Annotated in this window: 46 protein-coding genes and 1 tRNA gene (2 of these 47 only partly in view); 28 read left to right on the top strand and 19 right to left on the bottom strand. The window is 70.9% G+C overall.

Features of this window, described 5'->3' with window-relative positions; translation table 11 throughout:
- From AC5DRG_RS11380 to AC5DRG_RS11370, 3 genes are all read right to left on the bottom strand, one after another.
- Window positions 1-1,079, bottom strand: partial view of an acyl-CoA dehydrogenase family protein gene (locus tag AC5DRG_RS11380; RefSeq protein WP_491809892.1) — the 5' portion only. The gene continues 172 nt to the left of window position 1, outside the view; the window shows 1,079 of its 1,251 coding nt (coding positions 1-1,079); its start codon is at window positions 1,077-1,079; its stop codon lies off the left edge, out of view.
- A gap of 6 nt (window positions 1,080-1,085) precedes the next feature.
- Complete coding sequence (locus AC5DRG_RS11375; RefSeq protein WP_491809891.1) at window positions 1,086-2,108, bottom strand: phosphotransferase family protein; 1,023 nt, start codon at window positions 2,106-2,108, stop codon at window positions 1,086-1,088.
- A 177-nt stretch (window positions 2,109-2,285) separates the two neighbouring features.
- Window positions 2,286-2,582 (bottom strand): hypothetical protein, encoded by a 297-nt coding sequence (locus AC5DRG_RS11370; RefSeq protein ID WP_491809890.1) that lies wholly within the window; start codon window positions 2,580-2,582, stop codon window positions 2,286-2,288.
- A gap of 116 nt (window positions 2,583-2,698) precedes the next feature.
- Here AC5DRG_RS11370 and AC5DRG_RS11365 point away from each other — a divergent pair, with 116 nt between their 5' ends.
- Entirely contained in the window at window positions 2,699-3,649 is a 951-nt protein-coding gene (locus tag AC5DRG_RS11365) for an NADP-dependent oxidoreductase (RefSeq protein WP_491809889.1), read from the top strand.
- 22 nt (window positions 3,650-3,671) lie between these two features.
- On the opposite strand, the gene AC5DRG_RS11360 is transcribed toward AC5DRG_RS11365, so the two are convergent.
- The 4 genes from AC5DRG_RS11360 to AC5DRG_RS11345 are packed head-to-tail and all read right to left on the bottom strand — an operon-like array spanning window position 3,672 to window position 5,881.
- A complete protein-coding gene (locus AC5DRG_RS11360) occupies window positions 3,672-4,001 on the bottom strand; it encodes a DUF202 domain-containing protein (RefSeq protein WP_491809888.1) in 330 nt (109 codons plus the stop codon).
- Window positions 3,998-4,390 (bottom strand): YidH family protein, encoded by a 393-nt coding sequence (locus AC5DRG_RS11355; RefSeq protein WP_491809887.1) that lies wholly within the window; start codon window positions 4,388-4,390, stop codon window positions 3,998-4,000. Before AC5DRG_RS11355 ends, AC5DRG_RS11360 begins: the two co-directional genes overlap by 4 nt.
- Before the next feature lie 48 nt (window positions 4,391-4,438).
- Window positions 4,439-4,954, bottom strand: a complete 516-nt coding sequence (locus tag AC5DRG_RS11350; protein ID WP_491809886.1) for an NUDIX hydrolase — start codon at window positions 4,952-4,954, stop codon at window positions 4,439-4,441.
- Between the two features lie 33 nt (window positions 4,955-4,987).
- Window positions 4,988-5,881, bottom strand: coding sequence for a DMT family transporter (locus AC5DRG_RS11345; protein WP_491809885.1), 894 nt, complete (start codon window positions 5,879-5,881; stop codon window positions 4,988-4,990).
- Between the two features lie 464 nt (window positions 5,882-6,345).
- Here AC5DRG_RS11345 and AC5DRG_RS11340 point away from each other — a divergent pair, with 464 nt between their 5' ends.
- The 3 genes from AC5DRG_RS11340 (at window position 6,346) to AC5DRG_RS11330 (ending at window position 8,859) form a co-directional block, all read left to right on the top strand.
- Complete coding sequence (locus tag AC5DRG_RS11340; protein ID WP_491813014.1) at window positions 6,346-7,254, top strand: tetratricopeptide repeat protein; 909 nt, start codon at window positions 6,346-6,348, stop codon at window positions 7,252-7,254.
- 257 nt (window positions 7,255-7,511) lie between these two features.
- A complete protein-coding gene (locus AC5DRG_RS11335; protein ID WP_491809884.1) occupies window positions 7,512-8,249 on the top strand; it encodes a molybdopterin-dependent oxidoreductase in 738 nt (245 codons plus the stop codon).
- On the top strand, window positions 8,233-8,859 hold the full coding sequence (locus AC5DRG_RS11330) for a cytochrome b/b6 domain-containing protein (RefSeq protein WP_491809883.1): 627 nt from the start codon (window positions 8,233-8,235) through the stop codon (window positions 8,857-8,859). Before AC5DRG_RS11335 ends, AC5DRG_RS11330 begins: the two co-directional genes overlap by 17 nt.
- On the opposite strand, the gene AC5DRG_RS11325 is transcribed toward AC5DRG_RS11330, so the two are convergent.
- The 6 genes from AC5DRG_RS11325 to AC5DRG_RS11300 all read right to left on the bottom strand — a co-directional run bounded on the left by AC5DRG_RS11325 (window position 8,813) and on the right by AC5DRG_RS11300 (window position 15,279).
- A complete protein-coding gene (locus tag AC5DRG_RS11325) occupies window positions 8,813-9,751 on the bottom strand; it encodes a hypothetical protein (protein ID WP_491809882.1) in 939 nt (312 codons plus the stop codon). The two genes, AC5DRG_RS11330 and AC5DRG_RS11325, sit on opposite strands and share 47 nt — an antisense overlap.
- A 134-nt stretch (window positions 9,752-9,885) precedes the next feature.
- Window positions 9,886-10,677 (bottom strand): hypothetical protein, encoded by a 792-nt coding sequence (locus AC5DRG_RS11320; RefSeq protein ID WP_491809881.1) that lies wholly within the window; start codon window positions 10,675-10,677, stop codon window positions 9,886-9,888.
- A gap of 826 nt (window positions 10,678-11,503) precedes the next feature.
- Window positions 11,504-12,529, bottom strand: a complete 1,026-nt coding sequence (locus AC5DRG_RS11315) for an L-idonate 5-dehydrogenase (protein ID WP_491813013.1) — start codon at window positions 12,527-12,529, stop codon at window positions 11,504-11,506.
- 20 nt (window positions 12,530-12,549) lie between these two features.
- Window positions 12,550-13,311, bottom strand: a complete 762-nt coding sequence (locus tag AC5DRG_RS11310) for an SDR family oxidoreductase (RefSeq protein ID WP_491809880.1) — start codon at window positions 13,309-13,311, stop codon at window positions 12,550-12,552.
- A gap of 25 nt (window positions 13,312-13,336) precedes the next feature.
- Window positions 13,337-14,734, bottom strand: a complete 1,398-nt coding sequence (locus AC5DRG_RS11305) for a GntP family permease (RefSeq protein ID WP_491809879.1) — start codon at window positions 14,732-14,734, stop codon at window positions 13,337-13,339.
- Window positions 14,735-14,772: 38 nt separating this feature from the next.
- On the bottom strand, window positions 14,773-15,279 hold the full coding sequence (locus AC5DRG_RS11300; RefSeq protein WP_491809878.1) for a gluconokinase: 507 nt from the start codon (window positions 15,277-15,279) through the stop codon (window positions 14,773-14,775).
- Window positions 15,280-15,442: 163 nt separating this feature from the next.
- Here AC5DRG_RS11300 and AC5DRG_RS11295 point away from each other — a divergent pair, with 163 nt between their 5' ends.
- A complete protein-coding gene (locus AC5DRG_RS11295; protein WP_491809877.1) occupies window positions 15,443-16,144 on the top strand; it encodes a FadR/GntR family transcriptional regulator in 702 nt (233 codons plus the stop codon).
- 6 nt (window positions 16,145-16,150) lie between these two features.
- On the opposite strand, the gene helR is transcribed toward AC5DRG_RS11295, so the two are convergent.
- Both helR and AC5DRG_RS11285 read right to left on the bottom strand, forming a co-directional pair.
- Window positions 16,151-18,325, bottom strand: coding sequence for an RNA polymerase recycling motor ATPase HelR (gene helR / locus AC5DRG_RS11290; RefSeq protein WP_491809876.1), 2,175 nt, complete (start codon window positions 18,323-18,325; stop codon window positions 16,151-16,153).
- Window positions 18,326-18,462: 137 nt separating this feature from the next.
- Window positions 18,463-18,885 (bottom strand): YchJ family protein, encoded by a 423-nt coding sequence (locus tag AC5DRG_RS11285; RefSeq protein ID WP_491809875.1) that lies wholly within the window; start codon window positions 18,883-18,885, stop codon window positions 18,463-18,465.
- A 370-nt stretch (window positions 18,886-19,255) separates the two neighbouring features.
- Between AC5DRG_RS11285 and AC5DRG_RS11280 the strand changes: the two genes are divergently transcribed.
- The 20 genes from AC5DRG_RS11280 (at window position 19,256) to AC5DRG_RS11185 (ending at window position 49,000) form a co-directional block, all read left to right on the top strand.
- Window positions 19,256-21,121 (top strand): phage tail sheath subtilisin-like domain-containing protein, encoded by a 1,866-nt coding sequence (locus AC5DRG_RS11280; protein ID WP_491809874.1) that lies wholly within the window; start codon window positions 19,256-19,258, stop codon window positions 21,119-21,121.
- A 20-nt stretch (window positions 21,122-21,141) separates the two neighbouring features.
- Window positions 21,142-21,666: a phage tail protein gene (locus AC5DRG_RS11275; RefSeq protein ID WP_362685951.1), complete on the top strand. Its 525-nt coding sequence runs from the start codon at window positions 21,142-21,144 to the stop codon at window positions 21,664-21,666.
- A gap of 19 nt (window positions 21,667-21,685) precedes the next feature.
- On the top strand, window positions 21,686-22,411 hold the full coding sequence (locus tag AC5DRG_RS11270) for a T4 family baseplate hub assembly chaperone (protein ID WP_491809873.1): 726 nt from the start codon (window positions 21,686-21,688) through the stop codon (window positions 22,409-22,411).
- Window positions 22,404-23,159, top strand: coding sequence for a hypothetical protein (locus AC5DRG_RS11265; RefSeq protein WP_491809872.1), 756 nt, complete (start codon window positions 22,404-22,406; stop codon window positions 23,157-23,159). Before AC5DRG_RS11270 ends, AC5DRG_RS11265 begins: the two co-directional genes overlap by 8 nt.
- A gap of 91 nt (window positions 23,160-23,250) precedes the next feature.
- On the top strand, window positions 23,251-24,066 hold the full coding sequence (locus tag AC5DRG_RS11260; protein ID WP_491809871.1) for a Pvc16 family protein: 816 nt from the start codon (window positions 23,251-23,253) through the stop codon (window positions 24,064-24,066).
- Between the two features lie 6 nt (window positions 24,067-24,072).
- Complete coding sequence (locus AC5DRG_RS11255) at window positions 24,073-26,037, top strand: ATP-binding protein (protein ID WP_491809870.1); 1,965 nt, start codon at window positions 24,073-24,075, stop codon at window positions 26,035-26,037.
- The gene (locus AC5DRG_RS11250) at window positions 26,028-26,333 is read left to right on the top strand and encodes a hypothetical protein (RefSeq protein WP_491809869.1); all 306 of its coding nucleotides are present in this window, start codon (window positions 26,028-26,030) and stop codon (window positions 26,331-26,333) included. Before AC5DRG_RS11255 ends, AC5DRG_RS11250 begins: the two co-directional genes overlap by 10 nt.
- Window positions 26,330-33,001 (top strand): eCIS core domain-containing protein, encoded by a 6,672-nt coding sequence (locus AC5DRG_RS11245; RefSeq protein WP_491809868.1) that lies wholly within the window; start codon window positions 26,330-26,332, stop codon window positions 32,999-33,001. The genes AC5DRG_RS11250 and AC5DRG_RS11245 overlap by 4 nt, the downstream gene beginning before the upstream one ends.
- Window positions 33,002-33,038: 37 nt before the next feature.
- Window positions 33,039-33,746, top strand: coding sequence for a hypothetical protein (locus tag AC5DRG_RS11240; protein ID WP_491809867.1), 708 nt, complete (start codon window positions 33,039-33,041; stop codon window positions 33,744-33,746).
- On the top strand, window positions 33,743-34,438 hold the full coding sequence (locus AC5DRG_RS11235; protein ID WP_491809866.1) for a hypothetical protein: 696 nt from the start codon (window positions 33,743-33,745) through the stop codon (window positions 34,436-34,438). Before AC5DRG_RS11240 ends, AC5DRG_RS11235 begins: the two co-directional genes overlap by 4 nt.
- Before the next feature lie 11 nt (window positions 34,439-34,449).
- A complete protein-coding gene (locus AC5DRG_RS11230; protein WP_491809865.1) occupies window positions 34,450-34,824 on the top strand; it encodes a LysM peptidoglycan-binding domain-containing protein in 375 nt (124 codons plus the stop codon).
- Window positions 34,817-35,956, top strand: a complete 1,140-nt coding sequence (locus AC5DRG_RS11225; protein WP_491809864.1) for a hypothetical protein — start codon at window positions 34,817-34,819, stop codon at window positions 35,954-35,956. The genes AC5DRG_RS11230 and AC5DRG_RS11225 overlap by 8 nt, the downstream gene beginning before the upstream one ends.
- A 50-nt stretch (window positions 35,957-36,006) precedes the next feature.
- Window positions 36,007-36,543, top strand: a complete 537-nt coding sequence (locus AC5DRG_RS11220) for a phage baseplate assembly protein V (protein WP_491809863.1) — start codon at window positions 36,007-36,009, stop codon at window positions 36,541-36,543.
- Between the two features lie 43 nt (window positions 36,544-36,586).
- Window positions 36,587-36,922: a hypothetical protein gene (locus AC5DRG_RS11215; protein ID WP_491809862.1), complete on the top strand. Its 336-nt coding sequence runs from the start codon at window positions 36,587-36,589 to the stop codon at window positions 36,920-36,922.
- Entirely contained in the window at window positions 36,919-37,314 is a 396-nt protein-coding gene (locus tag AC5DRG_RS11210) for a GPW/gp25 family protein (protein ID WP_491809861.1), read from the top strand. The genes AC5DRG_RS11215 and AC5DRG_RS11210 overlap by 4 nt, the downstream gene beginning before the upstream one ends.
- A complete protein-coding gene (locus AC5DRG_RS11205; protein WP_491809860.1) occupies window positions 37,311-40,469 on the top strand; it encodes a putative baseplate assembly protein in 3,159 nt (1,052 codons plus the stop codon). The genes AC5DRG_RS11210 and AC5DRG_RS11205 overlap by 4 nt, the downstream gene beginning before the upstream one ends.
- Window positions 40,466-44,323 carry a putative baseplate assembly protein gene (locus AC5DRG_RS11200; RefSeq protein ID WP_491809859.1) on the top strand — a complete coding sequence of 1,286 codons (3,858 nt, stop codon included), beginning with the start codon at window positions 40,466-40,468 and terminating at the stop codon, window positions 44,321-44,323. Before AC5DRG_RS11205 ends, AC5DRG_RS11200 begins: the two co-directional genes overlap by 4 nt.
- The gene (locus AC5DRG_RS11195; protein ID WP_491809858.1) at window positions 44,323-46,497 is read left to right on the top strand and encodes a hypothetical protein; all 2,175 of its coding nucleotides are present in this window, start codon (window positions 44,323-44,325) and stop codon (window positions 46,495-46,497) included. Before AC5DRG_RS11200 ends, AC5DRG_RS11195 begins: the two co-directional genes overlap by 1 nt.
- A 56-nt stretch (window positions 46,498-46,553) precedes the next feature.
- Complete coding sequence (locus AC5DRG_RS11190) at window positions 46,554-48,119, top strand: DUF6519 domain-containing protein (protein ID WP_491809857.1); 1,566 nt, start codon at window positions 46,554-46,556, stop codon at window positions 48,117-48,119.
- Window positions 48,119-49,000, top strand: a complete 882-nt coding sequence (locus AC5DRG_RS11185; protein WP_491809856.1) for a peptidoglycan-binding protein — start codon at window positions 48,119-48,121, stop codon at window positions 48,998-49,000. Before AC5DRG_RS11190 ends, AC5DRG_RS11185 begins: the two co-directional genes overlap by 1 nt.
- 6 nt (window positions 49,001-49,006) lie before the next feature.
- Here the strand turns inward: AC5DRG_RS11185 and AC5DRG_RS11180 are convergent, their stop codons facing one another.
- The 3 genes from AC5DRG_RS11180 to AC5DRG_RS11170 form a co-directional block, all read right to left on the bottom strand.
- A complete protein-coding gene (locus tag AC5DRG_RS11180) occupies window positions 49,007-50,386 on the bottom strand; it encodes a M1 family metallopeptidase (protein WP_491809855.1) in 1,380 nt (459 codons plus the stop codon).
- A gap of 89 nt (window positions 50,387-50,475) precedes the next feature.
- Window positions 50,476-54,345: a Pls/PosA family non-ribosomal peptide synthetase gene (locus tag AC5DRG_RS11175; protein ID WP_491809854.1), complete on the bottom strand. Its 3,870-nt coding sequence runs from the start codon at window positions 54,343-54,345 to the stop codon at window positions 50,476-50,478.
- A 277-nt stretch (window positions 54,346-54,622) separates the two neighbouring features.
- Window positions 54,623-54,707 (bottom strand) — tRNA-Leu (locus AC5DRG_RS11170).
- A 198-nt stretch (window positions 54,708-54,905) separates the two neighbouring features.
- Here AC5DRG_RS11170 and AC5DRG_RS11165 point away from each other — a divergent pair.
- The 3 genes from AC5DRG_RS11165 (at window position 54,906) to AC5DRG_RS11155 (ending at window position 57,516) form a co-directional block, all read left to right on the top strand.
- Complete coding sequence (locus tag AC5DRG_RS11165; RefSeq protein ID WP_491809853.1) at window positions 54,906-56,231, top strand: M20/M25/M40 family metallo-hydrolase; 1,326 nt, start codon at window positions 54,906-54,908, stop codon at window positions 56,229-56,231.
- Between the two features lie 145 nt (window positions 56,232-56,376).
- A complete protein-coding gene (chpH, locus tag AC5DRG_RS11160; protein ID WP_491809852.1) occupies window positions 56,377-56,610 on the top strand; it encodes a chaplin ChpH in 234 nt (77 codons plus the stop codon).
- Between the two features lie 114 nt (window positions 56,611-56,724).
- The gene (locus tag AC5DRG_RS11155; RefSeq protein WP_491809851.1) at window positions 56,725-57,516 is read left to right on the top strand and encodes a chaplin; all 792 of its coding nucleotides are present in this window, start codon (window positions 56,725-56,727) and stop codon (window positions 57,514-57,516) included.
- A gap of 111 nt (window positions 57,517-57,627) precedes the next feature.
- Here AC5DRG_RS11155 and AC5DRG_RS11150 read toward each other — a convergent pair whose 3' ends face one another.
- Window positions 57,628-57,671, bottom strand: partial view of a DUF5703 family protein gene (locus AC5DRG_RS11150; protein WP_005485166.1) — the 3' end only. The gene runs 145 nt beyond the window's last position; 44 of the gene's 189 nt are visible here — the last part of the coding sequence; its start codon lies beyond the right edge, outside the window; its stop codon occupies window positions 57,628-57,630.

The raw sequence follows: 57,671 nt of genomic DNA, 5'->3' as shown, positions 1-57,671 counted from the left end.
GCGCGAGGCGTGGCGATCTTGATGGACTGGATCTCCGTGTGGGCGCCCTTGTTGCCGACGGTGTCCATCAGCCAGGCCGTCTTCAGGACCAGCAGCCGCAGCTGCTCGACCGCCACGCGCGCGTCCGCGATCCAGTTGTGGACCACTCCCTGCTGGGCCAGCGCCTTGCCGAAGGCGTCACGGGAGACGGCCCGCCGGCACATCAGCTCGATCGCCCGCTCGGCCATGCCGATCAGCCGCATGCAGTGGTGGATACGGCCCGGACCGAGGCGGGCCTGGGCGATGGCGAAGCCGCCGCCCTCCTCGCCGATCAGGTTCGCCGCCGGCACGCGCGCGTGGTCGAAGATCACCTCGGCGTGGCCGCCGTGGTAGTGGTCCTCGTAGCCGAAGACCCGCATCGCGCGCTTGACCGTGACGCCCGGGGTGTCACGGGGGACCAGGATCATCGACTGCTGGCGGCGGATGTCGGCGCCGTCCGGGTCGGTCTTGCCCATCACGATGAAGATCTTGCAGTCCGGGTTCATCGCCCCGGAGATGTACCACTTGCGGCCCGTGACCACGTACTCTCCCCCACTCTCGGCTTCGCTCGAGCGGGAGGTGCCCCCCTCGTCGCGCTCGATGAGGGTGGTGATGTTCGTGGCGTCCGAGGAGGCCACCTCCGGCTCGGTCATCGCGAACGCCGAGCGGATCTCACCGGCCAGCAGCGGCTCCAGCCACTGCTTCTTCTGCTGCTCGTCGCCGAACTGCGAGAGCACCTCCATGTTCCCGGTGTCGGGCGCCGCGCAGTTCACCGCCGTGGGCGCCAACTGCGGGGAGCGGCCGGTGATTTCGGCCAGCGGCGCGTACTGGAGGTTCGTCAGCCCGGCACCGTACTCGGCGTCGGGGAGGAAGAGGTTCCACAGGCCCTGCCTGCGTGCCTCGGCCTTCAACTCCTCGACCACGGCCGGGGTGTCCCACGGAGAGGCGAGCCGGGCCCGCTGTTCCTCCGCCACCGCCTCGGCCGGATAGACGTACTCGTCCATGAAGGCGAGCAGCTTGGCGCGCAGTTCCTCGGTGCGGGCGTCGAACGCGAAGTCCATGGCCGGTCAGCCTTCCTGGAGAGTGGTCAGTCCGTGGTCGATGAAGACGGGCACGAGGTCGCCGATGCGGTCGAAGCCGCGGCCGACCGTCTGGCCCGCCTTGTAGCGGTAGTGGATGCCCTCCAGGATCACGGCGAGCTTGAACCAGGCGAACGCCGTGTACCAGGACACCGCCGAGACGTCCCGCCCCGAGCGCGCCGCGTACCGCTCGACCAACTCGGCCGGTGACGGGTGTCCGGCGGCCTCGGCGGTGGTGGTGACGGGGGAGTCGGGCATACCGAGCGGCGTGCTGTACATGACCAGCAGGCCGAGGTCCGTGAGCGGGTCGCCCAGCGTCGACATCTCCCAGTCCAGGATCGCCGTGATCTCGTCGTTCGCGTCGATCAGGACGTTGTCCAGCCGGTAGTCGCCGTGCACGACCGTCGGGGCGGGGGAGTGGGGCATTTCGCGCCCGAGTGCCGCGTGCAGTTCGTCGATGCCGGCCAGCTCGCGGTTGCGGGAGGCGTCCAACTGCTTGCCCCAGCGCCGCAGTTGCCGGTCCAGGAAGCCCTCGGGCCGGCCGAAGTCCGCGAGGCCCACCTCGGCGGGGTCCACCGCGTGCAGCTCGACCAGCGTGTCCACCAGCGACAGCACCGCCTCACGCGTCCGCTCCGGGCCGAGCGGGACGAGCTGCTCGGCGGTTCGGTACGGCGTGCCCTCCACGAACTCCATGACGTAGAACGGCGATCCGAGCACCTCCTCGTCCTCGCACAGCAGCACGGGAGCCGGTACCGGTACGGCGGTCGGGTGCAGCGCGCTGATCACCCGGTGCTCGCGCTTCATGTCGTGCGCGGTGGCCAGGACATGGCCGAGCGGGGGCCGTCGTACGACCCACTTGGCGGTGCCGTCCGTGACCGCGTAGGTGAGGTTCGACCGTCCGCCCTCGATCAGCCGGCCGGAGAGGGGGCCGCTCGCCAGCCCGGGCCGCTCCCGGTCGAGCAGGCCGCGCAGCCGGTCGAGATCGAGACCTGGCGGGTGGTCGGGGCTCATCAATGCTCCCTACGGACGTGTGAAGGTGTCCCGACCATGATGCCGACCGGTCGGTATGTCGTCCAGTGGGTGAGCGGAACGTGATCGGGGCCACGATAGGCCGACAGCTCCCGCGCCGGGTGGCGGGGAGCTGTTCGGGGTTGTCCGGGGGCGGTTATCGGCCGTTTGGCGACCGGCTCAGTGGTCGTCCCAGTGGCCGTCGTGCGCCGCGTGGCGGTGGCCGTCGTGCAGGTAGTCGACGTGGTCGCCGTGCAGGACGCTCGCGTGGCCGCAGTCCTGGCCGTGCCGGTGCTCGTGGGCCTCGTGCGGGAGGTGTCCGCCGGGCTCGCACTCGTCCCAGTGGCCGCCGTGCTCGCGGTGCAGATGACCGTCGTGCGCGTAGTCCACGTGGTCGCCGTGCGGGACCTGGGCGTGCCCGCAGTCCGGGCCGTGGGTGTGGGCGTGGGAGGAGTGTTCCAGGTGGAGGGTGGTCATGGTGCTCACCTTCGACTGACGTACGGGCTGATGCCGACGGACAGGCTGCCACGCGAACGCCGCATATCCGGGCATCCGGCTTGCGTGGCGTCCGAGTACCCCGGAGGGTCGGTGCCATGAAGGGCATCAGCTACGAACGGTACGGCGGCCCCGAGGTGCTGGCATTCGGAGAGGTGCGCGACCCCAGGGTCGGCCCCGACTCGGTCCTGGTGAAGGTGCGGGCGGCCGGCGTCAACCCCGTCGACTGGAAGTGCCGCGAGGGCCATCTCGACGGGGTCCTCGAAGCGGTCTTCCCGGTGGTCCCGGGGTGGGACGTCTCGGGTGTCGTCGTCCAACTCGGCCCTTCCATCACGGAGTTCACCGTCGGCGACGAGGTCATCGGCTACGTACGCGAGGACTTCCTCTCCCGCGGCACGTTCGCCGAGTACGTGGCGGCCCCTGTCCGCACCCTCGCCCGCAAGCCACGCAACCTCTCCTTCGAGGAGGCGGCCGGGCTGCCGCTGGTGGGGCTCACCGCCTACCAGGTGCTCACCAAGGTGCTCAGGGTCAAGCGCGGCGAGACCGTCCTCGTGCACGCGGCGGCGGGCGGCGTCGGCTCGATCGCCGTCCAGCTCGCCCGGCACCTGGGCGCCCGGGTCGTCGGCACGGCGAGCGAGGCCAACCACGACTTCGTACGGAAGCTGGGCGGTGAGCCGGTGACCTACGGCGAAGGTCTGGTCGAGCGGGTGCGCGGGCTGGCGCCCGAGGGTGTGGACGCGGCGTTCGACACCGTCGGCGGCGAGGCGCTGAAGGACTCGGCGAACCTGCTGGCCCCGGAGGGCCGCCTGGTGTCGATCGCCGACGGGGAGGTCGTCGGCTTCGGCGGCCGCTACTACTTCGTACGGCCCGACGCCGAGGACCTGCTGCGGCTGACCGAGCTGGCGGAACAGGGCGTGATCTCCGTGCACGTGTCCGAGACGTTCCCGCTGGAGCGGGCGGCGGACGCGTACCGGCGCAACGAGGAGGGCCGGACCCGGGGGAAGATCGTGGTGACCGTGGAGTGGGAGGCGGACGAGCCCTCTGCCTGAGGGGTCAGAGGTGCGTGAGGGCTCAGAAGAGCAGCGCCGCCGCGCACACCGCCAGTGCCACCGTGCACAGGACCGCCGTCGTCGCGTGGCGCGGCGAGAGTGGTGGCGGCTCGTCGTTCGATGTGAGGGTACGGATCCGGCGGTGGGCGATCGACAGGAAGCCCAGCCACAGCGCACAGCACAGGGCGCAGACCACGATCCCGACCACCGACGCCCCGCCGTGCAGCGAGGTCTTCACGGCGAGGACGCCGGCGACGGTGCCGGAGAGCGTCGTACGCCGCCACGCGAGCCTCGTCCGCTCGGGCTGGAGGCCCGGATCGCGGTCCTGGTGCGCGGCGGTGCCCGGTGTCATCCTTCCCATCCGGCGAGGACGACGACGACCATCGCGAGGGCCACGACCGCGACGGCGATGCTCAGCAGCGCCGGGAACCGGGACACCGGCAGATCCTCGCCCTTGCGCATCGCCCGCTCGCAGCGCACCCAGTGGTTCACGGCCCGCAGCGAGCACAGCACGCCCGCCGCGAGCAGGGCCAGCGCGAGCCCGACGCGAAAGCCCCAGCGCAGGTCAGGCAGGAACTGGTCCACGGCGAATCCCCCGCCGATCAGCGCGAGGGCGGTGCGCAGCCAGGCCAGGAACGTGCGCTCGTTGGCCAGCGAGAACCGGTAGTCCGGGGTGACACCCTCGTCCCGGATCTCCTGGGGCGAGAGCCACAGCCGGACGTTCCGCACGAATTCGATCACGCCCTGGACCCTACCGGGAGCCGTCCGGGGGACACTGCTGGAGCCTGTTCAGCCCGCGGCCCGGTGGGCCTTCAGCAGCTCGTACGCCGCCAGCCCGTCCGGCACCCACTCCCACTCGCCCAGCCGCCGCTCCACCTCGGCCTCCGGCAGGAAGTCGTGCCAGGCCACCTCCTCGACCTGCGGGCTGACCGGGAGGTCGCAGCGGACCTCGTACACGGCGCACCACCAGCTCTGGCCGGCGCCGTTGTCGTAGAGGAACTTGAACAGGAACTCGGGGCGGGGCAGGCCGCTCACGCCGAGTTCCTCCTCGGCTTCGCGCAGGGCCGCGGTGTCGTAGGACTCGCCCGCGCCGACGACTCCGCCGACGAACATGTCGTGGAGGGAGGGGAAGACCAGTTTGGTGGGGGTGCGGCGGTGGACGAAGATGCGGCCGGCGGAGTCCCGGGCCTGGATGAACACGCAGCGGTGGCGCAGGCCCCGGGCGTAGGCCTCGCCGCGCGGGGACTGGGCGATGACCTCGTCGTTCTCGTCGACGATGTCGAGGATTTCGTCAGCGGCGCTCATGTGCCCATCCAAGCAGGGCCTTCGCCGGAGCAGTCAGTTCGGCTGGAGCTTGCGGGGCCGCTCCGCCGTCGCCGTGCCGCTGGGCATGGCCGGGTGCAGGCCGAGCAGGATGATGCCGATCACGATCGCGGCGAGCCCGGCCGCCTCCCAGGCCAGCGCGCCCACGTCGGTGCGCAGCCGGTCGCCCAGGAAGCCGACCCCGCAGACGATGCCGGCCAGCGGCTGGGCCGCGGTCAGCGCCGGGAGGGACATACGCAGGGGCGCGGTCTCGAAGGCGCTCTGGACGAGGACGAGGCCGGTGACGCCGAGCACCGCCACGCCGTACGGCTGCCAGCTCATCACCAGCTCGCCGAGGCCGCCCTCGGAGAAGCGCTGGCCGCTGACGCGAGTGAGGGCGTCCTGGACGCCGTACAGCAGACCGGCGGCCAGGGCGAGCAGCACCGGTCCTGAGCTCATCCGGGAGCGCTTGGCGTACGTCGTGAGGAGCAGCGCGAGGCCCAGCATGACGCCGATGATCAGCCAGTGGCGGAACGGGTCGGCGAGTGCGGTGCCGCCGCTCGGCTCGCCCGCCACGATGAACGCCGTCACACCGCCCGCGAGCAGGAAGAGGCCCGCCCAGCCCTGGCGGCCCAGTGGCTGCCGGGTCTGCTTGCGGACGAGGGCGAGGGCGAACAGCAGGTTCGTCGCCAGCAACGGCTCCACCAGGCTGATCTCGCCCTGGCTGAGCGCGATCGCGCCGAGGACCATGCCGGCCACCATCAGGCCGATGCCGCCGAGCCAGCGCGGTACCCGCACCAGGTCGAGCAGCAGTCTCGGCGAGAGGAAGTCGCTCAGGGGTGCGTGCTGGGCCGCGTTCTGCTGGAGCACGAACCCGAAGCCCAGGCAACAGGCCGCGCTCACGGCGAGAATCAGTACCAGAACGGACACGCTGTGTACCTCGATCGTTCGGCCGGGCCACGGGCTGTGTTTGGCCGACTGTAGCGTCCCAGGGCCCGGCTTGCCCCTGGGAGTACCCGGAAGCGGGAAGTTGACTCGGTCACGATGCCCAGTGGATCAAGGGAGTTGATCAGCGAGTCGATCAAGGGGCTGCGGCGGGACCGTATTGCCATGGTGGGATGCCGGGGCGCGAAGCGCCATGGCGTACGCCACACCTGTCGCCCGGGAACCCTTGTTCACGCGGCGTCACAGGAGGTCGGCCGGGGTCTAAGTCCCTTGTTTTCATTGCTAGTTGATTCTCGTAACGTCTGGGTGACACTTGACGCGAAGCCGTGGCTGAGGGTTTGCTGTGCGTGATCAGCCGATGGCGCAATGACGACGAGCCCAAAGAAGGCGTGGGAGGAAGTCCCGCGGTGCCCCCAGCCCTGCCACCCGTGAGCCACGCGCGCAAGCACATGCTCCGGATCTTCGACGCCGCCCTCGACGACGACGAACTCGTCTCCGTGCGCGCCGCGTTGGCGCAGGGCCGCTGGCAGCCCGCCCGCTCGCTGCTCGCCCACACCGGCGACGACTGGGACCGCCGCGGCCACCGGGTCACGGTCCTCGCGGCCGAGCCCTACGCCGCCGCCTGGGCCCGGGAGTGGCTGCTCGCCGAGCCCGACTGTGCCGACGCCTCCGTACTGCTCGCCCTCTCCCTGGTCCAGCGCGCCCTGCGCGCCAAGGACGATCCGGACCGGGCCCGCGAGGCCTGCGGCGTCGCCGCCGCGCTCGCCCCCGCCGATCCCACCCCCTGGCTGGGGCTGCTGATGCTGGAGCGCACCCTGGGCGGCGAGGAGGAGGTGGTCCGGCTCTTCGACGAGGTGCGCCACCGCTACGCCGACCACCACCACGCCCATCACCTGATGGTCGCCCGGCTCGCCGAGCGCCGGGCCGCCGCCGATCTCGACCCGCTCCACGAGGTGTACGACTTCGCGGACTGGGCCGCCGAGCAGGCCCCCGCCGACTCGCCCCTCGCCGTCCTCCCCGTCGTCGCGCACACCGAGCGCTACCGCGTGCTGGCCGCCGCCGGACTCGAACCCACCGACCCGACCGCCTCGGGGCACTGGACCGGACGCCGGGCCCGCCAGGTGATGAAGGCCGCCTTCGACTGGTGGCTGGAATGGGAGTACGACGGCCACCCGCGCCGCCTCGTCGATCTCAACTTCCTCGCCCACGCCACGGTCTGCGAGGGCATGGCCGCCGAGGCCTCCGCCCTGTTCCAGCGCATAGGGGAGCACGCCACCCCGGCACCCTGGTCCTACCCGGACCGTGACCCGCTCACCGCGTTCGGCGCGGCACGCGACGCCTCTCTGAAAGGCACGTGAGAAGTGATTAGAGCCTGTGTCGCATCCCCGGTCGGATCAGCGCACGTCGTCTGGTGCGTGCGATCGCAAGGCGCCGGAGCGTCCTCGTGGCGGAGCCACGTGGGCGGTTCGGCAACGCGGCTGGGGGTCCCCCCTCTGGGGGAGTGCGTGCCAGGCGGCGGGCGCCCGGCCGGGGGTGCGACACAGGCTCTTACGGAAGTCTGACGGGATCCCGTACTTCCTGGCCCCGCGAGGGCCGAGGGTGTTCGAATGAGTGGGTGAACTCCGAACAGTCCGCAGAGGAGCCCGAGGCCCAGGGGAAACCCATCGGCCGCCGGGTCCTCCTCGGCACCCTCGGCCTGGGCGCCCTCGGCGTGGTCGCCGCGCCCACCCTGCAACGCGGCCTGGAGGCCTTCCTCGGCAGCGCCGCCGACAAGGACCCCACCGGCCTGAGTGGCCTGCTCCCCAACGGCGGCGGGTTCCGCTACTACTCGGTCGCCTCGTCCGTGCCCCACAAGGACGCAGAGAACTACAAGCTCACGGTCGACGGCCTCGTCGACCGCCCCGCCACCTACACCCTCGCCGAGCTGCGGGCCCTGCCCCAGACCCGGATGGTCAAGGACGTCCAGTGCGTCACCGGCTGGCGGGTCCCGGACACCCCCTTCGAGGGCGTGCTCCTGTCCCGGCTGCTGGACGCGGCAGGAGTGCGCTCCAAGGCCGGGGCGATCCGCTTCACCTGCTTCGACGGCACCTACACGGAGAGCCTGACCCTCGACCAGGCCCGCCGCTCCGACGTCCTGGTCGCCCTGCGCATGCAGGACAAGAACATCGGCCACAGCCACGGCGGCCCGGTCCGCCTCTATGTCGCGCCCATGTACTTCTACAAGTCCGCCAAGTGGCTGTCCGGCATCACCGTCACCGAGGACGTGAAGCCCGGCTACTGGGAGAACCGGGGCTACGACGTGGACGCCTGGGTGGGCCGATCGAACGGACGCGACGATGAGCCTACGAGCTGAGGCCCCGGCCCCGCCGGACACCAGGATCCGCCGCTTCGGCCGCTCGCAACGCTGGGTGCACCGCCTCACGGCCGCGCTCATGGGCGTCTGCGTGGTCACCGCGGCCTTTCTGTACATCCCCCAGTTCGCCGAGCTCGTCGGCCGCCGCGAGCTGGTGGTCCGTATCCACGAGTGGGCCGGACTCGCCCTGCCTGTGCCGGTGCTCGCCGGGCTGGTCTCCCGCGCCTTCCGCGCCGACCTCGGCTTCCTGAACCGTTTCGGGCCGCACGACCGGGTCTGGCTGCGTGCGGCTGTACGGCGTGACAGGCGGCCCTCGTCCCGGCCCGCCGGCAAGTTCAACGCCGGGCAGAAGATCTACGCGGCCTGGATCTCCGGTGCCACGCTGGTGATGCTCGGCACGGGCCTGTTGATGTGGTTCACCCACCTCACCCCGATCATGTGGCGCACCAGCGCGACCTTCGTCCACGACTGGCTCGCCCTCACCATCGGCATCGTCCTCGCCGGCCACATCGGCATGGCCCTCGGGGATCCGGAGGCGAGGCGGGGACTGCGGACGGGGTCGGTCAGCCGGGAGTGGGCGGAGCGGGAGCATCCGCTGTGGCGGCCGTGACCGGTCGGGGGCACTCCTTCTCCCGGCGCTCGCTCCCGCTCACGTACTCCACGCGCACTCCGGCGTCCCCCTCACGCACCACGTACAGCGTGCCGTCCCAGGGTGCCCAGTACCTGGGGACGAGGTACAGCCGGTCGCCGGACACGTGGAACAGCCGCAGCCCGGCATACCGGTAGTGGTACGGGCTGCCCCGCTGGGCGACGGCCGCGACACAGCTGCCGCCGCCCCGGATGAGCAAGTCCTTCTCGCTGAACAACACGACCGCCGGAAACCCGTCGGCCACCGTGTTGGTCGTCTCGGCGGCCCGGCTGCGGCCGATGATCCCGGCGTAGGCGAACACCGCCCAGAACAGCGAGACGACGGCGACCAGCAGGGCGGGTGCCCAGATACGTGCCGACTGGTGCCGGTCGGCCGGCTCCGGCGGCGTGGATCCGCCGGGTTCCGGTCGGGTACGGGCGTATGCGCTGAGCAGGACGCCGACGATCGCGGCCAGCGGGATGAGCAGGTCGAACAGGCTCTGTGACCGGTAGTAGAGCGGCACGAGCAGCAGCGCGGGCAACCAGGCGTGCCGCAGGATCCGCAGCACCCCCGCGGCGCGGGCCGGATCGCGCTGGACCCTGCGGTGCAGCACGGCCGCCACCATCGAGGCGGCGGCCACCGCGAGGACCGGGAAATAGAGAGCGTCCACGCTGCGCAGCAGGTAGTCCGCGGTGGACAGCCGGAAGAGGGTGTCCCGCAGGCCAAGGGCGCGGGTCTCGGCGTCGGTACTGGCCCAGCCGAAGTAGAACAGGACAGCCGTGAAGAGGGAGAGCAGCGAGCCGGCGGTGCCGATGAACTCCAGCCAGTTCCGCGGCGGAGGCGCGGGCCGCGGCTCCGGTGGGGGATCGGGCACGGGAGCGGGGGGAGGCGGGGCGGGCGGTGCCGGATCCGGTGACGGCGGGTCGGGCACGGGCGGCGGTCTACGGCGGTTTCCTGCCCGGGTGCGGGCCAGTGCCGTACGCAGCCGGTGCAACCGGGCGGGGGCGGTCATGGGGACGACGAGGTGACGGCCGACGGGGAGACTCCGGGCGAGGTGCCGGGGGAACTCTCGGGCGGCGGGTCGGAGGAGTTCGTCGACTCGGGGTCCAGGATGGTGATGGCGTCCTTCAGAGTGGCCTCGTCGCCGTACACGATCTTGATGTCGACGGTCTGCGGATAGCTGTCGAGGGTCGGGGCCTCGGCGGTGAAGGAGAACCGGTCGCCCGACTGGGACCCGGGGACGAGTTCGAGTCCGCCCGTCGTCCGAGGCTTGCCTTCGACATAGAGCTCCGGAATGGAGATCAGGTCCTCGGAGCTGAAGGGGGCGCCGGTGACCTCGATGGTGATCCGCTCTCCCGCCTTCACCTCGCCGTTCCCGTCGGCGGCGGTGACCTTGGTGATCTGGAAGTCACACACGTCTGACCCGCCGCTGCCCGCCGAACTCCGCAACTGCACCTTGGTCGACGGGTGTTGCTGGTGGAACCGCAGGATGTCACCGAGGACGGTATGTGCCGCGAGGCCCTTGCAGGTGTCGAGTCGGCCCTCGGTCGCGGCGAAATACTCGGCCGCCTTGTCCCACTTGCCGTCGCTCTGGCCCTGGAGCGCGAGACAGGCGTGGGCCAGACCGCGGAGTACCTGCCACTGGGGTGCGTCCTTCTCCGTCTCCGCTTCGATGATCGCCAGGGTCTTCGAACACTCCCCGGGCTTCTCCCCGAGCTCGTCGTAGACGGACTCCGGATCCGGCGACTGCTCGGTGTTGGGCGAACGCGGTCCGGGCCTGAGCCAGGAGGGCGGATTCACCTGGCCAGGGCTCTTGCCCCCCGAATCGTTTCCGCCGGAATCGGTCGAGCCGCCGGAATCGTTTCCGCCGGACGCGTTGGACCCGCTCGACCCGGCGGAACCCCCGGACCCGCCGTCGGTGTCGTCGTCCGGCTGCCAAGTCGGCATCCCCCCGTCCGACCCCTCGGACCCGCCGCTTCCGCTCCCGCTTCCGCTCCCGCTGCCGTCCTGCCCGCCGTCCGAGGTGCCACCGGAGACAGTCGTCCCCCCGCTCCCCGAACCGTTCGAACTGTCCTCCCCGCCTCCACCGCAGGCCGCCGCCGTCCCGATGGCCAACGCCCCCACGATGCACAGCGCCGATATGCGCACGCCGAGCGAAACCCCCATGACGCCCCCCGATGCGGTCACCCCCGGGCTCGCCTCGCCGGGCCGGTGGCCGCGCGCGGTCCCCAGGGGGTTCCCTCATGATGGGACGGCCCAGCCCCACCCGGGAAGGCAATTCGCCCAAGATGCGAAAGCAGGGGCGAATCGATGCTCGGGAGGCGAGTCGGGGGCAAGTTCCGGGCCTGGGAGGCGAGTCGGTGGGCGAGGTCCGGGGCGGCGAGGCGATTCAAGGGCAGGCCTGGCTCGGGAGGCAAGCCAGGGGCAAGTCCTGGGCCCACGAGGCAAGTTGAGGGGCAGGCCTGGGCTCGCGAGGCACGTCAGGGGCGAGGCCCGGTCTCGGGAGGCCAGCCAGGGGCGAGGCCCAGGGTTGGGAGGCGGGTCGCGGGACGGAGACTGGGCCCAGGCGGCAAGCCGAGTGGCGGGGCCTGGGCCTAGGAGGCGAGTCAGGAGGCGGGCGCCTGGCTCAGGATGCGAAGTCCAGCAGCACCTTGCAGGACCGGCCCCGGTCGGCCGCGAGGGCGAAGGCCGAATCCGCCTCCCGCACCGGCATCACCGCACTCACCAGCCCGTCGAACGACGGCTCGGCGGCGAGTAGAGCCAGCGCGTCGTCGAACTCCGTGTCGAAGCGGAACGCGCCCCGCAGTTCGATCTCCCGGCTCACCACGAGGTTTCCGGCGAACGGACTCTGTCCTGGCGGCAGCATGCCGAGCTGCACGACAACCCCGCCGCGCCGCACGAGCCGCAGGCACGTGTCGAGGCCCGCGGCCACCCCGGACGCCTCGATCGCCGCGTCGACCTCGGACGGCCACCCGGCGTCATCCGGATCATCGGCCCGTACGACGGTGTCGGCGCCCGCGATTGCCGCGTACCGCAACGCTTCCGGCAGCAGGTCGGTGACCGTCACCCGGGCCGCCCCGGCCGACCTGGCCGCCGCGACCACCAGACAGCCGATGGGCCCGGCGCCGGTGACCAGGACGTGCCGCCCGGTCACGTCGCCCGCCCGCCGCAGCGCGTGCAGCGCGACGGACAGAGGCTCGGCGAGGGCCGCCCGGCGGAGGTCGAGGCCGGTCGGCAGCGGCCTCAACTGTTCGGCGGGGACGACCACTTGGGCCGCGAATCCGCCCTGTACGTGCGGGAAGCGGGCCGCGCTGCCGAGGTAGCGCGTGTCCCGGCAGACGTTCCGGCGATCATCCGCGCACTCCGGACACGCCCCGCACGGAGTGGCCGGGTGCACCGCAACAGCCGTACCAGCGGACGGACCTGAGGCTCCGTCACCGTAGGAGACGACCGTGCCGACCACCTCGTGTCCGAGCAGCATCGGTTCCTTGAGGCGGAAGTCGCCGACGCCGCCGTGGCGCCAGTAGTGGAGGTCGGAGCCGCAGACGCCGCCGTAGCGGACGGCGACCAGAGCCTGGCCGGGGCCGGGCTCGGGGGACGGCAACTCCTCGACGCGCAGGTCACCCTGACCATGGATCACACAGCCCAGCACCACAACAGCCTCCCGGGAGTTCACAGCACGCTCGTCATGCCGCCGTCGACATACAGCACCTGCCCGCTGACGAAGTCCGCGGCGGGCGAGGCGAGGAAGAGCACCCCGCCGACCAGATCCTCCGTACGGCCCCAGCGGCCGGCCGGGGTGCGCCGTCGTACCCAGGCGCTGAACTCCGGGTCGTCGACGAGGGGTTGGGTCAGTTCGGTCTCGATGTAGCCGGGGCCCAGGCCGTTGACCTGGACGCCGGACGGACCCCAGTCCGCGCACATGCCCTTGGTGAGCATCTTCAGCGCGCCCTTGGTCGCCGCGTACGGGGCGATGCCGGGGCGGGCCACCTCGCTCTGCAGCGAGCAGATGTTGATGATCTTGCCGTGGCCGCGTTCCGTCATCTTGCGGGCCGCCTCCCGGCCGACCAGGAACGCGCTGGTCAGGTTGGTGTCCAGGATCCGGTGCCAGTCCGTGTCCGTGAACTCAAGGAGGGGGGCCCGCAGTTGCATGCCCGCGTTGTTGACCAGGATGTCGAGCGGGCCCACCCGCTCCTCGACATCCGCTATCCCGGCGGCCACCGAGGGGCCGTCGGTCACGTCGAACACCGCCGTGTGGACCTCACCGGGCAGCTCCGCGGCCGCCTTGGTGAGGCGTTCCGCGTCGCGCCCGTTGAGGACGACCGTGCAGCCGGCCTCCGCCAGGCCCCGGGCCAGCGCGAGGCCGATGCCCCGGCTGGACCCGGTGACCAGGGCGGTACGGCCGCCGATGTCGAAGAGGGGGTGAGCCGTCATCGTCGTACTCCCAATTCTTGTATCGCTAGATCACCAAGGACAGGAGGAGGACCAGTCCGCCGGCCACCACGGAGATGATCGTCTCCATGACCGACCAGGTCTTGAGGGTCTGGCCGACGTCCAGGCCGAAGTACTCCTTGACCAGCCAGAATCCGGCGTCGTTGACGTGGCTGAAGAAGAGCGAGCCGGCGCCGATGGCGAGGACGAGCAGGGCCGCGTGGGTTGTCGACATGTCGGCCGCCAGCGGAGCCACGAGCCCCGCCGCCGAGACCGTCGCCACCGTCGCCGAACCCGTGGCGAGGCGGATGGCCACCGCGATCAGCCAGGCCAGCAGCAGTGCCGGGATCGACCAGTCCTCGGAGATGTCCAGGATCATGGCGCCCACGCCGGTGTCGATCAGCGTCTGCTTGAAACCGCCGCCCGCGCCGACGATCAGGAGGATGCCGGCGATGGGCGCGAGGCCCTTCTCGACGAGCGGCGTGAGGCGCTCCTTGCCGAACCCGGCGGGCCGCAGCAGCGTGAAGATGCCGACGATCACCGAGGCGAGCAGGGCGATCAGCGGGGAGCCGATGACGTCGAAGACGCGCTGCACGGTGTGCGTCGGATCGTCGACGACGATGTCGACCAGCGCCTTGGAGAGCATCAGGACGACCGGGAGCAGGATGGTGGCCAGCGTGGCGCCGAAGCCGGGGCGCTTCTCCAGGTCCTCCGAGGCGCGCTGCGGAATCATGCGGTCGGGAGTCGGTACGTCCACCCAGCGGGCCGCGTACCGCGAGAACAGCGGACCGGCGATGATCACTGTCGGGATCGCGACCAGCACGCCGAGCGCAAGGGTTACACCGAGGTTGGCCTTCACCGCGTCGATCGCGACCAGCGGGCCGGGGTGCGGCGGGACCAGGCCGTGCATCACGGACAGGCCCGCGAGGGCCGGGATGCCGATGCGCATCAGGGAGTAGTTGCCGCGCTTGGCGACCATCAGCACGACCGGGATCAGCAGCACGACGCCGACCTCGAAGAACAGCGGCAGACCGATCACCGAGGCGATCAGCACCATCGCCCACGGCATCGAACGGCCGCCCGCCTTCGCGAGGATCGTGTCGACTATCTGGTCGGCGCCGCCGGAGTCCGCGAGCATCTTGCCGAGGATCGCGCCGAGGGCGATCAGGACGCCGACGCCGGCGACCGTGGTGCCCAGGCCGGTGGTGAAACTGGAGATGGCCTTGTCGAGCGGCGCTCCGGCGAACGCGCCGAGCGCGAGTGAACCGATGGTCAGCGCCAGGAAGGCGTGGAGCTTGAACTTCGTGATGAGCAGCACGATGACGGCGATGCCCGCCAGTACCGCGATGCCCAGTTGAGCGTGGCCCGCCGAGGTGATCGGTTCGACGGGGTCCGCTGCCAGCATCTCGACGCTGAGTCTGGTCAAGGGGGTTCCCTTACAGGTGAACGGGGATGGGGAGGGTGTTACTGGAGATCGGCGAGCGCCTTCGCGGCCCGGCCGGTGATCTCCTCGGGGCTGCCGGAGACGTCCACCACGACCCCCGCCTCGTCCTCCTGCAGCGGCTGGAGGGTGGCGAACTGGGAGTCGAGCAGCGCGGTCGGCATGAAGTGCCCCTGGCGGTGCGACATCCGGTCCTCGATGAGGGCGCGGTCGCCCGCGAGGTGCAGGAAGACGAGCCCGGGAGCGGCGGCCCGCAGCCGGTCGCGGTACGACCGCTTCAGCGCCGAGCAGCTGACCACCCCGCCGAGCCCCGCCCGCCCGTGCGCCCAGTCGCCGATGGCGTCCAGCCACGGCCACCGGTCCTCGTCGGTGAGCGGGGTGCCGGCCGTCATCTTGTCGATGTTGGCCTGCGGGTGGAAGTCGTCGCCCTCGGCGTAGGGAACGCCGAGCCGCGCCGCGAGCAGGGGACCGATGGTGGTCTTGCCGGTGCCTGCGACGCCCATGACCACGACGACGTGGGGGGTGTTCATCACTACCTCGCTGTCTTCAACGACACGTCTTCGTCGACACCTTCTTGTTCCGTCGACACCTCGCGTCGACGTCACTGAAACTCATTAGGTACGACGAATTCAAGAGTCTGTGACAAATAAGTCTGACTTTTTGTCCCCGTGACGCGCCCCGTACTCTGAGTGCATGACCACTCCGGGCCGAGGTCTGCACGGCCAAGTACTGGAAACCCTCGGCCCCGCCATCACCGCGGGCGAGTACCCGCCGGGCAGCGTCCTGCGGACGGACGAGCTCGCCCAGGAGTTCGAGGTGTCTCGCTCCGTGATGCGCGAGGCGGTCCGCGTGCTCGAATCCATGCGCCTGGTCGAGTCCCGCCGCCGCGTCGGCGTCACGGTCCGCCCCGAGGCGGAGTGGAACGTCTACGACCCACAGGTCATCCGCTGGCGTCTGGCCGGCGCCGACCGCCCCCGCCAGCTGCGCTCCCTGACCGTGCTCCGCTCGGCTATCGAGCCGGTCGCCGCGGGCCTCGCCGCCAAGTACGCCACCGCCGCCCAGTGCGCGGAGCTCACCGAGTGCGCACTGGGCATGGTGGCCAACTCGCGCGGCCATCAGCTGGAGGGGTACCTCGTCCACGACGTGGCGTTCCACCGGGTGATCCTCAACGCCTCCGGCAACGAGATGTTCGCCCGCCTCGGCGACGTCGTCGCCGAGGTCCTCGCCGGCCGCACCCATCACGAGGTCATGTTCGAGGACCCCGACCCCGCCGCCGTCACCCTGCACGTCCAGGTCGCGGAGGCGGTCCGCGGCGGCGACGCGGCCCGCGCGGAACAGCTGACCCGGGAGATCGCCGAGGGCGCCCTCCAGGAACTGGACATCCTCGCGCCGTAGTTGCGGCTAGCTCGTGAGGACGACGAGTTGCTGGGTCGCTCGGGTCATCGCGACATAGCGGTCGACCGCTCCCTCGATGCCTTCGCCGAACTCCTCCGGGTTGATCAGGACGACCAGGTCGAACTCAAGTCCCTTCGACAGTTCGGGAGTCAGCGACCGGACGCGGGGTGACGTCGGCCGGAAAGCCGGATCGCCGATCACGCACGCGATCCCGTCGGCCTGCTCGGCGAGCCACGTGTCGAGGACCGAGTCCAGTTCCGAAACGCGGCCGTGGATGACGGGAACACCGCTGCTGCGGATGGAGGTCGGCACATTCGCGTCCGGGAGGACGGCCCGGATGACCGGCTCGGCCTCCGTCATCACCTCTTCCGGCGTGCGGTAGTTGACGCTCAGGGAGGCCACCTCGATCCGGTCCTGGTCCAACCCGATCCGCTCCAGCCGCTCCAGCCACGACTCCGTGAAACCGTGCCGGGCCTGCGCGCGGTCCCCGACGATGGTGAAGCTCCGGGACGGGCAGCGCAGCAGCAGCATCTGCCACTCCGCGTCGGTCAGTTCCTGCGCCTCGTCCACGACGACGTGCGCGAACGGACCGGCGAGCAAGTCCGGCTCCACGGTGGGCAGTTCGGACTCGTCGACCAGGCTGACCTTGGCGTCCTCGCCGCGCAACATCGTCACCAGGCCCTCGCCGTCGTCACCGTCGGCGCCGGAGGCGGCCGCGGCGTCGATCAGGTTGCCGACGACCTGCGCCATGCTCTCGCGCTGGGCGGCGAGGATCGCCTCGTGCCGGCGCTTGCGCAGGGACGCCTCCGGGTCGCCGAGCCGCTGTCGTGCCGCGTCCAGGAGCGGCAGATCGGACACCGTCCAGGCCTGCGGGGCGTCCTTGCGCTGCAACTTCCGTACGTCGTCGGGGCCGAGCCAGGGCGCGCACATCCGCAGGTAGGCGGGCACCGACCACAGGTCTGAGACGAGATCGGCGGCTTCGAGCAGCGGCCACGCGCGGTCGAGGGTCCCGGTCAGCTCCTCGTCGTGCAGCAGCGCCCTGCGGAACTGGTCGGGCGGGACGTCGTCGTCGTGCCGGTCCAGCAGGATCGTGACCAGTTCCTCCCAGATCAGATCGCGTGCCTCGTTGTGCGCAGTGCCCGATCCAGCCGCTTCGAAGGCCTCGGCCCAGTCGGCGGCGCTCAGCCGGACGTCGGACCAGGGCGTCGAGACCGTCATCGCCTGGGTGGGCGGCTCCTCGTAGAACCTGACGGCCTTCTCGATCGCCTTCACCATGTCCGCGGACGACTTGAGACGGGCCACGTCCGGGTCGGCCTCGACCGGCGCTCCGGCTCCCTCGGTGACGAGGTCCCGCAGGGTGCAGGTCTGTACGCCCTCCTCGCCGAGGCTGGGGAGGACGTCGGCGACGTAGGCCAGGTAGGGCCGGCTCGGACCGACGAACAGGACGCCGCCACGGCGGTGACCGAGGCGCGGGTCGGAGTAGAGGAGGTAGGCCGAGCGGTGCAGGGCGACGACCGTCTTGCCGGTGCCCGGGCCGCCGTCGACGACGAGGGCGCCGCGGGATCCCGCCCGGACGATGGCGTCCTGGTCGGCCTGGATGGTGGCGAGCACGTCCCGCATCCGGGCCGACCGGTTGGTGCCCAGGCTGGCGATGAAGGCGGACTGGTCGTCGAGCGCGGCGCGCCCCTGAAGCCCGTCGGCGGTGAACACCTCGTCCCAGTAGTCGCTGATCCGGCCCCTGGTCCAGCGGTACCGGCGGCGGCTGGCCAGCCCCATCGGGTTGCCGTGGGTCGCCGCGAAGAAGGGCTCGGCCGCGGGGGAGCGCCAGTCGTACAGCAGTCGGCGCCCCGCGCTGTCGGTCAGGCCGAGCCGGCCGATGTACACGGGCTCGGGGCTGTCCGCAGGGACGATGTGCCCGAGGCACAGGTCGAGCCCGAAGCGGCGCAGGGCGCGCAGCCGGCCGGTCAGCCGGTGGATCTCCGCGTCCCGCTCCATCGCCTCCCGGCCGATGCCGCCGGGCGCCCTGCGCTCGGCGTCGAGCCGGTCGGACAGTTCGGCGATCGCCTGCTCCAGGCTCTTCTCGATGGCGGCGAAGTGCCGCTCGTCGTCGGCGATCAGCAGCGGGTCGGCCTTGGGGGAGAGGTGGTCGGGAAGGTCGAACGCACTGGTGGTCAAGGGCACTTCGGGAATCTCCGTTTCCGCAGGTACTGGCCTCGGCCAGAGATTCTGCGGGACACCGGGGGCCTTGCCGCAAGCCCCCCGGTGCGCTATACATTGAAAGTGGCAAGAGGTGGGTATCCCCTCTTGCCTTTCGTTTTTCAGGCCAGGAACTCCCCGTCGACGTACACCCACGCCCCGTCGACCCGCTCGAACCGGCTCCGCTCATGGAGCGTGCCACCCCGGTACGACGCCCTGAAGGTCACCGTCCCCGTGGAGTGGAACGCCGAACCCTCACCCGTGTCGAGGATCTCCAGGCCGGTCCACTTCATCGCCGGATCGAGGTCGACGCTCGCCGGCCGCGTTCGCGGATGCCACGTGCGCAGCAGATACCCCTCGTCCCGCTTCACGAAAGCGCTGTAGCGCGAGCGCATCAGCGCCTCGGCGGTCGGTGCCGTCGCCGCACCCCCATGAAACCGGCCACAGCACTTCTCGTACGTCTCCGCAAGACCGCAAGGGCAGGAGGGGGTGCGCGCGGGAGCGGAAGGGCGCTGGCGCCGGTGAGCCGTGTTGCGTCGGGACATGCCCCTATTCTGCGGCAACGCGGGCTGTGAAGAAGCTGTGGATCACCTGTCCCGACATGCGCACACCGTGTGCGAATCGTGTTCTGTGCCGTTCATCGAAACTCCCTCAGGGCTGGCTCGAACACGCCTTGCACCCGCAACCGGTAACTCCCCAGGGTTGAAGAAGCACTTGAGCATCAGGAGTCACAAGCGAGCCGCTTGCCCGGACGGCAGTCCGTCCGGGAACTGACGGGGGAAAGCTGATGCGGTGCCCGTGGACCGGCCGCTTGACCACGCGCCGGGGGCCTCCGCGCGCGCCGGAACAGACGTCACCCTCTGCCACCTCTTGGTGCCTTTCACCCGGTGCCATGAGACAGGGATAGGAGGGGGAATGCCGACGAATGCAGTGAGCGCCGCCAAGCCGACGTATCCCGGCGTCTACGTCGAAGAGCTTCCCAGCAGCACCCGCACGGTCTCCGCCGTGACCACCTCGGTGACCGCCTTCGTCGGGCACACAAGGCGCGGCCCGCTGAACGAACCGGTGCGTGTCACCGGCTTCACCGAGTTCGAGCGCCGCTTCGGCGGGCTCAGCTCGCAGAGCGCCGTCGCGTACGCGGTGCACCAGTTCTTCGCGGGTGGCGGCAGCGTCGCCGTGATCGTCCGGGTCGCGAAGGCGGGCAGCGGCAAGGCCGCATGCGTCGTCCTGGAGTCCACCGAGGGCCACAGCGAGAGCCGAGTCCTCGAAGTCCACGCCAAGGAACCCGGCGTATGGGGCAACGGCCTGCGGGTCGCCGTCGACTACGACACGCCCCACCCCGAAGAGACCTTCAACCTGCGTGTCTACGACGCCAAGGGCGACGCCCGCGAAAGCTTCACCGGCCTGTCCATGGACGCCGGGCACGGCCGGTACGCGCCGACCGTCGTCAACGCCGGCTCGCGCCTCATCCGCGTCGAGGCCGTCGGCGAGGGCCGGCCCGACCCGTCGGGCACCGTATCCAAGCCCTTCGGCAACGAACTCCCGGACCTCGCCGTCGACTTGACGGTGAAGATCGGTGACGTGGAGCGCGAGTTCAAGCTCTACGACCCCGACTGCGACGGCGAAGCACCGTGCAGCGTGGCCGAGTTGGCGCTCCTTCTCGAACGCAAGCTGCGGGCGCTGCCCGACGCGCCGGGCAAGCACGCCTTCGCGGGCGTCGAAGTCACCTCCTTCGGGCGGCGGTTGCAGGTCGTCGCCGGGTCCACCGACCCCGAGGACGTCGTCCGCTTCCTCGGCGAGTGCGCCAACGACCTCGGCCTTGAGGCCTCCGTCAACCCGCCCGTGTTCCCGCTGGAGGGCGGCGAGGACGGCGAGGCGCCCGGACCGCGCGACCTCATCGGCTCCGAGGCCGAGAAGACCGGCATCCAGGCCCTGCGCGGCGTCGCCGACGTCAACCTGCTGTCCCTGCCCGAGCTCGCGGCGTACGAGAAGACCGAGGACATGCTCACGGTCGTCTCGGCGGCCGGGCGCCTGTGCGAGGAGCGGCGGATCTTCCTGCTCGTCGACGCGCCCGGCACCTGGGTGAGCGTCGACACGGCACGCGCCGGGCTCGCCGCCTTCGACGCCGTACGCGGCAACCACGCGGGCCTCTACTTCCCGCACATCCAGCTCACCGACCCGCTCACCGGACGGCTGCGCGCCTTCCCGCCCTCCGGAGCCGTCGCGGGCGTCATCGCGCGCACCGACTCCGAGCGCGGGGTGTGGAAGGCGCCGGCGGGCACCGAGGCACGGCTCGCGGGCGTGCACTCCCTCACCGTCGATCTGACGGACCGGGAGACCGGGCTGCTGAACCCGCTCGGCGTCAACTGCCTGCGGACGTTCCCGGCGACGGGCCCGCTCGTGTGGGGCGCGCGCACGCTCGAAGGCTCCGACGCCCTCGAGAGCGAGTGGAAGTACGTGCCCGTGCGACGGCTCGCACTGCACGTGGAGGAGAGCCTCCAACGCGGCCTGCAGTGGGTCGTGTTCGAGCCCAACGACGAGAGCCTCTGGCAGCAGATCAGGCTCAACGCCTCCTCCTACCTGCACACACTCTTCCGCCAGGGCGCCTTCAAGGGCAGTACGCCGCGCGAGGCGTACTTCGTCAAGTGCGACCACGAGACCACCACCGCCGAGGACGTCGCGAACGGCGTCGTCAACGTCCTGGTGGGCATCGCGCCGGTCCGGCCGGCCGAGTTCGTGATCGTCAGGATCCAGCAGACGTCCGGGCAGTTCGAGCTCTAAGGAATCCCGAGGACATTTCGATGGCAGAGTTCACGGTCAACGCCCATCGGTTCGACCCGTACAAGAACTTCAAGTTCCTGGTCCTCTGGGACGGTCGTACGGTCGCCGGCATCAGCAAGATCAGTCCCCTGAAGCGGACCACGGAGGTCGTCAAGCACCGCAACGGCGGCGACCCCTCCTCCCCGCGCAAGTCGCCGGGGCGCTCCGAGTTCGAGGGCATCACCCTGGAGCGCGGGGTCACCCACGACCCCGAGTTCGACCGCTGGGCCAACAAGGTCTGGCAGGTCGGCGCGGGCCTCGGCTCGGAGGTGTCCCTCGCGGACTTCCGCAAGGACATCGTCATCCAGGTCCTCAACGAGGCCGGCCAGGTCGCCGTCTCGCACAAGCTGTACCGGACCTGGCCCAGCGAGTACCAGGTGCTCGGCGAGCTCGACGCCAACGCCAACGCGGTGGCCATCCAGTCACTCAAGTTGGAGTGCGAGGGCTGGGAGCGGGACTACGAGGTGCCCGAGCCGGAGGAGCCGTCGTTCCTCAACCCGGCCTGAAACAGGGGGAGTTGGGGTCATGGCAAGCACGGGGGCGGCTGAGCTGCTGGCCACCTGGGAGGCGGGGCTCGTCGAGGCGTCCGCCGGGCGGGCGCTGCTGCTGCACCGGGCCGCCCGCCCGGACGTCGGCACCGGCGAACTGCCCGCGCTGCCGGTGGGCGAGCGCGAGACGGACCTGTTCACGCTGCGCCGGGCTCTGTTCGGCGAGTGGATGCAGGTGCGTCTGGAGTGCGTGGCGTGCGGCGAGGACATGGAGTTCGACCTGGACGCCGGGGAGTTCGCCGGGAGCCTCGGGCCCGCCTCGGAAGCGGTGCGGGTCGCGGAGGGCGGCTGGGACGTCGAGTTCCGGCTGCCCGGCGTCGCCGACCTGACGGCGGCGGCCCGGGCCGCGGACCCGCGCGGGGCGCTGCTCGTGCGGTGCCTCGTCTCGGCCTCGCACGACGGGAGGGCCGTGACCGCCGCCGACCTGCCGCTGCCGGTGCAGCGGCGGATCGCCGAGGCGGTCGAGGCGGCCGACCCGGGCGCCGACGTGACGCTCAACGTGGCCTGCCCCGACTGCGGGCAGGCCACCCGGGCCGAACTCGACATCGCCTCCTACCTGTGGACCGAACTGGACGCCTGGGCACGGGACGTGCTGCTCGACGTCCACCTGCTCGCCACCGCCTACGGGTGGAGCGAGCCGGAGATCCTGGCGCTCAGCCCGCTGCGGCGCCGCTACTACCTGGAGCTGTGTGCGGATGTCTGACCCAAGAGAGGAAGCGGAGGCCTCGGCGGCCCCCGACTTCCTCGACCGGCTGATCGCCCGGCACGCCGCCCCGGCCGCCGTGCCACGCCCGGGCGTGGTGCGGGTACGGCCCCGGCTGCCCGGCCCCTTCGAACGGGTCGAGGCGGTACGGGCCGGAGCGCCGGAACCGGACGGGGCAGGCCCGCTGTGGCCCGCCTCGACGCCGTCGGCCCTGGTGCAGCGGGACGCACCACGGCCGGCGGCGGCAGCCGAGGCCCGGCTGCGCACGGAACGGGAACGGACCGTCGTACACACCGAACGGACGCCCGCCGAGCCGGAGTTGCGGCCCGCCCCGCCCACCGGACCTCAGACACCGCTGCTGCGTCCCGTCGCTCAACTCGCGCCCGGGCCACGGCCCGCGCCCGACACCGCGCAGCGCACCGCGCGGGGCCGGGCCGACCGGGACCCGTCGCAGCCAGCGGCGTTCGCGCCCACCCCCTCGGGCACGGACGCCGTTCCCGCCGCCGTGTCCGCCGCCCTGCGCCCCAGCGCGGCGGACACGGCGGCAGCCCGCGACGCCGTACGACAGGCCGCGGCCCGGCGATCGGGGCGCGCACCCGAGCAGGTGGTCCAGGTGCAGATCGGTCGGCTCGAAGTCACGGCGTCGTCGCCGGCCGGCGGTGGCGGCGCGGGCAGGCGTACGGAGGCGGCGGGGCGGGCCGGGGCGACGGTGAGCCTGGCGGAGTACCTGACGCGGGGGCGCGAGTGAGCCGTAGCGGTCGTAGCAGTCGCTTCCGGGACAGCAGGGGCAGTGACAGCAGGGATATCCGGGAAACCAGAGGAGCCGAGGAACCGACGCCATGAGCAACGCACTTGCCATCGCCCACGTGACCCAGGCCCTCGCCCTGCTGATCGAGAACAACCTGGGGCCGGAGATCGACATGGCGGTCAAGGTCGAGCCGCGCAAGCCGCCGGCCGAGCCGCAGGCCGAGCCCACCATCTCCGTGTTCCTCTACCAGGTCACGCCCAACACCTCCCAGCGCAACAACGACTTGGCCACCAGGGCCTCCGACGGCACCCTGCTGAAGCGGCCCGCCGCCGCGCTGGACCTGCACTTCCTGATCAGCGCGTACGGCGAGGAGACCGAACTGGTCGGGCAGCGGCTGATCGGTTCCGTGGTGCGGACACTGCACGAGATACCCGTCCTGCCGAAGGACGTCATCGAACTCGCCGGTGAGCGGCCCTACTTGGCGGGCAGTGATCTCGCCGAGTCGGCGCAGCGCGTGCGGTTCGTGCCGACGGTGATGGACATCGACGAGACGTCGAAGCTCTGGGGGATGCTCTACCAGACGCCGTACTCGCTGTCGGTGGTCTACCAGGCCGCCCTCGTCTTCATCGAGGGCCGCGAGACACCGGTGCCGGCGAAGCCGGTGGAGCGGCCGGATGTGCGGGTGGTGCCGTTCCCTCCGGGGGTGGAGCCGGTGACTGACGTGCCGTCAAGTGGGGTCCCCTCCAGGGATGTTGTGAAGGCAGATGCCCCGGAATCTCGTCCGGTAGCCGTCAAGAAGGCCACGAAGGCTCCAGCGAAGGCCCCTTCGAAGGCCGCCGCGAAAGCACCGGCGCGGACCCGTAAGAGCACGCCCCGCCCGGCACGCGGCGAAGGCACGGAGAACTGAGACGACATGGGGACGTACGAGACGAACGGAACGGACGCGCGGGGCGGGCACTCGACGCTGACCGCGGAGATCCGGCGTGTCCTCTCTCGTATCGACGCGCACGCCGCACGCGTCGACGAGGAAGGGGTACCCGAGACCGACCGCACCCCTGCCCTCGCCGGTCCCGGAACCGCGCCCCTCGACGCCCTCGTCGCCTGCTTCGGTCTCACCCCCTTCGAGCGAGACCTCGTACTCCTCACCGCCGCCCACGAGTTGGAGCCCACGGCCGCATCCCGTTGCGCCGCCGCCTGCGGTGACCGGGAACGGGCGTACCCCACCTTCTCGCTCGCGCTCGCCGCACTGGCCGAACCGCACTGGAGCGCGCTCACCCCGGTCGCGCCCCTGCGGCGCTGGCGGATCGTCGAACTGGACGACGAGTCACGGCTGACCACCTCACGGCTCCGCCTCGACGAACGCATCCTGCACTTCCTGCTCGGCTCGCCCTACCTGGACGCCCGGCTGCACGGCCAGTTGCGCCGCACCTCGGCGCCGGACGGGCTGCCGCCGTCGTACGACCTGGCCGCGAGCCGGGTCGCGGCGGGCTGGACGGGGAGGGGCGTGAGCGCCGACGCGCCGCTGCTCGTCGAGGTGACCGGCGGCGATCTGCGCAGCCGGGCCGATGTCGCCGCCGCTGCGGCCGCCCGCTCGGGGCTCGGGCTGTACTCGATGAGCGCCGAGGACATCCCTTCCGACGCCGTCGAACGGGACCGGCTCGCCCGGCTGTGGCAGCGCGAGGCGATCCTGCTGCCCGCCGCGCTCCTCGTCGACGTGGGCGAACTGGACCGCGATCAGCGGGCGGCGACCGAGGCGTTCCTGGCGGGGGCCGCCGTACCGGTCGTGGTGTCGAGCGAGGACCCGTTGCGTTCGGACCGGCCGCACGGCGCGCGGGTGGCGGTGCCTCGGCTGGACGAGGAGGAGCAACTCGCCCTCTGGAGCGAGGCGTTCGATGACGTGGCCGACCTCGACGAGGGTGAACTCCGGTCACTGGTCGCCCAGTTCCAGCTGCCGCCGCACGTCGTACGGTCCGCGGCCGCCTCGGTACGGCGTGATCTGCCCGGTGAGGACGAGCTCGACGTCGCCGAACTCGCCTGGCGGGCCGGGCTCGACGAGGCCCGGATGGGCATGGACGAGCTGGGGCGACGTATCGAACCGCAGGCCGGCTGGGACGACCTGGTGCTGCACGAACGGCAGACGAGCGTGCTGCGCGAGATCGTCGCGCATGTGCGGCAGCGGCCGACCGTCCACCAGGAGTGGGGATTCGCGGCCACCCTGCGCCGCGGCCTCGGCGTCACCGCGCTGTTCGCCGGCGGCTCCGGCACGGGCAAGACCCTCGCCGCCGAGGTCATGGCGAAGGAGCTGGGCCTCGACCTGTTCATCGTCGATCTCTCCCAGGTCGTCAGCAAGTACATCGGCGAGACCGAGAAGAACCTCCGCCGGGTCTTCGACGCCGCCGAACGAGGCGGCGCCCTCCTGCTGTTCGACGAGGCCGACGCCCTCTTCGGCAAGCGCAGCGAGGTCAAGGACAGCCACGACCGGTACGCCAACCTCGAAGTCAGCTATCTGCTGATGCGGATGGAGGCCTACCGCGGCCTCGCCATCCTCACCACCAACATGAAGAAGGCCCTGGACACCGCCTTCCTGCGGCGCATCCGTTTCCTCGTCGACTTCCCCTTCCCGGCCGAGAACGAACGCGCCGAGATCTGGCGCCGGGTGCTGCCGCCGCAGGCCCCGGTCAAGGACATCGACTGCGAACTCCTCGCCCAACTCACCGTCGCGGGCGGCTCGATCCGCAACATCGCCCTGTCCGGCGCTTTCCTCGCCGCCGAGGAGGGCGACCGTCTCCAGATGCGGCACATGCTCGCGGCGGCCCGCACCGAGTACCTGAAGCTGGAGCGCTCCCTGACGCCTACGGAGGTGCGGGGATGGGTGTGAAGACGACAGGGCCGGGAGATGACAGGGAACCGACGGCGATCCGCGTGGAGATCGGCGAACTCGCCCTGCACGGCTTCCGCGTGGACCCCGACCGGGTCTCGGCCGCCTTCGAGAGCGAGCTGACCCGGCTGGTGCGGGAACACGGCGTACCCGTCGCGGCGGACGGTCCGGTGACCATGGACGCGCTCTCCGGCCTTCCGCCCCTGCCCGCGGGCCTGTCCGCCCGTCGCCTCGGCCAGGAACTTGCGCGTGCCGTGCACGAGGGGCTCAGCGGCCATGGGGAGGTGACACGGTGAGCAACTCCCATACGCAGGACGCCAGTTCCGAGCAGGCGGCCGAACAGCGCCGCCGTAAGCGCAAGGAACGCGCCGCCAAGTCCCGTACGCCCGAACCGAAGGACATCGTCAGCGGCGCCGGACAGCCTCTCGACCCCGGAGTACGACGGGAGTTGGAGGAACAGCTCGGGCACGACCTCGGACGCGTACGACTGCACACCGGCCGGGACGCCGGGCAGCTGACCGAACTGCTCGGCGCGGACGCCGTCGCGGTCGGCCAGGACATCTTCTTCGGTGAGGGCACCTTCCGCCCGGGCACGGACGAGGGCCGCCGGCTGCTCGCCCACGAACTCCTGCACACCGTTCAGAACCCGCACGGCCTCGGCACCCTGCGCGCCGGCCGCGACCTGGGCGCGGTGAGCCTGCCGCAGCAGGCCATCGAGCGGGAGGCGGAGTCGGCGGCCCAGGACCTCGTACGTCCGGAGGCGGCCCGTACGCAGGAGTCCGCCCCGGAGGTCGAGGAGGGGCAGGCCACGCCCGGCTGGCTGCGGTACGCCACCGTGGACGCCGACCGCAACCGGGCGGAGGCGATCGACCCGGCCACCCTCGTCGACCGGCTGACGAACTCGGTCGTCCGCTCCCTGCGAGGCGACCCGGAAGACCTCTCGCAGCGCACCCGCAAACAACTCGCCAAGCTGCCCGTCGAGTTGCTCGACGGTGTCCTCGTCCGGCTGGAGGGCAGGCTGCTCGGTTCGGAACACGACCGGGTGCTCGACCTCGTGGACGAGATCGAGGCGTACGACGACTACGCCGAGGACGGTCTGGAGCGGGAGTCGCATGAGGCCCCGCAGATCGAGCCGGACACCGCCGGGGAGGTGCGGACCGAGCGCGAGAACGAACTGCGGGACGCGGAGCGGCGCAAGACGGAGGAGCAGCGGCCGGGGCTCGCGCCGGGGCCGGAGAAGGAGCAGGCCGACGAGGAGGGTGCGGTCGGCAGCACTCCGCAGAACGGTGGTTCGCCGGAGCACGGGAGCACGCCGCAGGGTGGGGGTGCGCCGCGCGGAACGGAAGCGTCCGCGAGCCAGGGTTCCGGCTCCGCCGCCCCCGCAGCGCAGAAGGAGCAGTCCTCGTCGCCCTCGTCGTCCTCCTCCGGGGGGAAGACGGAGGGTGGACAGCAGGAGGGCGGGAAGTCCCAGGACTCCGCGGCCGGCAAGGAGAAGGAGAAGGCCGGCAAGGAGGCCACCGAGCAGGAGGAGACGCCCGCCGCGAGCAAGGAGGAGTCCGCGGCGAAGAACCGGCCCGGCGCGGCCGAGGCGATGGTCGCGGGGCGGCAGTTGAAGCCGCAGGACAAGCGAGGGCAGGAGCAGCCCAAGGGCTCGCCGACCATGTCCGGCAAGGACACCCAGCAGCCCGGCAGGTTCAGCACGCTCGAAGGCAAGCGCAACCAGGACGTCGAGGGCCTGGAGGAGGAGACCGAGGAGGACCCGTTCGGCTCCGGCAGCGAGTCGGAGGTCGAGGTCGGCGGCGAGGAGCCGAGCGCCTGGGACATCAAGCTCCAGCCCGAGGACTTCCTGCCGAGCCAGGACCCGGACGTGTCCGGTGTCTCGACCGCGGACGAGCTGGATCCGTCCTCGTCCACCACCCCGGCCGTCCCGTCCTTCCCCGCTCCGCCGCCGACCAGGGCCGACGAGGTGCGGGCACAGCGGGAGGCGGAGGACGCCGAGGACGAGGCGGTGGAGACCGAGCCCGAGGAGGAGGCCTCTCCCGCCGAGACGGAGTCGTCGGTACCGGAGACCGAGGGTGGGCCGGATGGCGGCGGCGGGTTCGGCGGACTCGCACTGGAGCAGGCGGCGGCGCCGCCCGCGCCGAGCAGCACGGCGTCCCGGGACCCGAAGTCCGGTGACGACCCGAAGTTGGGTGCGGTCGCGGCGCAGACGACGGTGCAGGAGGCACCGGGCAGGACGGACGGGAAGTCCGAGGGCGGCGGCGAGGCCAAGGAGGCGGCCGCCAAGGAGGAGAAGGGCACCGCCGCGGGCGGCGACCAGGCCTCGGCGGCGCCGGAGAAGGAGTCGCAGCAGGCGGCGGGGGGTGCGGGGTCGGCGGCTTCCGGTACCGGGAGCGCGGGGACCGCGCAGGATACTGACGGGGTCGGGGCAAGCACGGGTGGAGCAGGTGGTGCGGGTGCTCCGGGCGGGGCGGCCGGAGGGTCTCCTTCCGCTTCAGCTGAAACCGTCGTAGCCGCAGGGGCAGGGGCAGGGGCAGGTGTCACGGGTTCACCCGCTGCGGCCACGGACACGGCCACGGCCACGGCAGGCGGCGGGTCGCAGGAAACGGCGCCTGGACCCAGCGCTGCCGCACAGGCTCCGGCGGCTCGTACGGAGGCTCCGGCCGCGTCGCCCAAGTCCGCGCCCACCACTCAGGAGCCTGCTTCCGCGCCCGCATCAGCTCCGAAGTCCGCTCCGGAGGGGAAGGGCGTGCCGGAGACGGCGCCGGCGCCCAAGTCGGCGGCAGGGTCCGGCGGATCGTCGGGCGGTGGCGGTGGCGGTGGCGGTGGCGGCGGGACGGCAGCCCCAGCGCGCGGGAAGGGCAAGAAGGACTCCGCACCGGCACCGAACCTGTCGGGCGTAGCGCCGGAGGCCGGCCTGGCCACCGCCTCGAAGCTCAAGCCGCACAAGGCACTTGAGGCCATGAGCGGTGTGGGCGGCGCCGTGGACCGTTCGGTCGGCGACGAACACAAGACGCTGGCCTCCGCACCACCGGCGATGGCCCGTCCGGCGGGCGCACCGCAGACCCTCGACGGCAAACCGACGTCGGACGCCCCGGCCCAGTACTCGCAGGACCCGGCCCAGCAGGCCAACGAGCCGGACCAGGAGAACGCCGAGGTCACCGGCGCGAAGGAGCCCGAGGGGCAGATCGAGGCGGAGCAGGCCGAGGAGCCGAGCGGCTGGGACACCTTCAAGATGGCCCTGGGCTTCGGCATCGGCAAGGTGGCGAGCTGGCTGGGCTTCGAGGTGGACGCCCAGGAGTTGGCCGCGAAGTTCGCCGGGCTGCCCACGAAGGACGAGGCGCTCAAGCAGGCTCAGGCGGGCAACGCGCCGGGCGTCGAGTTGCAGGGTGGTGCCGAGCAGGCGTCCGGCGAACAGGGCGGCCATGTCGACGCCAAGGGTCAGGAGACCATCGGGACGGCCCAGGACGACGCCGGCCGTGGGATGGGCGAGGACCAGGTCTATCCCAACGCCCCCAAGGAGCAGTTGACCGCGAAGGTGCCGGGGCAGGGAGGCGGCGGGGAGGGAGTCGGCGCCGAGGGCAGGGGCGCGACCGGTGCCGTACCGCCGGAGGCCGCCTCCGAGGTGGCGGAGCACGAGCGGGGCCCGCAGTTCCAGGCCGCGTTCGGCGAGGGCCAGAAGGGCATGTCGCAGGGGCGTCAGGCCAAGGACCGCGACTTCCGCGACTCGCAGGCCAAGCACAAGCAGCAGATCGACGCCGAGATCGCGACCAACACCGATACGCAGGCGGGCGAGCGCGAGAAGGCGATGTCCGACGTCACCGCCCAGCGCGACGACTGGCGTACGGAGCAGGACAAGGAGCTCAAGAGCCTCGGCGACAAGAAGACCGACCGGCAGGAGAAGGTCCGCCAGGACGTCAAGACCGAGGAGGAGAACACCGACACCAAGGTCGAGACGGAGAAGCAGGGCAGCGACAAGAAGGTCAAGGAAGAGAGCGACAAGGCCGAGAAGGACGCGGAGAAGCAAAGGGACGGCGCCACACAGGAGTCGGGCAACTGGATCACGAAGGCCTTCGACTGGATCAAACAGAAGGTCATCGAGATCAAGAACGCGATCGTCAAGGTCATCCGGGACGCGCGTGACGCGGTCGTCACCTTCATCCGGAACTTCAAGAAGACGGTCGAGGACTGGATCAACACCGCCCGCAAGAACATCATCGACGCCATCAAGCGGCTGATCACGGATCTGATCGAGTTCGCGAAGTCGATGGTGCGGGCGATCATCGACCTGGCCAAGCGCATCCGGAACCTGATCACTTCGCTGATCGACGCGGCGATAGCTCTGGTCAACAAGCTCGCCACCATGCTGAAGCAGATCATCAGCGATCTGCTGGACGCCATCGGCAAGTTGCTGAGCAGCATCCTGGAGATCCTGAAGAAGGCCCTCCTGGACGTCGTGAAGGCCATCGTGGAGGCGGTGAAGGCGGTCCTGGACTTCGCCGCCGGACTGCTCAACGCCCTCGGCGAGTTCATGCTCATCGCGGTCGACTTCCTGTCCGACCCGGGCGGCTGGCTGAGCGGCGCCAAGAACTCCGCGGTGGACGGTGCGAAGAACCACCTGTTCCGCGAGGTCAAGTCGGCCGTCAAGGAATGGTTCCAGTCCAAGATCGAGGAGATCATCGGCGTCCCGAAGGCCATCCTCGACAAGCTGATCAAGGGCGGCATCACCCTCGAACGGATCGTCAAGGAGACCTGGGACGCCATCGTCCCCCAACTCCCCTTCATCATCGGCGAGATCGTCATCACCAAGGTCATCGCCAAGCTGATCCCGGGCGCCGGCTGGGTGGCCGCCGTCATCGACGCCATCCGCACAGCCATCGGCGCCCTCGGTGAGATCCTCCGCGCTTTCGGCGCGGTCCTCGACTGGCTCAAGGCAGTCCGCAGCGGCGGCGCGGGCATCCTCTTCGCCAAAGCGGTGGCGGCCGGCATCGTCGCCCTCCTCGAACTCGCCTACGAGGCCCTGCTGTCCGGCATCGGCAAGTACGTCGCCAAGGTGGGCCGACGCTTCAAGGACATCGCCGCGAAGCTGGGCCAGGGCAAGGGCGGAAAGGGCGACGGCAAGGGACCGGGGGCGGGCGGGGCCGACGACAAGGGCGACGGCAAGAAGGACCGGGGCGAGGCTTCGCAGCCGGGTGCGGAGGGGAGGGCCCCGACCGTACGCCCGACCGCGACGACGCCGAGGCCCGGTCAGGGCAAGGGCGGCGCTCCCGCAAAGCCCGAGGGCACGACCGGCACGAAGCCGCCCACGGCCAAGGCACCCGCAGCGAACACGCCCACAGGCAAGTCGCCTGCAGCGAACACGCCCACAGGCAAGTCGCCTGCAGCGAACACGCCGACGGCCAAGGACAAGAACGGCAAGCCGAAGGACAAGGACGAGGACAGGCCGGACACCCGTCCGACACCGGCTCCGAGGCCCAATCCGCAGCCCGCGCCCCAGCCGAAGCCGAAGGCCGAACCGGACACCCGGCCCCGCCCGAAGGACGACACCCCGGGCAAGCCCAAGGAGGACCAGAGCCCCACCCCGCCCAAGCGCGACGACAAGACCCCGGACAAGCCCAAGGACCAGGACCCGACCAGACCCACGGACAAGGACGGCCCGGCCAAGCCCAAGCCGGACAAGGACGACGGCAAGCCCGGCAGGTCCAAGCCCGACAAGGACAGCGACAAGCCCGGCAAATCCAGGGAAGGGGACGGCAAGAAGCCGAATCACGGCAAGGACGACAACGGGAAGTCGAAGGACAAGGACCCGCTCAAGGACGGGCAGGACAGGCAGGACAAGCGGGACGAGAAGGATCGGCAGGAGAAGGAAGAGGACTCGAGCGATTCGAAGGACAAGCGCCTCGCAAAGATCGTCGCCCGGATACGGCCGATTCTGGAGAAGCGGCTGCAACCCGGTATCGCCCAGGGCTCGCACAGGGCGCTCCTCGCCAACCTGCAAGCGTGGTACCGGCTGACGAGTCTGGAGAAGCGGGGCGGAGCGCACTTCACCATTCGCGCCACGCTCAACCCCAGCCGGGATGTCGTAGAGGGAATCTCTGAACAGCTGCGTGACTATCTCAAGGAGCGTGAGCTTCCCTACCCCGTGGTTCTCCCTCTTCCGCAGAACTACGTCAGACCTGCCCCGGTGACCAGTGCGAAGTACATAAATCCGCAATACGCGGCCGAGCACGGAAGGAAGCCGAGCGGGCAGTACACCGAGGGCTTTGACTACTTGGAGGCCCACGGGTTCGCCAAGAGCGGCCCTCAGTGGGACCGCATGCATCTCATTCCCCGTGAAGTGGGCGGCGCTGCGAAGACCTCCAACTTCGTACCGGCTCTGAACTCCATCAACGGTCCTTTCTACGATCTCATCGAGAAGGGTGCGGGAGAAGCGTTCGGGTCGAAGTCGCCGGACGGCAAACCGGACCCCGGATGGTACACCGCAAAGCTGGACCGCTATTCGGGAAGGGCTGGTAGCACATATCCGGCGCCGCATGGGAACAAATACCCTGAAGGTTTCCCCGAACGGTTGGAGGTTGCGTGGGGAAGGTATGAGAGGAAGGGTCCAGGAACTGGACGTAATTTCTCCGACTGGAAGCAACTCTCCGCCGACAAAACGGCTGTGCAAAAGTTTCCCCCACCGCCGGTTCCCGGTGGTCAGGTAGCGCCTCCCGTGAACATAAACAGAGGCAACAGAGCCCAAATCAAGAGGGCTTTGGGGAAGCCGTCGGACCTGGTCATGGATGCCATCATGAAGGAACGGGAGAGGACTCCTCCCGGTGCTGATGCCTTCAAGGACATGGATGAGCTGCAAGAGAAGCTGGAGTCCTACAGGTCCGATGCGGGGAAGAGCCTCTACTCTCTGGGGGAGACAATGGTGAAAATACGGCAGCACTACAAAAACGGAAATTTCACGTTCCAGTGACGCCGACACCTGCGACCCTCCGGAAGGAGTCATTGTGATGCAGAACCTGACGCCCAACGAACGGCGGCACGCGGAATCGCTCGACGAGATCCGCAACAGCTCGTCGCTGGAGGCGCAGTGCGGGAGTTACGAGCAGCTGGAGGAGTCTCTTGAAGAGCTTCTCCCACTGCACGACTACAACCCTGAATGGAGGGACGTCCAATTCGATGAACACCTTCGGGACTGCTCTCTGCGGTTCGCGGACCTGGGGGCACAGTGGCAGACCACAGGGGCAGCTCCGGAAATCTACGGAGAGTTCAGGATTCTCCATTTCTATGATGTGCTGAGTCAGCCCGACGGGCCGGTGCCGAGTGCCGGGGCGACGAGCTTTCAGACGCGATTCCTTTCGGAATTGCGCTATTTTGACCAGACTCCTCGCTCCGGTGCGGGGATGCTGACATATATGCGAATGCAGCCGAACGTCACACCGCTGGAGATCTGGTACCACGACATCGCGAACATCGGGGTGGATCCGTATCCCACGAGGTTCGTCAAGCTTGACATCACCTACTGCCAATACCTGGATGCTCTGCTTCTCACCAAGGGAACCTATGGCTGGCAGTATCTCTACGCCGACGTCCAGCTGGGCGGTAGGGGATTTTATGAGACCGCCAACTATTTGACGGGAATGCTGGAACTGTTCCCCGAGATATTCCCGCGGTACGACTACTCGGACCTTCGGGCCCGTCTGGAGGCCCGCCTGTGACCCGCTACGCCGACATCCCCAAACCCATCCGCTCCGGAATAGTCACCGTCGCCCCCGACACCGGCACACCGCAGCGCATCATCGTCCTGCAGTTCAACCCGGACACCCTGGAGCGAAGCGTGTCCCCCCAGTCCGCAGGCGACAGCGGCGACTCAGCCGGCGGCGGCGCGGGCAGCGGTGACCGCAACGAGGCTCTCCGGCTCAAGGGTCCCGCTCAGGAGACCTGGAAGTTCACCGCAGAGATCGATGCCACCGACCAGTTCGAGATCGCCGCGCCCGACGGGATCCACCCCCAACTCGCCGCCCTTGAAATGCTCGTGCAGCCCACAACCGCCCAACTGCGCGCCGCCAGCAGGCTCGCGCAGAACGGGACCATCGAGATCAGCCCGATCGAGATGCCGTTGACCCTGTTCACGTGGGGGAGCAAGCGGGTCATGCCCGTGCGGCTGACCGAACTGTCCGTGAACGAGTCCGCGTTCGACGTGAATCTCAATCCGATACGGGCCTCGCTGAGCATCGGGATGAAGATCCTGACCGTCAGCGACCTGCCGGCCGGGCATCGCGGTGCCGATCTCTACATGGCGCACCTCGCGCAGAAGGAACGGCTCGCGTCCGCCGCCCGGAGCGGGAGCCTCGGTTCGCTCGGGCTGGGCGGCGGAACCGGCGCCGGCGTGCTGAGCGGAAGGGGCTGAAGGAGAACACCATGGCCGACATCGAGCCGTACGAGAGTGCCCTGGACGCGATACCGGGCGCCCATCCCTATCCCCGCACCAGCCGGTATCACGACGCCGAGATCGGGGTGCACAGACAGCCGGACGGGACCGAAGTCCGGTACGCCAAGCGGCGGTTGCTGCCCCCGCTCGACGGACAGCAGACGCAGGAGACCCAGCCCCACACCGTCGGCGCCGGCGAGCGGCCCGACCTGCTCGCCCAGCGCTACTTCGGCGACCCCGGCCAGTGGTGGCAGATCGCCGACGCCAACCCCGTACTCGATCCGCGCGAGTTGACCGACGAGGCCGGCCGCACCATCGACGTGCCCCTTGCCGGCGGCTTCCCCCGGGGAGACCGGCGTGTTTGACCTGCCCGTGGGGCAGGGCCCCGTCCACATCACGCTCCTCATGGGGCCCAAGCTCGCGCAGCCGGTCCCCGCCGAGGTCACCGAAGCCCTGCTGTCCGCCCAGATCACCGCCACCGCGGGTGAACGCAGCGGTTTCCAGCTGGCCTTCGACCTCACCAAGACCGGGATCATCAGCCGCCGGCTGCTCCCCGAGGGGTTCTTCGACCCCAAGACCCGACTCATCGTCACCGTCAACGTCAAGGGCACCCCCGACGTGCTCTTCGACGGTTTGGTCGTACGACACGAGGTCGGCGCCAGCAACCAGCCCGGCCACTCCACGCTCACCCTCACCGGCGAGGACCTCACCCTCCTCCTCGACCTGGAGGAACGCACGGCCCGGTACCCGAACCTCCCGCCCTCCGAGCGCGTCCTCGCCATCCTCCGCCGCTACTCCGACTACGGCATCCGGCCCGACGTTTACTCCGAGAAGATCGCCCAGCCCCCGCATCAGGATCTCCGCGTGCACTACCAGACGGGGACCGACCTCCAGTACGTCACCGAACTGGCCCGCGCCAACGGCTACACCTTCTACCTCGAACCCGGGCCCAACCCCGGCCAGTCGTCCGCCCGTTGGGGGCCGGAGGTCCGGCTCGGCATCCGCCAGCACGCCCTCAACGTCAACATGGACGCCAACTCCACCGTCGACCAGCTGACGTTCGCCTACGACGGGACGGCACGCGAAGAACCGCAGGCCCGCTGGCAGGACCCGGGGACCCGGCAGTCCACCCTCCTCCCGCAGCCGTCCATCGACCCGCTGCGCCCGCCCCTCGGCAAGCGGCCCACGCCCGCCCTCAAGCGCCGGACGCTGTCCGGCACCGCCAAGCAGCAACGCGAGCAGGCCGAGGCCGAGTTGCTCGCCCGTGCCGCCGTCTCCGCCGATGTCGTCTCCGGCTCCGGCTCGCTGGACGTGAACCGGCACGGCTACATCCTCCAGCCGCGCCAGCTGGTCGGCGTACGCGGCTCGGGACGGGCGTACGACGGCGACTACTTCGTCAAGTCCGTGACGCACAACCTGCGTCCGGGCTCGTACCAGCAGAACTTCACCCTCTCCAGGGAGGGACTTGAGGCACAGAGCGACGTCGTCCGGCCGTGACGCGACAGGCGTAGGACCCGTAACAGACCAGACACCAGGAGCAGTTCAGCATGGCGGCACCCAGTAATCGCTACCTCGGCAAGTTCCGCGGCCGGGTCGTCGACAACAACGACCCGCTGCACATCGGGCGGATCACCGCCGAGGTCCCGGACGTCCTCGGCGACGAGCCGTCCACCTGGGCGCTGCCGTGTCTGCCGTTCACCGGACCCGAGGCGGGCCAGTTCGTGGTGCCGCCGCCGGGCACCGGCGTCTGGGTGGAGTTCGAACAGGGGGATCCCAGTTTCCCGGTGTGGACCGGGTGTTGGTACGGCGCCGCCGAGGAGCTGCCGCCCGACGCGCGCCGCGAACTCCAGGCGAACTCGCCGAACAAGCCGGTCGTCGTGCAGACGCCGCAGGCGCACAAGTTCGTCATGAACGACACGCCCGGTGCCGAGCAGGGGATTCTCCTCCAGGCCCAGGGCGGCGCGTTCATCCGCATCACCAAGGAAGCCGTGGTCATCGCGACCGGCGGGGGTGCCGAGGTCATCCTGCGCGGCCGTGAAGTGACCATCAACGAGGGCCAGTTGACCGTGCTCTCGAAGCGATAGCGACAGCGACAGAAGCAGTGACAGAGGACGGGGAACTAGAGAAGTGTCCGGGAGTCTGCTCGACGCGGGTGCCGTGATCGGCTGTCCGCACGGCGGCCGAGCCACCGCCGCCACCACATCGGCCGGGACCGTGCTCGTGGACGGTCAGGCCGTCGTCACGGCCACCCACAGTCACGTCGTCACCGGCTGCCCGCACACCGTCGACGGTGTGCCGAGCCCGTGCGTCCGGGTCCGCTGGACCGCCGACGGCACCGGCATCACGGTCGACGGCGCATCCGTGCTGCTCGACACCTCCGCGGCCCAGTGCCTCACGGCGGCCTTCGTCCCGCAGGGACCCCCCGTCGTCCAGGCCGCGCAGCGAAAGGTCACCGTCCGATGAGCCCACGCACCCGCATCCGTACCGCCCGCAGCGACATCGCGTTCCCCTTCCGGGCCGACCGCCGCGGCCGTACCGCGCACGCCCGCCACGGCGAGCACGTCCACGACCTGATCGAGCAACTGCTGTTCACCAGCCCCGGCGAGCGCGTGATGCGCCCCGACTTCGGCTGCGGGCTCCTCGACCTCGTCTTCGCCCCGAACAGCCCCGAGTTGACCAGCACGCTCGAACTCTCCGTCCACGCCTCGCTCCAGCGCTGGCTCGGCGACCTCATCGACGTGGCGGCCCTCGACGTGGTCAGCGAGGACCACGTGGTCCGCGTGTATCTGTCGTACGTCCTGCGCGCCGACGGGACCCGGCGCGACGACGTCTTCGAAGGGAGGGCCGCCGCATGACGAGCACGACACCCACGACGACCTCCCGGCGGGCGAAGGTGCGAGCCGCCCAGCTCAACGGCGTCGACGCCGTCGAGGTCGGCGACGACGGGCTGCTGCTCACCGTCACCTTCCTCGGCAAGGCCCCGCACGGCCTGTGCGCGGAGAACGTCCGCATCGACGGCGGCCGCCGCATCACCGGCATCACCGCCGTCGACGTCAGCGTGGAGCGCGAGGAGGATCCCGAGCTCGACGACCGGCTCTACGTCACCCTCGACCGGGCCGGCGACACCTCCCGCTACCGCCTCTCCCTCGTCGAGACGGACCCGTACGGCCGACCGGGCACCGAGCCTTACCGCGGTTTCGACCAGCGCTACCACAGCGCCTCCTTCGCCTTCCGGCCCGACTGCCCAACTCCCTTCGACTGCAAGGACGATGACGAGCGGGCGCCGGACTTCCCGGACGCTCCCGTCGTCGACTACACGGCCCGCGACTACGACACCATCCGCAAGCTCCTCCTCGACCGGCTCGCGCTCACCACACCCGACTGGGTCGAGCGCAACCCCGCCGACCTCGGCGTCACCCTCGTCGAACTGCTCGCCTACACCGGCGACCAGATCAGCTACCAGCAGGACGCGGTGGCCACCGAGGCCTACCTCGACACCGCACGCCGCCGCGTCTCCGTACGCCGGCACGTCCGGCTCATCGACTACGCGATGCACGACGGCTGCACGGCGAGGGCGTACGTCACCGTGGAGACCGCCGGCGATCACACGCTCGCCCCGGGCACCTACCGCTTCGCCTCCGTCGACGTCCGCACCTTCGACCCGCACGATCGCCCCGAACCCGGCACCGTCATCGGTGAGGCGGACCTCGGCGACCTCGACGAGCGCGGCTCGGTGGAGGTCTTCGAACCGGTCGTCACCGCCGACCCGTTGGAGCTGCGGGTCGCCCACAACGCGATCCGCCTGTGGACCTGGGGCGGCGAGGTGTGCACCCTGCCCAAGGGCGCCACCTCCGCGACGCTGCGGGACGAGTGGCGCGACCCGGAGACCTGCCGCGAGCGCCAACTCGACCTCAGGCCCGGCGACTTGCTCGTCCTGGAGGAGACGAAGGGCCCGCGCACCGGCACCCCCGGCGACGCCGACCCCGCCCACCGCCAGGCCGTACGCCTGACCTCCGTCACCCCGGGCGTCGACCGCATCGAGGACCAGCCCGTCCTGGAGATCACCTGGGCCGCCGAGGACGCCCTGCGCTTCCCGCTCTGCCTCACCACACGCGGCGGCCGCGACTGCCTGACCGTCGAGGACGTGACCCTCGCCCGCGGCAACGTCGTCCTCGTCGACCACGGCCGCTCCCTGACCGGACTCCCGGAGACGGTCACCGTGCCGCCGGTGCCCGCGGTCGTCGCCCCCTGCGACCCTCCCGCCTTCGGCTGCCACGACCGCGCCGAGGGCAACGCACCCGCCTGCCTCATCAACTCCCTTACGGACAAGGCGGAAAACGGCGAGGCGCTCGCGCCCGACGACATCCGCGAACTGTTCGAGGTGGTCGGCGAGGCCGCGACCGTACGCGCCGGACTCGGCCTGCAGCGGGCCGGACAGCGGCATGTGGGGGCACCCCCGGCCGGAGGCTGGGGGAGCGTCGTCCCCGGCACGGCGTACGCCCAGGCAGCCGCACTGCGGACCCTGCTCGCCCAGTCCGTCTACCCGGGGATCCAGCCCCGCTTCCGCCCGGTCCTGGGCCGGGCGCCGGTCGTGCAGGCGGTGTCGTTCCCCGACCCGCAGACCGTCGCGGCCGGCCAGGCCGAGCGGATCGCCGCCATCCCCGGCCGGGTGCGGCAGCGGCTCGTCGACCTGTGGCGCAGCGCCCGCGACCGCGACGGACTCGGCGACGACGAGATCGCCGAACTCACCGTCGTCTACGGCCTGAAGACCCTGGAACGCCTCGAACTCGCCCGGCACCCCGTCCGCGCTCTGCGCGAACTCCTGCACCGCAACGACCAGTTGCTGGACACCAAGCTTCGCCGCGTGGAGATCCTCACGGCACGGGCGCGCGCGGGCACGGTCCTCGACGGGCACATCGCCTGGGAGATCGCGCACAGTTGGGGCCCGTCGTACGCGGCCGGACTCCACCCCGACGAGCCGGAACTCCGCGGCTCGGCGACCGTCGCCCTCGCCCAGGACCCGCGCCGCGCCCTGCCCGCCGTACGACTCCACGAGGGTGACGACACGGTGTGGGAGCCGCGCCGCGACCTGCTCGACAGCGCCTCCCGCGATCGGCACTTCGTCGGCGAACTGGAGGACGACGGCCGTATCGCCCTGCGCTTCGGCGACGGTCGGCACGGGGCCCGGCCGACCCCGGGCGCCCGCCTCGCCCTCCACTACCGGCTCGGCGGCGGCACCGCGGGCAACGTCGGCGCCGAGGCCATCAACCACCTTGTCGTCCAGGCCGATTGCGAACCGCCGCCCGCGGCGGCCGTCCGCAACCCGCTCCCCGCCACCGGCGGCGTGGAGGCCGAACCCATCGAGCAGGTACGCCAGTTGGCCCCGCTCGACCTGCGCCGCACCCGGCTGCGTGCCGTCACCGCCGAGGACTACGCGGCCCTCGCCTTCGCCCTGCCAGGCGTGCAGCGGGCCGCCGCCGAGATCCGCTGGACCGGCAGCATCCAGGAGGCCCACGTCGCCATCGACGCGTACGGCACCGGCGCCCCGTCGGACACCCTGCTCGCGTCCGTCGCCCAGGCCTTGGAGACGTACCGGCGCATCGGCCACGACCTCGTGGTCGGCGCCGCCCGCCCGGTGCCGCTCGACATCGCACTGACCGTGTGCGCCAAGCCGGGTCACCAGCACGGGCAGATCCTCGCCGAGCTGTACCGCGTACTCGGCACCGGCCGTCTGCCCGACGGACGGCTCGGCTTCTTCCACCCGGACGCGCTGAGCTTCGGCGAACCCGTCCGGCTCAGCCGTCTGGTCGCGGTCGCGGCGGCGGTCCCGGGCGTCGAGAGCGTCCAAGTCACGTGCCTGCGACGGCTGTTCGAGCAGGACCGAGGAGAGAGGGAGGACGGCGTGCTGCGGCTCGGCCCGCTGGAGATCGCCACCTGCGACAACGACCCGGACCGGCCGGAGAACGGCCTGCTGGCGATATCCCTGACGTCTCTGGGAGGCACCCGATGACGGAGACCTTCCCGCCCACCGGAACCTTCCCGGTCACGGACGACTGTGCTTGCGGAGGCGCCTGCCAGGGCGGCCACGACGAGCGCCTCGCGCCCGCCCCGCTGCACAACCCGCCCGGCCGCACCGCCCTCGACTACCGCGTCGGCGAGTACGGCTCCTTCCTGGCCGCCCTGCTCGACCGGCTCGCCTCGCCCGCGTACCCGGCCCTCAACGGGCTGACTGTTCGCACGCCGGACGACCCGGCGATCGGCCTGCTCGACGCCACCGCCGTCCTGGGCGACCTGCTCACCTTCCACTCCGAGCGGATCGCCGACGAGGCGTACGTCCGTACAGCCAACGAGCACCGCTCCCTGGTGCTGCTCGGCCGGCTCGTCGGCCACCGGCCGCGTCCCGGTGTGGCCGCCGACACCCATCTCGCCTACACCCTCGAACGCGACCCGCGCGCCGAGACCCTGCCCGTGCTCATCCCGCGCGGGGCGCGCAGCAACAGCGTGCCGGCCTCCGCCGACGAGCAGTCCCAGACGTTCGAGACCGGCCGTGATCTGACGGCACGCTGGGACTGGAACGAGTTGAAGGTACGGCGCCGTCGGCCGACCCTGGTCACCCCGGAGGACTTGGATCGCCGCTCCGAGATCTTTGTGGAGGGCACCGCGAACTCTCTTCAGACCGGCGACCAGTTGCTCTTCGTGTTCGGTGAACAGGCCGGTGGGGAGCGGAAGTTGCTGCCCGTCTCGCGGACCCGGATCGACCGGGACGACGAGATCACGGCGATCTCCCTGCCCCAGTCCGGCGCGGCGACGCTGAAGGAACTCGTCGACGAGGTGCGGCGCTGGACTGCCGAGCCGGCGGTTCCGGGGGAACCGGGCGACGAGCCGCCGACGCCCGAGGTACCCAATCCGCGGCCGGTCAGTCGGCTGATCGAGGACTTCGACGACCATGTACTGGCCCCGCTGCGGACCGACCTGGACGCCGTGAAGACCCCGGAGCAGTTGGCGGCCCGGCTTGCCGAACCCGTTGCCCGGCTTGGCGAGGCGCAGGTGTTGGCCGAGCCCTATGAGGATGTGGCGGCTTGGTTCGAGCAGCTTGAGGCGGTGCTTGCGGAACTTGCCGAGCGGGCGCTGGAGTTGGCGCCGGCGCAGAGTGATGAGAGTGCCGCGACGGGTGATCGGTCGTCCGCGGCTGCGTCGGGGCTGGTCGCGCCCCGCGGCGGAGCCGCAAGTCGACACAGCCCCGCGCCCCTGGGGGGTGATTCGCGTGCCGCCGCTCTCCAGGCCCTGGCCGCTGTCCTTCCCGCCCTCCGGGTCTCGACGCCCGCCCCCGGCGCGGGCGGACGCATCCAACGCCCCGGCACCGACACCGCCCGTCTCCTCTCCGCCCTCAACCCCACCCTCGGCAGCCTCTACCCGGCCTGGCGCACCGCCGCCGTCCCGGGCACCCCAACGCTCCTCCGCGAACTGCTCGCCATGCGGGTCACCACGGCCCCGTTTGGCGCCACGGCCCCCCTCAAACCGGTCCAGGACGACCGCGGCCGGGTCATCCGCACCGCCGACTGGCCGCTCACCGGCGCCGCGCTCACCAGCATGCGCGTCGTCTACGACACGGCGGGCAAGGTGCCGGTCAGGGCCGAGTTCCAGTACGTCGAGGGCAGCAGCTCCGACCAGCGGGCCGAGAACCTGCCCGTCCCGCAGTTCGTCACCTTCCCGTTGGGCACGGGCCAGGTCGACCTGTCCGTACGTTCCGGGCAGGACCGCGACCTCAGCTGGCTCACCCGCCGTCCCGCCGACTCCCAGGACCCCGGCGTCACCGCCCGCCTGCACTCGGGGCTGCCCGAGCGCACGCTGTTCGTGTCCAGGCCCGACGACGACGGCCTCGTCCACGTCGGCATCCACAACGGCACGACCCACGAGATCGCCCTGCGTCCTGGCGTCCCCGAGCAGTTCACCCACGGCGAGTACGAGGTGAGCCTGCGCTACACGCTGGGCACCGCCGAACCCAACGTCGAGGTGGTCATCGCCAGCAAGCCCCAGCCCGTCAACCGCACCGTGCTCCAACTCGACAGCGTGCACACCGGCATCGCGGTCGGCAGCTGGGTCGCCGTCCAGCGCCCCGCGAAGGGGGCCCAGGGCGGCGTGCCCGGCGACGCCAAGCTCGCCTTCGTCACCACACAGGTCGTTGCCGCGCGTACGGCCGCGTACACCAACTACGGCATCACCGGCCGCGGCACCGAACTCACCCTCGCCGACCCATGGTTGGACGAGTTCGACGTGCTGCTCTCGCACATCCGTGACACCACCGTGTACGCGGCGGGGGAGCCGCTGAACCTGGCGGACGAACCGCTCGGCGAGGACGTCCACGGCAACGAGATCGAACTCGCCTCGCTGTACGACGGGTTGCGGCCGGGCCGCACACTGATCGTCAGTGGCGAGCGCAGCGACATCCCGGGCGTGGCCGGCGTCACCGCCACCGAGGTCGTGACGATCGCCGCCGCCGACCCGGCCGTCGACCCCCAACTGCCCGGCGACCACGTCCACACCAGGCTGACCCTGACCGCCGACCTCGCCCACCGTTACCGCCGCGAGACGGTCCGCGTCCTGGGCAACGTCGTCGAGGCCACCCACGGCGAGAGCCGCGAGGAGGCCATCGGCGGCGGGGACTCGGACCGCGTGAACCAGACGTTCGCGCTCTGGCAATCCCCGCTCACCTGGCTCGCCGACGACAACCCCCTCGGCGCGAAACCGGTGTTGGAGATCCGCGTCGACGGTGTGCTCTGGCACGAGGTCGACAGCCTCGCCGGACGTGGCCCACGCGACCGTATCTACATCACCGGCACCACCGCCGACGGCCGCACCACGGTCACCTTCGGCGACGGCGTCCACGGCGCCCGCCTGCCCAGCGGCCACGAGAACATCCGCGCCCGCTACCGCTTCGGCACCGGCAAGGCGGCCAACGTCCCCGCCGACCGCATCACCCAGCTCCTCACCCGCCCGCTCGGCGTCACGGCGATCACCAACCCCCGCCCCGCGACGGGCGGTTCGGACGCGGACGGGCCTGGTCTGACCCGCCGCACGATCCCCCTGGCCGTCTCCGCCTTGGACCGGCTGGTCTCCACGTCCGACTACGAGGACTTCGCCCGCTCCCGCGCCGGCATCGGCCGCGCCGCCGCACGCGAACTCTTCGACGGCAGGCGGCGCGTGCTGCACGTGACGGTCGCGGGCACCGACGACGTTCCGATCGCCGACGACTCGGACACCCTGCGTGCGCTGCGCGGCGCCCTGACCGAGTACGGCGATACGGGCCTCCCGGTCCGCGTGGATGTCCGCGAACTGGTCCTGCTCCTCATCGCCGCCAAGGTGAAGGTGGCCCCCGACCATGCCTGGGAGATCGTGCAACCTCGGCTGCGCCAGGCCCTGTTGCGCCGACTCGGCTACGAGGGACGGGAGTTGGGCCGACCGGCCCGTCTCTCCGACATCCTGGCCACGGCCCACACCGTGCCCGGCGTCGACTACATGGACGTCGACGTCTTCACCGGCGTCCCCGCCTCCGCCACCCCGGACCAGCTCACCGAGCTGCTCACCCGACCCGGCACACCGAAGGCGACGGTCCCGGCGCACCAGGCGACGTACGACGAGAAGATCCACACGGTCACCTCGGCCGACGGCGAGACGCTGTCGTCGGTCTGCGCCCGCCACGGCGTCCCGCTCGCCGAACTCCTGCGCCTCAACCCCGACATCACCGACACCCGGCGCCTCGCCAAGGGCCGGTCGGTGTTCGTCTTCCGCGGCATCCGCCCCGCCCAGCTCGCGCTGCTGTCGCCGCGCGCCGCGGACACCCTGATTCTGACGGAGGTCAAGTGATGTCCCTGGATGCCCAGTTCGAGACGGCGGCCCCGGCGACCTCCCACGAGCCGGACGGGCTCGCCGCACTGCTGCCCCGCTGGCACCTGCTGCGAGACGCCGAGGAGGGCGAACCCCTGCGCGCCCTGCTCGCCGTCATCGCCGAGCAACTGGACCGGGTCCGCGACGGCGTGGAGCAGGGCTACGAGGACCTGTTCGTGGAGACGGCGGCCCCCTGGGTGCTGCCGTACCTCGGCGACCTCGTCGGCTATCGCACCCTGCCGGGCTACGAACGTGTCCTCACCACCGGCCTGCACGAGGGCGGCCGTTCGGCGCTGGCCGAGGCGATCGCCCCGCGCCGTGACGTGGCCGCCACCGTCGCCAACCGCCGCCGCAAGGGCACCCTCCACCTCCTGGAGGAACTCTCCGAGCAGATCACCGGCCGGCCCGCACGCGCCGTCGAACTCTCCCGTCACGTGGCCCATCACCAGCCGGTGAAGCTGGGCGTCGAGGGCAGGGCGGTGCGGGGGCGACTCGTCGACCTCCGCGACGGTTCCGAACTCGCTCTCGCCGGGGGTGCCTTCGACGCGACGGCCCGTACGGTCGACGTCCGCCGGGCCGACTCCCGACACCGGCAAGGGGGTTGGACCCCGGCCGGAGTCGGCCTCTTCGTCTGGCGGCTCAAGGCGTACTCGCTCACCCGGTCCCCGGCGTACTGCATCGACCGCGCCCGCAACCTCTACACCTTCTCGATCCTCGGCAACGACAGCCCCCTGGTCACCAAACCGGTCCCGGAGCCGTCGCCCACCCACCTCGCCGCGGTCGACAATGTGCCGGCCTTCATCACCCGCCGCCTGCTACACGACCGCCTCGCCGACTACTACGGCCCCGGCAAGAGCTTCGTCATCCGGCGCGACGGCGAGGACAAGCCCGTACCGCCCTCCGACATCGTGGTCACCGACCTGACCGACTGGCGCTACCGGCCGGGGCGCGGCCAAGTCGCGGTGGACCCGGAGCTGGGCCGGATCGCGTTCGGCGCCCGGTCCGCACCCCGGCAGGGCGTCTGGGTGGACCACCACTACGCGTTCGGCGCCGACATGGGCGGCGGCGAGTACGACCGCGAGGACCGCGTGCCCCGCCCCGACGCCGCCTTCTACCGGGTCGGGCCCGGACAGCCGTACCGCCAGATCATGGACGCCTACCGGGCCTGGCAGAACGATCGCCGGGCCGACCGCACCGGCCCCGAGGGCGTCATCGAGATCACTCACAGCGGCGCCTACCAGGAGCAGTTGGACTTCGACCTCGACCCGGGCGACCGCCTCGAACTGCGGGCGGCCGAGGGCACCCGGCCGGTGATCCGCCTGCTCGACTGGTACAGCAACCGCCCCGACGCCCTCAACATCCGTGCGGTGACCGACGATTGCGCCCCGCACGAGCGTCCGCGCATCGTCCTCGACGGACTCCTGGTCGCAGGCCGCGGCATCAACGTCACCGGCCCGATGGGCGCGGTCGTCCTACGCCACTCCACCCTCGTCCCCGGATGGTCCCTGGAGCCCGAGTGCGAGCCGCACTCGCCCGAAGAACCCAGCATCGTCCTCGAACGCACCACAGCGTGCCTCCAGATCGAGCACAGCATCCTCGGCACCATCGAGGTCATCGGCGACGAGGTCACGGAGGAACCGCTCGACATCCACCTCGGCGACAGCGTCCTCGACGCGACCGGCGACGACCGCGAGGCCCTGTCCGCCCCCGACTGCCGCCACGCCCACGCCGTGCTGCACATCCACCGCAGCACGGTAATCGGCGAGATCCACACCCACGCGGTGAAGATCGCCGAGAACTCCGTCTTCACCGGCAGGCTCCACGTGGCCCGGCGCGGCATCGGCTGCATGCGCTTCTCGTACGTCCCCACCGGGTCCCGTACGCCACGCCGGCACCGCTGCCAGCCCGACCTGGCCGGACCCGAACAGGCGGGCAGGGTACGGCCGTTGTTCACCTCCGAGCGCTACGGGACGCCCTGGTACGGGCAATTGGCCGACCGGTGCGCCGAGGAGATCCGGCGCGGCGCGGACGACGGCGCCGAACTGGGCGCCTTCCACGACCTGTACCGGCCGCAGCGCGAGGACGGCCTACGGGCCAGGCTCGCCGAGTACACGCCCGCCGGCACGGACGCCGGGATCTTCTTCGTCACCTGAGCTTCGCCAGCCGACCTTCTGAACCCGCACCTTCCCGAACCAGGGGGACCCCTTCCATGCACGCTGATCTCTCCCGCCTCACCTTCCGCCCGGAGCGCCACTACTCCGCGGTGATCGCCCAGCAGGGCCGCGTCCAGCTCGACGCCGACGCCAACGAGCAGGCCGCGATCCAGCTCCACCAGGCCCGTACCCTCGCCGCCGACCTGATCGGCCGGCACGGGGGGCCGCGCGACGCCGCCGGCTTCCGTATCGAGTACGTGGGCGGCAAGCACGACATCGACACCCTCTACGTCCACGGCGGCCGCTACTACGTCGACGGCATCCTGCTCGACGCGAACCGCCCGGCCCCCGGCACCCCCGTACCGGACGAGAGGGACGACGAGAACGCGGCCGACCAGGAGCCGGCCGCGCAGCCGCCCGCGTACTGGACCTACTGGGATCAGCCCGACGCCTTCCGCGACCCGGAGAAGCCGGGCGACCGCCTGCCCTCGCCCGCGCAATCCCCCTTCCTCGTCTACCTCAAGGTGTGGGAGCGCTCGGTCACCGCGGCCGAGGACCCGGCCCTGCGCGAGGTCGCGCTCGGCGCGGCCCTCCCCGACACCGCCGCCCGCGTCAAGGTCGTATGGCAGGTGCTGCCGCTCTCGCTCACCGAGCTGGACATCGAGGACGCCGAGCCGTCCAAGGAGGTCGTCCGCGCCGCCTTCACCCGCTGGGCGCAGAAGCAGTCCACCCCCACGGCCAGGCTCGCCGCCCGCAGCGAACGCCCCGACCACGCCGACGAGGACCCCTGCCTGGTCAAGCCGGACGCCCGTTACCGAGGCCCGGAGAACCAGCTCTACCGGGTCGAGGTCCACGCGGGCGGCGAGGCCAAGGACGCCACCTTCAAGTGGTCCCGCGAGAACGGCTCCGTCGTCTTCCCGGTGGACGAACTCGACGGTACGTGGGTCCAGTTGGCGTCCCTCGGCTACGACGACAAGCTGGACCTGGACGTAGGCGACCACGTGGAGTTCACGGACACGGCGTACGCCTCCCGCCTCGACCCCCTCCCACTCCTGCGGGTCGAGGAACTGGACCTGCCCGGCCGTCGCGTACGCCTCTCCGCCGAGCCGGAGCCGGGCGTGGGCCGCCTGCCCCACCTCCACCCGTTCCTGCGCCGCTGGGACCACCACGCGGGCCCCAAGCGCAAGGGCCGTACGACAGCGCTCAAGGGCGGAGCCGTCCCCGTCACGGAGGGGGAGTGGCTGCCCCTGGAGGACGGCGTGGAGGTCTACTTCACCAAGGGCGCCACCTACACGACCGGCGACCACTGGATCATCCCCGCCCGCACGGCAACAGGCAGCGTGGAATGGCCCACGGACCAGGCCCGCCGCCCACTCCTCCAGCCGCCCTTCGGCATCGTCCGCTCCTACGCCCCGCTGGCCCTGGTCAAGGGCGAGGGCACCACCGTGGACCTGCGGCTCGCCTTCGGCCCGCTGGCCAGCAGCATCCCGGCCGCGGACGAGGCGACGCTCGCCGCCGAGGCCCAGGCCCGCCGGGAGGAGCAGGCGGCGGAGACCGACCCCTCCGCCGGGAGGTCGCAGACCACGGCGGAAGCGGAGGCAACGGCGGAAGGAGAGAAGTAATGGCCAAGCCCCTCAGCGCATCGAAGCTGGTGGAGATACTCCGAGCGGAGGGCCTGACGGTCCACGAGGTCCGCAACTGGCGCAGCCACAACCGCAACACGAAGGGTCCCTGGGGCCCGGTCAACGGCGTCATGATCCACCACACCGTCACCTCCGGCACCAACGCCTCCGTCGACATCTGCTACGACGGCTACTCCAGTCTGCCCGGCCCCCTCTGCCACGGCGTCATAGACAAGAAGGGCCACATCCACCTCGTAGGCAACGGCCGCGCCAACCATGCGGGTCTGGGCGACAACGACGTCCTGCGAGCCGTGATCAACGAGTCGAAACTCCCGCACGACAACGAGGCCGACACCGACGGCAACCGCCACTTCTACGGCTTCGAATGCATCAACCTGGGCGACGGCAAAGACCCATGGCCGGAAGTCCAAAAGGAGGCCATAGAAAAGGTGGCCGCAGCGATCTGCCGCCACCACGGCTGGACCCAGCGCTCGGTGATCGGCCACAAGGAATGGCAGCCGGGAAAGGTGGACCCACGAGGCTTCACCATGGACGGCATGCGCAAACGCATAGCCGAACGCCTCGCCGGCAAGGGCGGCACCAAGGAGCCGACCCCCACCCCACCCAAGCCGACGTACGAGCCCTTCCCCGGAGCCCGCTTCTTCCACACAGGCCAGAAGTCCCCGCTGATCACGGCAATGGGCCGCCGCCTGGTGGCAGAGGGCTGCGACCGCTACGAAACCGGCCCAAGCCCGGAATGGACAGAAGCAGACCGCAAGTCCTACCAGGCCTGGCAACACAAACAGGGCTTCAAGGGAAAGGACGCGGACGGCATCCCAGGAAAGGTGACCTGGGACAAACTAAAAGTCCCGACCAGCTGACCCAGACTACGCAACACCTGAATTGTTGGGTGGATGAATAGGCCGCACAGGAATCCGAACGTCCTGCTCAGGCAACGGAGGCAAAGCAGGTTTCCGCAGCCAGGCCGTAAAGAGATCATCCAACGGCTGGTCAGCAAAGCGCGCGGCATACGCAGTAAACGTACCCGTACTAACAGCTCCACCCCGATGCAACCCGGCCCACCCGCGCAGCATCCGAAAGAACCCCTCCTCGCCCAGCGCGCAGCGAACCGCATGCAAGGTAAGCCCACCGCGCTCATACAGCCGGTCGTCGAACATCGACTTCCGCCCAGGATCGGCGATCCGCAGATCTTGGGCGGACGAGGCGAGCAACCGGTGCGCCGTGGCGGCGTGTTGCTGAGCCGTCCGCCCCCCGGTCCGCTCAGACCACAGCCACTCCGCGTACTTGGCGAACCCTTCGTTCAGCCAGATGTGCCGCCAGTCGGCGATGGAGACACTGTTCCCGAACCACTGATGCGCCAGCTCGTGCGCGATCAACCGCTCCGAACCCCGCGCCCCGTCCACATGGTTGGCGCCGAACAGCGACAACCCCTGTGCCTCGACGGGGACATCGAGCTCCTCCTCGGTCACCACGACCGCGTACTCGCCGAACGGATAGGGCCCGAAAAGCTCCTCGAACAGCTCCATCATCGCGGGCTGCCGAGCGAAGTCCCGAGAGAACTCGGGCAGCAGATGCGCGGGAAGGTGCGCGTGCTGCGGCACACCGCCAAGCCCCGGATCGCCCAGCAGCACCGTCTGGTACTTCCCGATCGACAGCCCGACGAGGTAGCTCGACGTGGGCGCGGACTGCTCGTACACCCAGGTCGTCGTGGACGCCTTCGTCGTGCGGGTCAACAGTCGCCCACCGGCGACGACCGAGTACGCCGAGGGCGTCGTGACGGAGATCTGGTAGGAGGCCTTGTCGGCGGGCCGGTCGTTGCAGGGGTACCAGGACGGCGCCCCGATCGGCTGGCTGGCCACCAGCGCCCCGTCCTCCAGCTCCTCCCAGCCGATCCCGCCCCAGGGGCTGTTCACCGGCTTGGGATTGCCCGACCAGTGCACCTCCACGGTGAACGCGGCCCCGGCCCGGATCGGCTTGGCGGGACGGATGCGCAGCCGGCCGCCGCGATGCGTGTAGTGCGGCTGGCGGCCGTCCACCCGCACCCGGCCGATCTTGAAGTCGGCCAGGTTGAGGTGGAACTCGGCGAGCGGCGACCGGCCCGCAATGCCGTTGATCCGGGCCGTCGCCGCGAGCCGGTTGGGGCCGGGGCGGTAGTCCAGCGCGAGTTCGTAGCGGTGCACCCGATAACGGGGATCACCGTTTTCGGGGAAATACGGGTCCGCACCCACGGACTGCTGAACTGTCACTGCTGCGTCTGCTCCCTGCGCTGTGCTCGTACGTAGTGCCGGTGCCCCGTCCTGTACACCCGAACCCGAACGAGCCGTGCGCAGCGTCTTCAGGAACGCCATGACTCGATCGGATTGCCCAGCCACCGGCTGTCGTCGGGAACGGACTCCGCTGCCATGACGAGCGACGCGGGACCCAGGGTGGAGCGGGCCCCGACCGTGCTGCCGGGCAGGACGATCCCGCCAGGACCCAGCGTCGCGCCCTCACGGAGGACCACAGTATCCGTCCGCAAGATCCGGTCATGGAAGAGGTGGGTCTGCAGGACACAGCCCCGGTTGACGGTGGCGGCGTCCTCCAGCGTCACCAGATCCGTCTCCGGCAGCCAGTAGCTCTCGACCCAGACGCCCTTGCCGATCTTCGCGCCGAGCCCGCGCAGCCACGCCGTCATCAGCGGCGTACCCGGCACGGAACCCGCCAGCCACGGCACGGCCACGACCTCGACGAAGGTGTCCGCGAGCTCGTTGCGCCACACGAAACCGCTCCACAGCGGATGCTCACCACTGCGGTGCCGCCCCACGAGCAGCCACTTCGCCACGATCGACACCAGACCCGCGAGCGCACCCGTCGCCAGCAGCACCAGCCCCGCCAGCAGCGGCGCCCAGGCACCCAGCGCGCTCAGCGCCGCGACCGTCAGCACGGCCAGCGCCGCCGAGCAGAACACCGGCACGATCCGGCACAGCTCCACCAGCCCGCGCGCCCACAGCAGCCGCGCGGGAGGGTCGTACGTCCGGCTCTGATCACTGTCCGCGGTGTTCCGCGGCAGCTTGACCGGCGGCAGCCCCAGATACGAGCTGCCCTTCTTCGCCTTCTTCGGCGTCGCCGACAGCACACCGACGAGCCCGCCGTCCGGCACGCTCCGCCCGGGAGCGGTCATCCCCGAGTTGCCGAGGAAGGCCCGCCGCCCGATCTCCGCGCGCCCGATCCTCACCCAGCCGCCACCGAGCTCGTACGGCGCGGTCAGCGTGTCGTCGGCCAGGAAGGCGCCCTCGCCGACGGTGGTCAGGCTGGGCAGCGCCAGCACGGTCGACACCTCGGCACCCCGGCCGATCCGCATCCCGAGGAGCCGCAGCCACACCGGCGTGACCAGCCCGGCGTACAGCGGGAACAGCGTCTCGCGCGAGCGGTCCATCAGCTGGGTGACCGTCCAGGCCTGCCAGCCGATCCGGCTGTGCGTCGGGTGCGTGCCCTCGCGCAGGCCCAGGCTCAGCAGCCGTACGGCGATCAGGAGCATCGTGGCGTACGCCAGGCCGAAGGCGAGCGTCGCCGGCACCAGCGCGAGCGCGGCACCCTTCAGGGCCTCGCCGAGCCCGGCGTCCGGCGCGACGAACAGGCTCGCCACCAGCAGCGCGGCCACACAGGCCACCACGGGCAGGGCACTGAGCGCGAAGCCGGTGATGCCGTACATCGCCCGCCAGTACGTGCCCTTCTGCGGGCGCTCCTTGGGCCAGTTCCGCTTGGCCTTGCCGAGCTTGACCGCGGGCGCGCCCGCCCACCGCTGACCGGTGGGAACCGTGCCGACGACGGCCGAGCCGGGCGCCACCTCGGCGCGCTTACCCACGCGGGCACCCGGGAAGAGCATGCTGCGCGTGCCGACGACGGCGTGCCCGCCCACCTTGACGTGGCCGATCTCCAGCCGGTCGCCGTCCAGCCACCAGCCGGACAGGTCCACCTCGGACTCGACGGCAGCGCCGCGCCCCATCTTGAGCATGCCGGTCACCGGCGGCAGCGAGTGCAGATCGACGTCCGGACCGATCTTGGCGCCCAGGGCCCGCGCGTACCGCTCCAGCCAGGAGCCGGTGAGCGAGGTCGCGCCGCTGTACTCGGCCAGCCGCTCGGCCGTCCACAGCCGCAGATGCACACTGCCACCGCGCGGATGCCGCCCGGCCTTCACACCGCGCAGCAGCAGCCGCGCCCCGCCCGCACCGATCGCGAGCCGGCCCGGCGGGCTGAACAGCAGCACCGCTCCGGCCGCGACGAGCCACCACGGGGCGCTCGGCAGCCAGGAGTACGACGATCCGAGGACGTTCCCGAGAGCGGCCAGCGGCACCAGCCAGCGCAGCCCCAGCAGCGAGAACAGCGGGACGAGGGCCAGCAGCTGGATCACCTTGGCGCGCGTCGGCACCGGGGCGATCGTGCGCTGCGCCCCGTCGTCCTGCGAGGACTCCTCCAGGTGGCGGGCCAGCTTGCGCAGCGTCGGCTGCTGGTAGATGTCGAGGACGGCGGCGCTGGGGTAGCGGGTGCGCAGCCGTGTCGTCAGCTGGGCGGCGCCCAGGCTGGAGCCGCCGATCGCGAAGAAGTCGTCGGAGGCACTGGAGACCGGGATGCCCAGGATCTCCGTCCACTGCTCGGCGAGCCAGGCCTCGGTGCCGTAGAGCTGCTCGGCCTTGCCGGCCGTCTCCAGGCCCTCCAGAGGCCACGGGAGGGCATTGCGGTCGACCTTGCCGGACGTGCGGGTCGGCAGGTCCTCGACCGGCGCGAGCAGCGGGACCAGGGCGGCGGGCAGCTCGGCGCGGAGCTTCTCGACGGCGGCCGCGTGGTCCCAGCCGTCCTGGGTGACGATGTAGCCCACGAGGAGCTGGTTGCCGCTGCGGGCGGTGCGCACGGCGGCGGCCGCTCCGGCGACCCCGGGCAGCGCCTGCAGCGCGGCGTCCACCTCGCCGAGCTCGATACGGCGCCCGCCGAGCTTGATCTGCTCGTCGGCCCGCCCGAGGAAGATCAGCCCCTGAGGCTCCGCCTTCACCAGGTCACCGCTGCGGTACGCCCGCTCCCAGCCCAGTGACTCCAGCGGCGCGTACTTCTCCGCGTCCTTCTCGGCGTCGAGATACCGGGCGAGCCCGACCCCGCCGATCACCAGCTGCCCGCTGGCCCCCATGGGGACGACCTCGCCGGCCTCGTCGACGACGGCGAGCTCCCAGCCGTTGAGCGGCAACCCGATGCGGATGGGCTCCTCGCCGGTCATCAGCGACGCACAGGCCACCACGGTCGCTTCCGTCGGGCCGTAGGTGTTCCACACCTCGCGGCCCTCCGTGACCAGCCGCTGCACCAGCTCGGGCGGACAGGCCTCGCCGCCGAAGATCAGCAGGCGTACGTCGTTGAGGGTCTCCGGCTCCCACAGGGCCGCCAGCGTCGGCACGGTCGAGACGACGGAGATGTCCTGCTCGACCAGCCAGGGGCCGAGATCGGCGCCGCTGCGGACCTGGGAGCGGGGTACGGGGACGAGACAGGCCCCGTAGCGCCAGGCCAGCCACATCTCCTCGCAGGAGGCGTCGAAGGCGACGGACAGACCCGCCATGACCCTGTCACCGGGACCGATGGGGTCGTCGGTGAGGAAGAGGGCCGCCTCGGCGTCCACGAAGGCGGCGGCGCTGCGGTGGCTGACGGCGACGCCCTTGGGCTTGCCGGTCGAGCCGGAGGTGAAGATGATCCACGCGTCGTGCCCGATGCCGGGACGTGCGGCGGGGACCTTGCTGCGGCCGGTGACGGTCAACTCGTGCCCGGCGCCGACGACGGCCCGTACGTCCGCCTCCCCGAAGACCAGCTCGGCCCGCTCGTCCGGGTCCTCGGCGTCCACCGGAACGTATGCGGCGCCGGCGGCGAGGACGGCCAGGATCGCCACGTAGAGGTCATTGGTGCCCGAGGGGACACGGACACCGACCCGGTCACCGAGGCCGACCCCGGCGTCTGCGAACCGGCGCCGCAGGATCTCCACCTCGGCCGCGAGGGCACGGTAGGTGAGGCGGGTCGTGCCGTCGTCGAGGGCGAGCTCGTCCGGGTAGGAACGCACGGAGGCGTCGAAGGTGTCGACGAGCGTGCGGGGTGAGGCGGCGGGTGCCGCGGAGAAACGTGCCGTATCGCCAAATCGCTCGCGGATCTCTTCGTCGAGCAAACCGAGAGCACTGCTCTCGTGTATGGCTGCCATCGGGTCCTCGCGTCTCGATCCCGGAAGCCTCCGGGGCGCTGGCGGGTCCGCAGGTCTGCCTGGGGTTGTCCGGCTCCAGCTCGGTGTCCGTAACAAGCCGGAAATTTTAGTACGACGCTATGCGCCGTCCCTGCCGACTGCCACTCCAGGCGGCCGTCCAGGGGCTCGGAGTAGGCCGGTGGAGGGACGCTGACCTGGTGATCTTCATGCCGGACGAGACTTCCCCCACACAACGGCGAGGGCCGCGACCAGTGGTCGCGGCCCTCGCCTTCTCGTGTGTCCGAGGGGGGACTTGAACCCCCACGCCCGATAAAGGGCACTAGCACCTCAAGCTAGCGCGTCTGCCATTCCGCCACCCGGACAAGGTGTCTGTCGCGCGGGGTTCCCCTCGCGGCGACGAAGGAAACATTACCAGGCTCCGAGGGGTGGCCGATCACCCCCTGTTCCCGCCCCGGCCCCGCGTGAACGGGGTGTGACGGAACGGGACCGGTCTTGGGCGGGACCCGCGCGAGGGGGAGGATGAGGGGGGACCACCAGCAGTGACAGTGGGAGGAAGCAGCGTGAGCGGGACGGACACGACCAGCGGCGTCACCGGCGAGGACGAGGTCGTGGACCTCTGCCGCGACCTCATCAGGATCGACACCAGCAACTACGGCGACCACTCGGGTCCGGGTGAGCGCAAGGCGGCCGAGTACGTCGCCGAGAAGCTCGCCGAGGTGGGCCTCGATCCGCAGATCTTCGAATCGCACCAGGGCCGCGCCTCCACCGTGGCCCGGATCCAGGGCGAGGACCCCTCCCGGCCCGCGCTCCTCATCCACGGCCACACCGATGTCGTACCGGCCAACGCGCAGGACTGGACCCACCACCCCTTCTCCGGCGAGATCGCGGACGGCTGTGTGTGGGGGCGTGGCGCGGTCGACATGAAGGACATGGACGCGATGACCCTGGCGGTCGTCCGCGACCGGCTGCGCAGCGGGCGCAGGCCGCCCCGGGACATCGTCCTCGCCTTCCTCGCCGACGAGGAGGCCGGCGGCACGTACGGCGCCCGGCACCTGGTCGACAAGCACCCCGACCTCTTCGAGGGCGTGACCGAGGCGATCGGCGAGGTCGGCGGGTTCTCCTTCACCGTCAACGAGAACCTGCGCCTCTACCTCGTGGAGACCGCCCAGAAGGGCATGCACTGGATGCGGCTCACCGTCGAGGGCACGGCGGGCCACGGCTCGATGACCAACAACGACAACGCCATCACCGAACTGTGCGAGGCCGTCGGCCGGCTCGGCCGCCACACCTGGCCGGTGCGGGTCACCAAGACCGTACGGTCCTTCCTCGACGAGCTCTCCGACGCGCTCGGCACCGAGCTCGACCCGGAGAACATGGACGAGACCCTGGCCAAGCTGGGCGGCATCGCCAAGATGGTCGGCGCGACGCTGCGCAACTCGGCGGCGCCCACCATGCTCGGCGCCGGCTACAAGGTCAATGTCATTCCCGGCCAGGCCACCGCCCACGTCGACGGGCGCTTCCTGCCCGGCTACGAGGAGGAGTTCCTCGCCGACCTCGACCGCATCCTCGGCCCGCGGGTGAAGCGGGAGGACGTGCACGGGGACAAGGCGCTGGAGACCGACTTCGACGGCAGCCTCGTCGACGCCATGCAGAGCGCGCTGAGCGCCGAGGACCCGATCGCGCGGGCCGTGCCGTACATGCTCTCCGGCGGCACCGACGCCAAGTCCTTCGACGACCTCGGCATCCGTTGCTTCGGCTTCGCGCCGCTCCAGCTGCCGCCGGAGCTGGACTTCGCGGGCATGTTCCACGGCGTCGACGAGCGGGTGCCGGTGGAGGGGCTGAAGTTCGGAGTGCGGGTGCTGGACCGGTTCATCGACGCGTCATGACACGTTGACGCCGACATTCGCCCGCGCGTACGGAGATCACCCGGGAAGGGTGAATGCGACCATAAGCTCGTAGCGCTACTTCTCCCTCCTCGTTACAGGTGTTGCGATCCGCTACTTGGGATCGCATTGCCAACAAGGAGGAATAATGATCAAGAAGGTCGTCGCTGCTGCGGCTGCCACTGGTGGTCTGGTTCTCGCGGGTGCGGGTCTGGCCGTCGCCGACGCCGGTGCTCAGGGTGCCGCTACGCACTCCCCGGGTGTCGCTTCCGGCAACGTCGTCCAGGTGCCCGTTCACGTCCCGGTGAACGTCTGCGGCAACACGGTCTCCGTGATCGGGCTGCTGAACCCCGCCTTCGGCAACACCTGCATCAACGAGTGACGCTGCCTTTCTGAGGTTCGTCCACACCGTCGGCCCCGGAGCGCGCGCCACGCGTTCAGGGGCCGACCAGTCTCTTCGCGTTTGTACACGAGGGGGGAAGAAGGGAATTCAGCAATGCGACAGGTCACCCGCAAGGGCTTGATGACCATGGCGGCCGCGACCGGCGTGATCGCCGCCACGGGCGGCTACGCCCACGCCGACTCCGCCGCGAGCGGCTCCAGTTCGAACTCGCCCGGCGTGCTGTCGGGCAACACGGTGCAGGCGCCGGTGCACGTGCCGGTCAACGTCTGCGGCAACACCGTGAACGTCGTCGGCATCCTCAACCCGGCGATGGGCAACATGTGCGTCAACCACGACGCCGGAGAAGGGGCGCGCGCCGCGGGACACACCAGTGACTCCCCGGGCGTCGGCTCGGGCAACCACGTCCAGGCGCCGATCGACGTACCGGTCAACGCCTGTGGCAACAGCGTCGACGTCATCGGCGTCGGCAACGCGGCCGCGGGCAACGACTGCGCCAACGGCGGTGGATCCGGTAGCGGGGACCGCACCACGCCTCCGGGCGACGGTCAAACCACCCCGCCCGGGAAGCCGGGCCAGCCCGGCAGCCCCGAGCAGCCCGGCAGCCCCGAGCAGCCCGGCAGCCCCGAGCAGCCGGGCGACCCGGTGGAGCGCGGCATGCCCGGTCACCCCGACTCCCGGAGCACGCCGCCCACGTCGGGCGACGAGAGGCGGGGCGGCTCCTCGCGGAGCGGCCAGCTGGGCGGCGAGTCCGTCGTCCAGCCCCAGGGCACCGCGCAGCTCGCGCACACCGGCGGCGACCTGCCGCTGGGTGCCGCGCTGTCGGTGGGCGCGGGGGCGCTGCTGGCGGGAGCGGTGCTCTACCGCAAGGCGAGGGCCTTGGCGTAGGGAAAGTGCATATTGCACATACCGGATAGGGCATCACAATCTTCCCCTGTGATGCGCGTGACGGAACGGGCCCCGCACTGTCGGGGCCCGTTCCGTTTGTGCCGCCTCAGCTCACCACGTGGCGCGCACCTGGCGAATGATCCGCCGGCGCAACC

Source organism: Streptomyces sp. JLBG701 (genome assembly GCF_058544905.1).
Note: the sequence above shows the minus strand (reverse complement) of the source record. Positions and strands in the feature narration are given on the sequence as shown.

Bases quoted from the DNA above. Each gene is read 5' to 3' on its own strand.
- AC5DRG_RS11375 (WP_491809891.1), bottom strand. From the start codon at position 2,108: ATGAGCCCCGACCACCCGCCAGGTCTCGATCTCGACCGGCTGCGCGGC.
- AC5DRG_RS11370 (WP_491809890.1), bottom strand. From the start codon at position 2,582: ATGACCACCCTCCACCTGGAACACTCCTCCCACGCCCACACCCACGGC.
- AC5DRG_RS11365 (WP_491809889.1), top strand. From the start codon at position 2,699: ATGAAGGGCATCAGCTACGAACGGTACGGCGGCCCCGAGGTGCTGGCA.
- AC5DRG_RS11360 (WP_491809888.1), bottom strand. From the start codon at position 4,001: ATGACACCGGGCACCGCCGCGCACCAGGACCGCGATCCGGGCCTCCAG.
- AC5DRG_RS11350 (WP_491809886.1), bottom strand. From the start codon at position 4,954: ATGAGCGCCGCTGACGAAATCCTCGACATCGTCGACGAGAACGACGAG.
- AC5DRG_RS11340 (WP_491813014.1), top strand. From the start codon at position 6,346: ATGCTCCGGATCTTCGACGCCGCCCTCGACGACGACGAACTCGTCTCC.
- AC5DRG_RS11330 (WP_491809883.1), top strand. From the start codon at position 8,233: ATGAGCCTACGAGCTGAGGCCCCGGCCCCGCCGGACACCAGGATCCGC.
- AC5DRG_RS11310 (WP_491809880.1), bottom strand. From the start codon at position 13,311: ATGACGGCTCACCCCCTCTTCGACATCGGCGGCCGTACCGCCCTGGTC.
- AC5DRG_RS11300 (WP_491809878.1), bottom strand. From the start codon at position 15,279: ATGAACACCCCCCACGTCGTCGTGGTCATGGGCGTCGCAGGCACCGGC.
- AC5DRG_RS11295 (WP_491809877.1), top strand. From the start codon at position 15,443: ATGACCACTCCGGGCCGAGGTCTGCACGGCCAAGTACTGGAAACCCTC.
- AC5DRG_RS11285 (WP_491809875.1), bottom strand. From the start codon at position 18,885: ATGTCCCGACGCAACACGGCTCACCGGCGCCAGCGCCCTTCCGCTCCC.
- AC5DRG_RS11280 (WP_491809874.1), top strand. From the start codon at position 19,256: ATGCCGACGAATGCAGTGAGCGCCGCCAAGCCGACGTATCCCGGCGTC.
- AC5DRG_RS11275 (WP_362685951.1), top strand. From the start codon at position 21,142: ATGGCAGAGTTCACGGTCAACGCCCATCGGTTCGACCCGTACAAGAAC.
- AC5DRG_RS11270 (WP_491809873.1), top strand. From the start codon at position 21,686: ATGGCAAGCACGGGGGCGGCTGAGCTGCTGGCCACCTGGGAGGCGGGG.
- AC5DRG_RS11265 (WP_491809872.1), top strand. From the start codon at position 22,404: ATGTCTGACCCAAGAGAGGAAGCGGAGGCCTCGGCGGCCCCCGACTTC.
- AC5DRG_RS11260 (WP_491809871.1), top strand. From the start codon at position 23,251: ATGAGCAACGCACTTGCCATCGCCCACGTGACCCAGGCCCTCGCCCTG.
- AC5DRG_RS11255 (WP_491809870.1), top strand. From the start codon at position 24,073: ATGGGGACGTACGAGACGAACGGAACGGACGCGCGGGGCGGGCACTCG.
- AC5DRG_RS11250 (WP_491809869.1), top strand. From the start codon at position 26,028: ATGGGTGTGAAGACGACAGGGCCGGGAGATGACAGGGAACCGACGGCG.
- AC5DRG_RS11240 (WP_491809867.1), top strand. From the start codon at position 33,039: ATGCAGAACCTGACGCCCAACGAACGGCGGCACGCGGAATCGCTCGAC.
- AC5DRG_RS11230 (WP_491809865.1), top strand. From the start codon at position 34,450: ATGGCCGACATCGAGCCGTACGAGAGTGCCCTGGACGCGATACCGGGC.
- AC5DRG_RS11220 (WP_491809863.1), top strand. From the start codon at position 36,007: ATGGCGGCACCCAGTAATCGCTACCTCGGCAAGTTCCGCGGCCGGGTC.
- AC5DRG_RS11210 (WP_491809861.1), top strand. From the start codon at position 36,919: ATGAGCCCACGCACCCGCATCCGTACCGCCCGCAGCGACATCGCGTTC.
- AC5DRG_RS11205 (WP_491809860.1), top strand. From the start codon at position 37,311: ATGACGAGCACGACACCCACGACGACCTCCCGGCGGGCGAAGGTGCGA.
- AC5DRG_RS11200 (WP_491809859.1), top strand. From the start codon at position 40,466: ATGACGGAGACCTTCCCGCCCACCGGAACCTTCCCGGTCACGGACGAC.
- AC5DRG_RS11195 (WP_491809858.1), top strand. From the start codon at position 44,323: ATGTCCCTGGATGCCCAGTTCGAGACGGCGGCCCCGGCGACCTCCCAC.
- AC5DRG_RS11190 (WP_491809857.1), top strand. From the start codon at position 46,554: ATGCACGCTGATCTCTCCCGCCTCACCTTCCGCCCGGAGCGCCACTAC.
- AC5DRG_RS11185 (WP_491809856.1), top strand. From the start codon at position 48,119: ATGGCCAAGCCCCTCAGCGCATCGAAGCTGGTGGAGATACTCCGAGCG.
- AC5DRG_RS11175 (WP_491809854.1), bottom strand. From the start codon at position 54,345: ATGGCAGCCATACACGAGAGCAGTGCTCTCGGTTTGCTCGACGAAGAG.
- chpH (WP_491809852.1), top strand. From the start codon at position 56,377: ATGATCAAGAAGGTCGTCGCTGCTGCGGCTGCCACTGGTGGTCTGGTT.
- AC5DRG_RS11155 (WP_491809851.1), top strand. From the start codon at position 56,725: ATGCGACAGGTCACCCGCAAGGGCTTGATGACCATGGCGGCCGCGACC.